Genomic DNA, 57,671 nt, shown 5'->3' on the forward strand with positions numbered 1-57,671 from the left:
TCTGGGCCAGAAGTCCGGTCAGCCCGCCGAGGGACTGCAGCTGCCGTGGCGGGGTCAGCACCAGAGGCGCCACTCCGTCGGGCTTGGCGCCGGGATCCGGCGCGCTCACGGCCAGCGGAGAGCGGCCCGGGGTGGCGTAAATGCCCCAGCCGATGGCGACGCCGAGCACCAGCAGCACCGCTCCCATGGCGGCTAGAAAGCCCCAGCCCATGGAGCCGGACTTCCGGGTCTTCAGATTGGGTAGCTGGACCGGCGCGTTCGCGGTTTGCAGGTCGGTCACCAAAGCCTGCAGATCGCCGAGAGTCACGGCGGTGGTTGCTGATGCGACGCGCTGCCGGTGCTCCTCGGAGGACAGCTGGCCGTCACCGAGCGCAGTGTCCAGAATCTGGCAAGTGTCATTACGGTCACTGTCTTTTGCCCGTGTTCCTGCTGAGGCCACTCGGAGAGCGTAAAGGCCGACGGTGCAGCTCGGGTGGTCTGCGCTGCATGCGAGCCATCGCGCGTTGGCCAGGGTGGGCCGACGTACTCTGGTCAACGTGCGATTGCAGCGACAGGTGGTGGACTATGCGCTCCGGCGCCGGTCCCTGCTGGCTGAGGTCTACTCGGGCCGCACCGGTGTCACCGAGGTATGCGACGCCAATCCGTACCTGCTGCGCGCTGCAAAGTTTCACGGTCGGGCCAGTGCGGTGATGTGCCCGATCTGCCGGAAAGAACCTCTGACGTTGGTGTCGTGGGTGTTCGGTGACCACCTCGGACCGGTGTCGGGCTCAGCCCGGACCACCGAAGAGCTGGTCATGCTGGCCGCCAAGTACGACGAGTTTGCAGTTCATGTGGTGGAGGTATGCCGGACGTGCAGTTGGAACCATTTGGTCAAGTCCTACGTGCTGGGAGCGCCGCGTACCGACGATGCGCCGAAGGCACGACGTACCCGGACCGCGCGGTCGGGAGCGCGCACTGCCAGTGAGTAACGAAGGGCGCCACAGCCGGTCCGATGATGGCTCGACGCAGGGACCGGTAGGGCGCGGAAATCCAGTCCGGCCTGGGCATGTGCCCCCCGACGACCGTCGCACCATGATCCTGCCCGCGGTCGGGAAGGTCGACGATCCGCGGCTGCGCGACCCGATCGATGCCGTCAAGGCTGCGCTGGACGGGCCGTCGGGCAGGAACCCGGTTCCCAGCCTGGGGCGGATGAATCCGCCGCCGACGCCGCCGCCCAAATCCCCACCCCCGCCCCAGCCTCCTGCTGGTGGCAGTGGCAGTGGCGCCGGTGGTGGCGCTGACAAGCCCAAGGCACCGCAGTTCAAGATGCCGCAGGTCAGCTGGAAGCTGGTGCGCCGACTGGCGTATGCGGCCATGGCCCTCGCGGTGGTGTTGCCGATCGTCACGTTCGGCATGGCGTACCTGATCGTCGACATCCCCAAACCTGGGGATATCCGCACCAACCAGGTGTCGACCATCCTGGCCAGCGACGGGAGCGAACTGGCGAAATTCGTTCCGCCGGAAGGAAACCGGGTCGACGTCAACATCGACCAGATTCCAGTGCACATCCGCGACGCGGTGATGGCGGCCGAAGACCGCGACTTCTACACCAATCCCGGGTTCTCGTTCAGCGGCTTCCTGCGGGCGTTCAAGAACAACCTGGTCGGTGGTGACCTGCAGGGCGGGTCGACCATCACGCAGCAGTACGTGAAGAACGCGATGGTCGGTGATGCCCGCTCGGGTATGGGCGGCCTGGTCCGCAAGGCCAAGGAACTCGTCATCTCGACCAAGATGTCGCGCGAGTGGTCGAAAGACCAGGTGATGCAGGCCTACCTGAACATGATCTATTTCGGTCGTGGCACCTATGGCATCGGCGCGGCGTCCAAGGCCTACTTCGGTAAGACGGTCGACAAGCTCGACGTGGCTGAGGGCGCGCTGCTGGCAGCGCTGATCCAGCGACCCTCGACGCTGGACCCTGCGGTGGACCTGGAGGGTGCTACTGAGCGCTGGAACTGGGTGCTCGACGGCATGGTCTCCATGGGCGCGCTGTCCAAGTCTGATCGGGACGCCCAGAAGTTCCCGGACACCGTGCCGCCCGACCAGGCCCGGCAGCAGAACCGGACCGAGGGGCCCAACGGGCTGATCCAGCGTCAGGTGATGAAAGAGCTGCAGAGCCTCTTCAACATCAACGAGCAGGCGCTGAACACCGAGGGGCTGCAGGTCACCACGACAATCGACCCCAAGGCGCAGAAGGCCGCCGAGACCGTGGTGGCCAAGACGCTGGACGGCCAGGCTGACGACATGCGCGCGGCAGTGGTGTCGGTCGACCCGCGCACGGGCGGGATCAAGGCCTACTACGGCGGCGATGACGCCAACGGTTTCGACTTCGCCCAGGCCGGCTTGCCCACCGGGTCGTCGTTCAAGGTGTTTGCGTTGGTCGCGGCGCTGGAGCAGGGCATCGGCCTGGGGTACCAGGTGGACAGCGCGCCGGTGACGGTCAACGGCATCAACATCACCAACGTCGAGGGTGAAGGCTGCGGTACATGCAGCATTGCCGAGGCGCTGAAGCTTTCTCTGAACACCAGCTACTACCGGCTGATGCTCAAGCTCAAGCACGGGGCGCAAGACGTCGCCGACGCCGCGCACAAGGCCGGGGTGGCCGACAGCTTCCCGGGCGTCGAGCACACGCTGTCCGAAGACGGCAAGGGCGGACCGCCGAACAACGGTGTGGTGCTGGGCCAGTACCAGAGCCGGGCGCTGGACATGGCCTCCGCGTACGCGACGCTGGCCGATTCCGGTAGCTACCACAAGCCGCACTTCGTCCAGAAGGTCGTCAACGCCGACGGGCAGGTGCTGTTCGACGCGTCGTCACAAGACAATTCGGGTGAGCAGCGGATTCCGAAGGCCGTGGCTGACAACGTGACCTCGGCCATGCAACCCATCGCCGGCTATTCGCGCGGGCACAACCTGGCCGGTGGCCGGTTGTCGGCAGCCAAGACCGGAACCGTGCAGCTCGGTGACACCGGGGCCAACCGGGACGCCTGGATGGTCGGCTACACGCCGTCGCTGTCCACCGCGGTCTGGGTCGGTACGACGTCGGGTTCCCACCCGCTGGTGACCAAGTACGGCGGGCCGGTGTACGGGTCAGGGCTGCCGTCGGACATCTGGAAATCGACCATGGATGGTGCGCTGAAGGGCACTGAGAACGAATCGTTCCCCAAGCCCACGGCTATCGGCGGTTATGCCGGTGTGCCGCAGGCGCCGGCGTTGCCGCCGCCTAACCCGGATCAGCCGGGCGGCCCGGTGGTCAGCGCGCCGCCGTCTGAGACGGTGGTGCAGCCGACCCTGGTGGTGGCGCCGGGTATCACCATCCCGTTCGGTCCGCCCACGACCGTGCAGCTTGGTCCGCCGGCCCCACCGCCGGTCCCAGCTGGCGGTGATCAAGGTCAGAGCCAACAGGGTGCCCAGAACCAGCAGGGCGGTGGGCCGCCTCCGCCGCCGTGACGGCGGAGAAGTCCGGGGTAGGCACAGTCTCGCCGGCCCCACTGACATCAGACCTGCGCAGCGCCGACGACCGCGACCTGCCCAGCCGCACCGATGCTATCGGCGCCGCGCTGTCTGAGGTGGTCGGTGGCCCCGTCGGCCGGCGCGCACTGATCGGGCGGGCCCGGTTCCTCACCCCGCTGCGGGTCATGCTGATGATCACGCTGGTGTTTCTGGCGTTGGGCTACACCACGAAGGCGCCATGCCTGGTGTCCAGCGGAACCGGTCCGCCGGATCAGCGGGTGGCCAACTGGGGGAACCAGCGCGCCTACTACGAACTCTGCTACTCGGACACCGTCCCGCTGTACACCGCTGAACTGCTGAACCAGGGCAAGTTCCCGTACCGGTCCAGCTGGATCGAGAACGACAGTGCCGGCAAGCCACGCGTCATGTACGACGGCTCTCGCGCAATCCGCTACATGGAATATCCGGTGTTGACCGGCGTCTACCAGTACCTGTCGATGTCGGTGGCCAAGGCGTACACCGCGGTGACCAAGGCGATCCACGGGCCGGTGGTTGCCGAGGTCGTCATGTTCTTCAACGTCTCGGCGTTCGGGCTGACCCTGGCTTGGATGGCGACGGTGTGGGCGACCATGTTGCTGGCCGGCAGACGGGTGTGGGACGCCGCGGTGGTGGCGGGTTCGCCCATGTTGATCTTCCAGGCGTTCACCAATTTCGACGCACTTGCCACCGCCTGCGCTGCGGGAGCCATGCTGGCCTGGTCGCGGCGAAAGCCGGTGCTCACCGGAGTTCTGATCGGTGCGGGAGTGTGCCTGAAACTGTATCCGCTGTTGCTGCTGATCCCGCTGCTGATCCTCGGGGTGCGCACGGGTCGGCTTCGGCCAGTGGTGTGGACCACGATCACCGCAGTGTTGACCTGGGTGCTGGTGAATCTGCCGATCGCGCTGTTGTACCCGCGGGGTTGGTCGGAGTTCTTCCGGCTGAACACCCGCCGCGGTGACGACATGGATTCGATTTACAACGTGGTGAAGTCGTTCACCGGCTGGCGTGGTTTCGACACCAACCTGGGATTCTGGCAGCCGCCGGCGGTGCTCAATGCCTTCAGCGCCGCCATGTTCGTATTGTGTTGTGCGGCAATCATTTACGTTGGACTGACGGCTCCGCGCCGGCCTCGGCTGGCGCAGCTGGCGTTTCTGGTGGTCGCGGCGTTTCTGTTGACCAACAAGGTGTGGAGCCCGCAGTTCTCACTCTGGCTGGTGCCGCTGGCGGCGTTGGCTCTGCCGCATCGCCGAATCCTGTTGGCGTGGATGACAATTGACGCGCTGGTATGGGTGCCGCGGATGATGTATCTGCGGGCCGATCCCAAGATGGGCCTACCGGAGCAGTTTTTCACCACGACCGTGCTGCTGCGCGATCTGGCGGTGCTGGGGTTGTGTGCCTTGGTGGTCGCCGCGATCTACCGGCCGCAGCGCGACATCGTGCGCTCAGGTGGGCACGGTTCTCCGGTGGACGACCCGACGGGCGGGGTGTTCGACGGTGCCGACGACAACCCGCCGCGCTGGCTGCCACGACGGCTGCGTCCTCGCTCGGCCGAGTCGGCACCAGACGTTGACCCGGAACAGGAACTGGCGGCTGTCTAGCAGCCCTCGCCGGCGGTTCTGCCCACGGCATAAGGGGGCTGTGCTCGGCAGGGGCCAGTGGCAATCTGAGTGGCGTGACCGACCTGACGTTTTCCGATTCCATCGTCGTCGACACCGATCCCGACACGCTTTATGCGCTCGTCTCGGACGTGACCAACATGGGTCAGTGGAGTCCGCAGTGCAAAGAATGCTGGTGGGAGGACGAGGACGGCAGCCCGGTGGCCGGCGCCTGGTTCAAGGGCCGCAACGAGGCGTCCGGCCGCGTATGGGAAACCCGCAGCCAAGTGATGGTCGCCGAGCCCGGCCGCGAGTTCGTCTGGGAGGTCAACGGCGGCTGGGTGCGCTGGGGCTTCACCCTGGACCCGGTGGACGGCGGCACCCGGCTGACGCAGTCGTGGGAGTTTCTGCCCGCTGGCATCGCCGGTTTCCACGAGCGCTGGGGCGACCAGGTCGAGAAGCAGATCGCCTACCGCGAGAAATCGGCCAAGACAGGCATCCCGGAGACGCTGGCCGCGATCAAGCGGTCCGCCGAGGCGGCCTGAGCCGTCGCCGCGGCGCGCGATTTCGCAGCTCAGGGTGTCTTGCGGTAGCCTAGGCCGGTTGCCGACGCAGGCGACCCTCCTGCCACGGACACGCCGTGGCCGATACGACCATAGGAGGTGATGGGTTCCTTATGCGTCCATACGAAATCATGGTCATCCTTGACCCCACACTCGACGAGCGCACCGTAGCTCCCTCGCTGGAGACGTTCCTGAACGTCGTCCGCAAGGACGGTGGCAACGTGGAGAAGGTTGACATCTGGGGCCGCCGCCGGCTGGCCTACGAGATCGCCAAGCACGGTGAGGGCATCTACGCGGTGCTGGACCTGAAGGCCGAGCCGGCCACGGTCAGCGAGCTCGATCGTCAGCTGAACCTGAACGAGTCGGTGCTACGCACCAAGGTGATGCGGACCGACAAGCACTGAGTCGCTGCGCGCTGTCTTAGGCCTTGCGTAGGCTCGCGCCTAATTCACTCGATTCGTCCCAGGAGGAACTCGTGGCTGCTGGTGATACCACCATCACCGTCATCGGAAATCTGACAGCTGACCCTGAACTGCGGTTCACGCCGTCAGGTGCAGCCGTTGCCAACTTCACTGTCGCTTCGACGCCGCGCATCTTTGATCGGCAGAGCAACGAGTGGAAGGACGGCGAGGCGCTGTTCCTGCGCTGCAACATCTGGCGTGAGGCGGCTGAGAACGTCGCCGAAAGCCTGACCCGGGGGTCGCGAGTCATCGTGACCGGCCGGCTCAAGCAGCGTTCGTTCGAAACCCGCGAGGGTGAGAAGCGCACCGTGGTCGAGGTCGAGGTCGACGAGATCGGCCCGTCCCTGCGGTACGCGACGGCGAAGGTGAACAAGGCCAACCGCGGCGGAGGCGGCGGAGGCGGCTTCGGTGGCGGAAATTCCCGCCAGTCCGGTGGCGGCGCACCAGCAGACGACCCGTGGGGCAGCGCCCCGGCATCGGGTTCGTTCGGCGGCGCCGACGACGAGCCGCCCTTCTGATCAACCATTAGCTAGAACTAGAAAGAGATACCCATGGCCAAGGCCACCAAGCGGCGTCCGGCGCCGGAAAAGCCGGTCAAGACCCGCAAGTGCGTGTTCTGCTCCAAGAAGGCGCAGACCATCGATTACAAAGACACCGCGCTGCTGCGTACCTACATCAGCGAGCGCGGCAAGATTCGCGCCCGTCGCGTGACCGGTAACTGCGTCCAGCACCAGCGCGACATCGCGATCGCTGTGAAGAATGCTCGCGAGGTTGCGTTGCTCCCGTTCAGCTCGTCGACGCGATAGGGAGAACTGAGAATATGAAGCTCATTCTTACCGCTGAGGTCGATCACCTGGGTTCGGCCGGCGACACCGTTGAGGTCCGTGACGGCTACGGCCGTAACTACCTGCTGCCCCGTGGCCTGGCCATCGTGGCGACCCGTGGCGCCGAGCGCCAGGCCAACGAGATCCGTCGGGCGCGCGACGCCAAGACGGTTCGCGACCTGGACCACGCCAACGAGCTGAAGCAGGCGATCGAGGCCCTGGGCCCCGTGTCGCTGGCCGTCAAGGCCGGTGCGGAGAGCGGCAAGCTGTTCGGTTCGGTGACCGCGGGCGACGTTGTCGCCGCGATCAAGAAGGCCGGTGGCCCCAACCTCGACAAGCGCACCGTCGAGCTGCCCAAGGCGCACATCAAGTCGGTCGGCACCCACAAGATCGGGGTGCGGTTGCACCCGTCGGTGAATGTCCCGCTGTCGCTGGCGGTTGTCGCCGAGTAACTCGAGCGTTAGCTCAGGCATTAAACGCCCGGGTGAGGTCAATCATTGACTTCGCCCGGGCGTTCTGCATTTGGCTGGCGAACTCATTCTGGGCACGCATAGATGGCCAATGGTCGGAGCTGTTAACCTGCGCGTCCCACGGCCGATACACAACACGCCCGAGGTCGCAACCAGTCGCGACACGCCGAAGCAGTTGTCATACACAGGGAAGCAAACGCGATATACCTGTTTGACCAGGTTGTTTACACATTCTGTGAGCCATATTCCACAGGTTCTCCCCAGCCGCTCAACACTTCTGTCCAGAGCTGTCAACACGCCATCCCCAGAGTTGTCCACAGGGGGGCTATCAGGGGCGCGCAGCAACGTCTAATGTCATGCGTCGCGCGACACGCAGGAACTTTCGAGTCCACCTTGTCGGCGGGGTGCAGTACGGTCTCAAGCAGGCATAGTCGAATACGCGTTCGATTCGTTTTTGGGGAGGAGGAACGCTTCGTGGCTGTCGTCGACGACTTGGGTCGTTCCGGCATGGAGGAGCCGCCCAGCGAGGATTACGGCCGGCAGCCGCCGCAGGACATGGCTGCGGAGCAGTCCGTCCTCGGAGGCATGCTGCTCTCCAAGGACGCCGTCGCGGACGTCCTCGAACGGCTGCGTCCCGGCGACTTCTACCGCCCCGCGCACCAGAACATCTACGACGCCATCCTGGACCTGTACGGGCGCGGAGAGCCAGCCGACGCAGTCACAGTGGCCGCCGAGCTCGATCGCCGAGGACTGCTCAAGCGCATCGGCGGCGCACCATATCTGCACACGCTGATCTCGACTGTGCCCACCGCCGCCAACGCTGGGTTCTACGCGGGCATCGTGGCCGAGAAGGCTACTCTGCGCCGGCTGGTGGAGGCCGGCACGCGCGTCGTCCAATACGGCTACGCCGGGGCTGAGGGCGCCGATGTCGCCGAGTTGGTGGACCGCGCCCAGGCCGAGATTTACGACGTCACCCAGACCCGCAGCAGTGAGGACTTCGTCCCGCTGGAAGAGCTGCTGCAGCCCACCATGGACGAGATCGACGCCATCGCCTCGCAGGGTGGCATCTCGCGCGGTGTGCCGACTGGATTCACCGATCTGGACGAGATCACCAACGGGCTGCATGCCGGTCAGATGATCATCGTTGCTGCCCGTCCCGGCGTGGGTAAGGCGCTGGCGTTGGACACCCCGCTGCCGATGCCCAACGGTTGGACCACCATGGGTGACGTCGCGGTTGGTGACGAGCTGATCGGCGCCGACGGGCGCCCCACCCGGGTGGTGGCAGCGACGCCGGTGATGGAGGCGCGGCCCTGCTACGAGATCGACCTGTCCGACGGGACGACCATCGTGGCCGATGGGTCGCACCAGTGGCCGACCGGCCGCGGGATCATCAGCACCGCGGCGCTGCGGGCCGGCGCCGACCGGCTCGAGCCCGCGCTGACTGCGGGCGGCCTGGCGGTCCTGACCCGGCCGGTGGCAATTGTCGACGTGCGCCGCGTGGAGTCCGTGCCGGTTCGGTGCGTCGAGGTCGACAACCTCGCGCACCTGTATCTGGCCGGCCGCTCCATGGTGCCGACGCACAACTCGACCCTTGGCCTGGACTTCATGCGCTCGGCGTCCATCAGGCACCGGCTGGCCAGCGTCATCTTCTCGCTGGAAATGAGCAAGACCGAGATCGTCATGCGACTGCTCTCGGCCGAGGCCAAGATCAAGCTGGGCGACATGCGCTCGGGCCGGATGAGCGATGACGACTGGACCAAGCTGGCCCGCCGCATGAGCGAGATTTCCGAGGCGCCGCTGTACATCGACGACTCACCGAACCTGACCATGATGGAGATTCGGGCCAAGGCCCGGCGGCTGCACCAGAAGGCCGATCTGCGGCTGATCGTGGTGGACTACATGCAGCTGATGTCCTCGGGCAAGAAGTTCGAGTCGCGCCAGCAGGAAGTCTCGGAGTTCTCTCGGTCACTGAAGCTGATGGCCAAGGAGCTCGAGGTTCCGGTGGTGGCCATCAGCCAGCTGAACCGCGGTCCCGAGCAGCGGACGGATAAGCGGCCGCAGGTATCGGACCTTCGTGAGTCGGGCTGCTTGACTGCGTCGACGCGAATCCTGCGCGCCGACAACGGTTCTGAGGTCACCTTTGGTGAGCTGATGGCGACCGGGGAGCGGCCGCTGGTGTGGTCGCTCGATGAGCGCAAGCGCATGGTCGCCCGGCCGATGACCAACGTGTTCTACAGCGGGCGCAAGGAAGTCTTCCTGCTGCGGCTGGCGTCGGGACGCCAGGTGGAAGCTACGGCCAACCACCCCTTCATGACGCTGAACGGTTGGGTTCCGTTGGGCGAGTTGACCGTTAGTGATCGCCTCGCGGTGCCGCGCACCGTGCCCGAGCCGGTGCAGACCGAGCGCATGAATGAATCCGAGATCATCATGCTGGCGCACATGATCGGCGACGGGTCGTGCGTGAAGCGTCAGCCGATCCGGTACGCGTCGATCGATGAGGCGAACCTGGGCGCGGTGTCTGGAGCCGCCGGGCACTTCGGCGTTACCGCGGTGCGCGACGAGTACGCCGCGGCCCGGGTGACATCCCTGCGTTTGCCCGCGCCCTATCGGTTGACTCACGGGAAGCGGAACCCGATCGCGGCATGGCTGGACAAGCTGGGGCTCTTCGGCAAGCGGAGCTACGAAAAGTTCGTTCCCAAAGAGGTTTTCGCGCTGCCCAACGATCAGGTCGCGTTGTTCCTGCGACACCTGTGGGCGACGGATGGGTCGGTGCGGTGGGAACCCGTTGCGGGCCAAGGGAAGATCTACTACGCGACGACCAGCCGCCAATTAGCTGAGGACGTGGTGCAGTTACTCCTGCGCGTAGGCGTGCAGGGACGCATCAAGCGGACGAAGAAGGTCGGCTATCGCGACTGCTGGAATGTGTGGATCGATCGCGCAGAGAACCAGACTGCATTTCTCAACAACGTTGGAGTGCATGGCGCGCGTGGCGAGAAGGCTCGTGAGGTTCTAGCTGAGCTGAACACGCGGACGCGCAAGCCGGGCGCTGACACTGTGCCAGTCGAAGTCTGGGACAAGGTGCAAAAAGCGATGGATGCCAAGCGGTGGTCCAATCGCGACCTGAGTCTCGCGGCGAATGTGACTGTCTCCCAGTCGCGTTGGAAGCACGCGCCTGGCCGCTCAACGCTGCACCGCATGGCCGCAGCACTGAACAATCCCGAACTGCATGACCTCGCTACGAACGATGTGTTCTGGGACGAGATCGTCGAGATCACCAGTGTCGGTGAGCATGATGTTTACGACGGCACCGTTGAAGGCACGCATAATTTTATGGCAAATTGCATAAACTTGCATAATTCTTTGGAACAAGATGCCGATATGGTGATGCTGCTTCACCGGCCGGACGCGATCGACCGCGAAGACCCACGCGGTGGTGAAGCCGATATCATCTTGGGTAAGCACCGTAACGGTCCGACTGCGAATATCACTGTGGCACACCAGCTTCACTTCTCGCGGTTCACGAATATGGCGCGGTAGTCGCTGCTGCTGCTGGTGTAGGGCCTCACGGAACGTGGCGGAATCTCACGGACGGTGGCGGAGTGATGGCGTATCCGCCAGGCTGGTTGAGACACGCGGACTGTTCAATTACCAGAGCAGTCTGATCCGATTGCAGGCCGAGGCGAAGTTCGTCGGGATCGGTCACATCGGTGGAACGCATTTAGCTGGCTACGTGCATCCGAGGAATCACAAACGACGGCTGGCGCAGAAGATTCCTCGGGCGGTTCCACGAGTGCAGCGCGGTCAGCCGCGGCTTCAGCTCACATCATGTGTGCCGCCACTCAATGCAAAAAGAACGTTGACATCAGACGCCTCTACCGCCATCGATTCACAACGTGCACATCGGCTGCTTGAGCTGAGCAAGTGCAGTAGTCGACCACTCTATGGCGTTCTCGCTAGCGACAGCATTATGGCGTTGTCGACTGGAATCCGAAGGAGGCCCAATGATCGCCTTCATCCGTGCGAGCTTCCCCGGCACCCCCGCGAAAGCGGTTTGGTCGGACACTGTCGCGCACAACTGGATGGATCCGACGATCCCGTTCAGCTTGGCGCACTTCTGGAAGTTGTCTACGTTTCACCAAGTTGACCTCCAATATCACCTGTTTCCACCGGTGGTGCTGGACGATCCGAGACCTGGGGCATCCGACCCCCGCGATCAGTTAGTTCGGGCGGTGCTCGATGAGGTGGACCGGTCGTCGCACCCGAACTGGAACCTATTCGATCGGTGCATCATCAATTTCGCGCAGACGACTGATCTCTTTGGCGGCGGCGCACATCGAGCACCGAATGGAAAGCTCATTTTGGCGGCTGTGTTCGACGTGAACAGTCGATTCGACGAGGCGTGCCAGGAGGTCGGACACACGTTCAACCTGCAACACGAGTTGGGCGGCTCTTGGTACTACTCGTGGGGCAGTCTGACGAATGAGTACGAATGCCCGTACTCGGTGATGAGCGCCGCCACGATGGATCTCACCTGGACGCGGAAAATCGATCCACGACTTCCGGGAGCGGCAAGGCCCGAACTTCCGCAGAATGTGGTGGGGCCCTACGTGCCGGCCGTCCATCTGTACATAAACCAATATGGAGCCGTGAACCCATCCGGCGCCTTCAACAACGTGTACTCGGTGAATTACGTGCCCGCGACCTATGAGCACACTCAAGTGAGCTTAGAACTGGTGGCGCGTGACGTGGCGATTGCCGCATGGCCGAATCGCAGACCCGTGCTGGCGGTTGTGCCACCGATTGTCCCCGGCGGCGACACGCACTTTCTTGAGTTACGCCGCAAGGACGCGTTTTATGACGCGGGCATCGGTAACGCGTCTATTACAATCCTCGCCGCCAGCTTCTTCAGCGGTAGCGGCGCCGTCGCCGATCCGGCAACTATCCGGATCCGCTATGTGGATCGCATCGATCTTGAGGGAGTCGAAGGCGATCTCGACTACCATTCCTTCGCCGGCCGATTTGTGGTGCGGGTCAATTCTTACGATGACGATTTCGCCGCCGTGAATCTCACTGTCGGTGGTGGCGACGCGTGGAAAAACTTCTCGGTGAGCCTGGCTGATCCGGCCGTCGACCGTGCACTGCGAGACAGCTCTGATTGGCGGCCAGCGACGGTCGCACCATGTCCGATCTACCCGAAGGGCGACTACTCCTACCGCTACAAGAGATACTCGACGTTCTTTGTGCTCCGAGCCCACTCCATCGGATACGAGCGACCTGCCTATGCATGGTATCTCGAGAATGTTTGGCTCGATCCGGCGGGTTCGGGAGTCGAAATTGAAGTGCCATGTCGTGATGTCGACGGTCACGAACTCGGGCCTCCTGTCGTGCGACGGGTCGGCTGCCAATACCAGATCAACGGCGGCAGGCTGGAACTCGCTTTCGCGGCGAACGAATTCGCCGACATCAACATCGGAGTCCGTGTAGTCGTTGGGGAATCGTCACCGGAAGTCATGAAGAACTTCTACCCTGAGCGGTCGATCTTCACCACGATCCGAGTTGACAACCTAGAGATCGAGTGGGACGACCGCTATCAGGAAGCGCAGCTCCGCTGCTGGAAAAAGTTCCTAGATATCGAACGGCAGTTCAGCAAATCGCTACCTCCCATCCCCCCGATCCCGCCGATCCCTGAACCTGACCCGCGTCTCGACGACCGCACCATTGCCCTGCTGCAATGGCTCATTCAGTCGAATCCCGTTGCCGCGACCGCGGCAATCGACGCAGTGGCGCAGGTGGCGAACATTAGTCGAGCGCAGGAGCTGAGGCAGACGATCGCGTCCACACCACCGAGACCCGCGACGATAACCACGACTGCGGAATCTCATTGAGCGTGGCCAAATCTCACGCAGCATGGCCAATGGGTGCCGGGAGCGACAAAACCGCATGTCATGTCATCCCGCTCACTCTGTAGGAATGGACGCGGCTCGTGAGACAAACGCAGGTGCAGCCGCTGTGAGACAAATCGAATAACCCCAGGTCAGACCCGCGGATATGTGCAGCTCAACATGAGAACCTACAGCTGGCGCGCAGCATGGCAGGTAGGGCCGACTGGGCCATCGCGAACACGGACGTGCACTCGCTGCCGACGGCGTCGAGCACCGCGAGAAGCCCGTCGGTCCAGGACTGGATTGCCGGAATCTCGTTGATAGGCAACGCATCTGAGCTACCCATCCCGAGCAGGTCGGTCAGGATCAAGCGGCTGAACGAGGCCAGTCGACGGAGATGGCCACCGATGGTCGGCTCATCCCACAGGAGGTCGATCGGGAACGACCCGGTGGGAATGAACAGAAGATCGGGCCCGCTGTCACCGACTACTTGGTACGCGACATGGTGGCCGTTGGCATCCCGCGCGTAGACCGTCTCGGGTATGGCCACCATCGCATGAGGATGCCACCCGGATCGGACCGTGGCCAGCGCGCTGACACCGCCCGCACCGTCAGCGCCGACGCCCACGCGCGGGTCAGCTGACTGCCTACCCCGGTCGTGTGACGCCCGCGAAACCGGAGAGCGCGAACCACGTCGGCATCGCACGGCGAATGGAACTGGGCGCGTCGATCGTCAACGCCGAATTCCGTTGTGCAGCAGTCCAAGACAGGTCACCCCGCCAGATGCCCGTCATGGTGCGCAGGTTGGTGGTGACGGTCGCGGTGACCGGCTGCCCGGGGTCGGTGTCACAGACGTCGGCGGCGTCGGGCGTGATCACCAGCCACCAGTGCCTGCCGCGCGGGTCCACATCGGGGAAGCGGAAGTGGACGACGGCGCGCCCCTCGGGGACCGCACCGTGGTTGATGTTGCGGTGCATGTCCCACAGGAGCAGTTTGGGGTTGAGGTCTTCGTCGCCGAGTTCGCCGATCCACCGGACACCCCACACGCCGATGGCTTCCACAATGGGCCACAGTTCGTGGCCCGCCGTCGTCAGCACGTAGCGGACGTCGCTGCCGTCCACCAGCCGTTCCACGATTCCGGCCCGCGTCAGCTGCTGCAGGCGTTTGGACAGCAGGGTCGGCGACATCTGCGGGACCCCGCGCCGTAAGTCGTTGAAATGCTCGCTGCCACAGGATAGTTCGCGGACGATCAGCATGGTCCACCGCTCGTCGAGCAATTCCATTGCTTTGGCGACGGGGCAGAACTGGTGGTACGAGGCGCCCATCGATTCAGCGTATGACCACGGCATTGCGCAGTCCAGATCGTGTACTAGCCGTCGTGACCCAGCGCTCGTAGCGTCAGCATCACCGAGAAGGGAGCCGACATGACCAATGCAGCTGCACCGACCGAGGATCGCGCACTCAAAGAGCGGCACCGCGCCATGTGGGCGCTGGGGGACTATCCGACGCTGGCGAATGACGTCATCGCCGACCTCGGCCTAGTCCTGGTCACCGCATGCGGGATAGGGGAGGGCGACCGGGTGCTGGATGTCGCCGCGGGGTCTGGCAACGCTGCCATTCCCGCAGCCTGCGCGGGTGCCGAGGTGATTGCCTCTGACCTGACGCCCGAGTTGCTCGATGCCGGCAGGGCACGTGCGGAGCACGATGGCCTACAACTGACCTGGCAGCAAGCTGACGCCGAGGCACTTCCCTATGGCAACAACGAGTTTGACGTCGTCATGTCGTGCCTCGGGGTGATGTTCGCCCCGCACCACCAGGCCGGCGCCGACGAGTTGGTCCGGGTCTGTCGGGCCGGCGGCACGATCGGTTTGATCAACTGGACGCCGGAGGGCTTCATCGGCCAGATGTTCGCCACCATGAAGCCGTACGCGCCGCCGCCGCCACCCGGTGCGCAGCCACCACCGCTGTGGGGCAGCGAAGAGCATGTCCGCGCGTTGTTCGGCGACCGGGTGACAGACCTCGATATCCATCGCCAGACCGTCACCGTCGACCACTTCGCCAGGCCGGAAGACTTCCGCGACTACTTCAAAGCCCGCTACGGGCCGACGATTTCCGTCTACCGCAGCATCGCCGACGACGCTGACCGCACCGCGGCCCTTGATGAGGCCCTGGCCGCGCTGGCCCGAAAGTTCAACCGCGGCAGCGACACTGCCGTGCTCGACTGGGAGTACCTGCTCATCACAGCGCGTAAGCGCTGAGAACGGGATCGACATGACCACACCGGCTCCGCTGGCCCATATCGCAGTGACGGTTCGCGATCTCGCGGTGAGCGCTCCGTGGTACCGAGCGCTATTCGGAACCGGCCCGGTGTTGGATGAGCACACCGACGGAGGCTTCCACCACGTCGTCTTCATACTCAGGGGAAACACCTTGTTCGGACTGCATCAGCACGCCAAACCCGCTGCGGCAGCGGACTTCAGCGAGTTCAATGTCGGCCTGGACCATGTCGCGTTCGGCTGCGCAGACCGCGCCGAACTCGAACAACGGGCACAGCAGCTCGACGCGTTGGGCATCACCCATGGTGGCGTCGTCGACGCGCATTACGGTTCGGGGGTCAGCTTCCGTGACCCCGACGGCATCGCGCTGGAGTTTTTCGCGCCGCCGGCGTGTGTGCGCACGATCAGCGATTGTTGAAGATGATGAGCAACGCGGTGATCAGATCGTCGTGGATGACGAGGTAGTTTGTGAGGATCAGTTCGTCAGGCAGGTTGGTCTTGTCGTAGTCGCCGTCGTAGCGGGCCCGGAGCACCGTAATCCCTGACTGTTCAACGACTTCAGTGACTTCGTTGGTCACCCGGTCGCCGATGATCTCGGCGGCCAGCCACCCGGGTCTCGCGGCCACCAGGGCAGTCCTGGGTGCCCTCGACGGCGAGATCATGGACCACGACGACGCGGTGTTCTGACATGTCTGGCGCCGAGGCTGACCTACTCACCTGGACCGGCCCGGAGAGCGGCCCGTTGCAGGCTCTGCTGGCCAGCATCAGGAACAAATGCGAGTCGATCAGGTACGGCCCTCGGTCCGTGTAACGGGCAATTTCGAGTAGTCACTTACTCGTGTGGCGCGCGTCGGTTGGTGTGAGGCTTGGCAGCAGGCCGCGACCGTGATGGCGGCTGAAAGGGGCTGTGGCGATGTGCGTTACCACCACAAACATCGCGCCGGTCTGGCGCGCCGCCGCCTGTCTGGGCGTTGCTGCTGTGGCGGTGGCGCTGACCGGCTGCGGTGGCGGCAGCGCCACCCACGGGGCCGGCCCCAGTACCAGCGCGGCGCCGATGTCGTTGGCGGAGTATGCGAAACGTGACTGCGCGATGTCGGCTGACTTCACGCCCAAGATGCTGGCGCTGCAAGCCGAGATCAAGGAAAACATCGGCTACCCGGCGGTCTTGGGCGACACGGTGTCGAAGGTCGCGAAGCTGCTGGGCGACTTGGCGGCGAAAGCCGAGGCTCTCGGCGATCCGCCGAACGGGGAGGCCGTCGGCAGCATGAAGGCCGGTGCCGACGTGATGAGGTCGACGGCGGAGCACCTCGAGCGCATTGCGTCGAACCTGCGGGCGGCTACCACGGACGAGCAGATCGGTGCTGCGGTCAACGATTTCATGAATGCCTTCGGAGGAATGCAGACGTTCATGGATCAAGCCGACTCGAAGTACCCGTCGCCGAAACTCGACGCCGAAGAGAACAAGATTCCCGGATGCGCCAAGAAACCCGGTTGACATGGTGGGCGGGGAGACCGGCTTACCCGCGGTAGTGGCAGGCCGGCTCCCGATTGGCCGGCAAGAACGGTGTCACCTGGGCTCGGGTCACGTAGGGCATGACGATGTCGCAGGCGTTACCCAACTCCCACAACGGTTCCCACAGCCGTGCGTCGGCCCCATCGTCGCCGGATGCCAAGCCATGACCGTCGGGACTGAATGCCACCGCGTTCACCCGGTCCGGCAATGGCAGCGGGTCGCCCACGGGCTGCTGAGTTTCGGGATCCCATAGCCGCACGGTTTTGTCCGAACCGGATGACGCCAGCAGATGGCCGTCGGGACTGAAGGACACCGACGATGCACCGGCCAGATCGGCGTGACCGTGAAGCGGAGGACCCACCTGTTTACGGTCGGCCACATCCCAGAGCCGGACGGTGTTGTCCCAACTTCCCGACGCGAGCAGTCGGCCGTCACGACTGAAGCTCACGGCATTCACCGGAGCGGTATGACCGGCGAGCGGCTTTCCGGCGGGTCGGAGCGTCGCGGGGTCCCACAGCCGGATGACGTTGTCCATACCCGCTGATGCCAGCAGGTGCCCGTCGGGGCTGAAGGCCAATGTGTATACCCCCATGTTGTAACTGACCAGCGGGTTCCCGATGGATTGTCGGGTGGCCGGGTCCCACAGCCGGATGGTGCCGTCGGGATCGCTGCCGGAAGCCAGCATTCGACCGTCAGGACTGAAGGCCAATGCGCTCACACCAGCTGTGTGCCCCGCCAGCGGTCCGCCGATTGGCCGTGCGGTGGTGGCATCCAACAGCCGGACCGTGGGGCCGTCGGCAACGGCAAGCAGGTGGTTTTCGGGACTGAACGCCACCGCTCGAGCCGCGTCGACGTGCAGCGGCTCGCCGATGGCACGGCGAGTGGTCGTGTCCCACAGTGTCACCGAACTCCCTTGGACAGCATTGACGGCCGAGGCCAATCGATCCCCGCTCGGGCTGTAGGCGACGGCCATCGTGCTGGTCAGCGCGTCGCCGCCGAGCGACTGGTTCATCCGCCAGGCCGGAGCCGGGTCCCACAGCAGAATGTCGCCGTCCTCACCACCTGACACCATCCGCTTGCCGTCAGGGCTGAACGCCACATCGGTCACTCCACTGGTGTGACCGCTCAGCGCCGGGCCGATCTGGCGTTGGGTGCCCGGATCCCAGATCCTGATCGTGTTGTCACGACTGGCCGAGGCCAGCCGAGAACCGTCGGCGTTGAACGCCAGAGACGTCACCTCGTCGGTGTGGCCGGTCATGGGCCGACCGAATGGGCGCCCCGGCCCGGTCTTCCACAGCCGCACAGTCCCTTCGTAGTCGGCTGACGCCAGCCCATGACCACGGGGACTGAACGCGACCGCGAGCACCTTGTTGCGGTGTCCGGTCAGCGGTGCGCCGACAGGCATGCCGGTGGTGGCGTCCCACAGGCGGACCGTCTGGTCATCGCTGCCGGAGGCAAGCAGTCGACTGTCCGAGCTGAATGCCACCGACTCGACGTAATCGGTGTGCCCGGTCATCGGTGCGCCGACGGGGGAGCGGGTCGCCGGATCCCACAGCCGGATGGTGTTGTCCCACCCGGCGGAGGCCAGTCGGCGACCGTCGGGGCTGAAGGCCACCGCCATGACCGGCTTGGTGTGCCCCTCCAGCGGTTGCCCGATCAGCTTGCCGGTGGCGGGATCCCACAGCCTGACGAGGCCGTCGTACCCGGCGCTGGCCAGTAGCCGGCCGTCGGGGCTGAACGCCAACGATTCCGCGAGGCCGGCGGCTACATCGTTGACAGTGGTCCCGGTGATCGGTTCGCCGATCGGTCGACCAGTGTCGAGGTCCCAGCGCCGCAGCGTGCCGTCGCCCGCCGACGAGACCACCAGGTGACTGTCAGGACTCACTGCGACTGCGGTCACGCGGGCGGTGTGCCCTCGAAGCGGTTCACGAATCACTTGAGCCGCGGCCTGACCGAACGCAACACGGGAAGACACCAGCGCATCGACGGCCCGCGGACTGGGTCGCGGTGTCACCTGGGCGCTTTCGGCTGCGAGCGCGAGCGCCAACGCGGGATTTCTCGACGTTGTATCGCGGGATGCCATTGAAAGTGCCAGTGCGACAGCCTCATTGCGCTGCGCGATAGCCTCGGTCCGTTGGTGAACCGCCTCGCGGCGTTGCAGGAAAGCTATCCCCGCGGCCACCAACGCTGCGACGGTCAGGAATGCGAGCGCCGCGATCGCCGCCCGGCGCCACCGCCGGAAACGCCGTCGTTCTTTCAGATCTTCGCTCGCCAGTTCGTATTTCGGCTTGCCATGGATCGGGGCCGCGATGTCGATGACCTTCTCGCGGAACATCGCCGCGGCCGGGTCCCACGGAGCATCAGCGCTGACGTCGACGTACAGGGGCTCGGTCACCAGCGACCCTGGTTGCGTCAGTTCGGGTACGGCGGCGTCCGAGCGGTCGGGATCGAATCGCTGAGATTCGGCGTCCCAGAGCAGATTTCCGGCGGCGAGAACGAACAGCAGCTGACTCGGACCGCGCTGATCGATCCAGTACGCCACTTCTCTGTTCACCCAGGACGACTCAGCGGCATTGCGGGAAAGCACGACCACCAGGTAGCGGGAGCGGTCCATCGCCTCGGTGACCTTGCCCCACAGGTCGGGACTGGCCGTCAGGTCGGTCGAGTCGCGAAACACCCGGAGGGCGTGCAGTTGGCCCAGCCGCCGCCCGATGTGATGCAGGCAGCGCTGCACTCCCTGCGCCACCTGCCGGTCGTCGTGGTCGTAGGACAGGAATGCGTCGTACGGGTACGACGCGGGTTGCGGGGTGGGCGCGGCAGCGTCGTCGATGGTGCCGGTGCTCCCAGTGCTCACAGCCCAACTCCTCGCCCGCAGCCGGTCCCGCACCGCGGGACATCGCCAATCATGCGCGCGCGGGAGCCCACCTGGCCTGAGTATCTGACTACTCGATAACCAGGCCCGGGCGGCGCCGTGGGGGCCCGACGACCCAGATACTGCCGCAAGACATCGCTTGTGGTCCGCGGCCGATGCTGAAAGCATTGCGTGTGCGCTGATTCAGCCCCGGGGAAGGGGAGCCATGCGGGACTACCCGTACGCCTTTCACATTGCCCTGGACGGGTCCGGACTCAATGGCCTCGAAGGCCGCGCGGGTATGTGTGTCTTCAAATACGACCCGGCCACCGAGGCGTATGCCTACAAGATCGTGTTCTACGGCGGCGTCGCGGGCGGCCATGCACCGAACGTCGACCCGACCCGCAGCGTCGGGTTCCTCGGAAACATGGGTCAGCACCTGCTCTTCTACGATCCATCCACACTGGACGAGGTCGACCGCGTCTCGACGTTGCGCTTCGAGATTCCCGACACGACGATCAAGTCGACGACGCATCTGGCGTGGCTGGATTCGAAGGAATTCGTCGCGAGTGTCGGTGAGCGGCTTTGGAAATTCGATCTGGACCGGCTCACCAAACCCGAGCCGATCGGGCCGCATCTGTTGAAGATTCCGCACGCCATGAAGCGCACCGCCTCCGGGCGTTACCTGGTGTATGGCGGGATGGACCACCCCAAGCTCGGCGAGGCCCGTGAAGTAGGCATCTTCGATCTGGAAACCGGACGTGCCGAACGGGTGGAGCTACCGACGACGTGCTGGCATGTGGTCTGTCACCCGATCCTTGATGTCTTCTACGCGATCTCGTTCCGGGTACTGCCCAGTGGGCGTGGCGATTGGCACCAGTGGGGGATGGCGCACTTCCAGGAGTATGTGTACGAGATCGAAGCCGAATCCGGTCAGGTACTTCGGCATTGGTCGGCCGGCAGGGAGGTTCCAGCCCACATCAACTCCGACGTCTGTCTCAGCGACACCGAACTCATCTTCTGCACCGGCGGCAGTCAAACCGTGGTGCTGATCGATCTGGAGACCATGAGCACGCATCGATTGATCGACGAACATCCCGGGCTGGTGGGGCAGTGGGGATATTCCCGGCAGATGTCGGCGACGGTGTCCGACACGGTGGCGCGCGGAAACTTCTTCACCGAGTCCCATCTGTACGCGACCGGTCTGCAAGTCAGCCGGGGAGCGTTGTTCGACGGCGTGTATGCCTGTCAGCTGTCTGCTGATCAGACCCTGCTCTTCACGGCCAACCGCGGGCAGAACCACATCACGGTTTACGACTATCCCTCTCTGCAACGGCGGCTTCGAGTGCGGATGCCGGATCTCCAGGAGTACGACAAAGCGCTCTCGCCAGTTGCCGACCCACGGCTGGGCTTCCACCATGGATGCCTGGTAAGCCCAAGTTCCACCGAAAGGAAAGAATGATGGCACCGCAGAATGACACCGCATCCGAAGCGGCCGCAAAGGCCTCTGAAACGCTCGGCAAGGGCGCCGACCTGACCCGTGAAGTCATCGAGTCGCAGTTCCGTCTCGGCGGTCAGTTTGCCGACATGGCGGGCAACGCGATCAAGGACAGCGGCAGCGCTTTCGAGGCCGGCCGCGCCTACGTCGACGCTGTCTGGCGGGAGGCCGGCAATTACTGGCAGGCCGTCACCGACCTGAACCTGCGGTACGCGAACGAACTGCTGAAGATCGGGGCGAGTGCCGCGGACCAGGTGCTCGCGGCCGTCGACACGGCACTCAAGGGTCGTCGGTCGGCCGGCGATGGGACAGCGGCAAGTCAGGACTGAAGCGACGCCGCTGATCAACCCGGCAGCGGCCGGCCGATGAGCGGACGGCCGGCGCGCACCTCCGGCATGGGGCGCATGCCCTCGCGTACCCACCTCGGCAGTTGCGGGCTGGTCAGCAGCCACGCGAGTGCGCTTGCCACCGCCGCGCGGGCCGGCTCGGGCGCATAGCCGAGCGCGCCGAGCTTATCGTGGCTGTACCAGTAGAAACGTCCGATGGTGAGCGCCTCTTCGCGCGTCGACAGCGGTTCGGTCTCGGCGAACCGTGCCCAAGCCTCCGCTGCCGCCGAGGTGAGATACGCAGTGGTAGTGGGTATTTCGAACCGGGGCCCTGGGACCCCGGTCAAGTCGGCGATCAGCGAATGCAGCGTCTTCCAGGAGAGATTATCCCCTCCGACGAGGTAGCGCTCGCCCGATACTCCGTGCTCGGCCAGAATCAGATGCGCCTGCGCCACGTCGTCGACCGACACCACGTTGCAGCCGCCGGGGTAGGTGGATCGAAAAAAATCCAAAAGGTATCTGAGGATGATCGCATTGCTGGGCACCAGTCGCGACGACGGGCCACCCATCACCACGGTGGGGCAGGCGATCACCACTTCGAGGTCATCGCAGGCCATGCGCAACGCGGTCCGTTCTTGACGGACCTTGCTGACGAAGTACGGCGGGGTGTATTCGCTTGTCGGCGAGTGGCGTTCGTCGTGGACCGAGCCGTCGACGCTCGACCCGGCCGTCACTGCCGATGAAGTGATCACCACCCGGCGAACGCCGGCGTCGATGGCGGCCTCCAAAAGCATCCGTGTTCCTTCGACGTTGACCGCCGACACCTCGGCATGGTTCTGCGAGCCATACGCGTAGACCGCGGCGCAATGAACAGCGATTTCGCAGTCGGCCAACGCTTTTCGCAGCGCGGCACCGTCGTCGATTGCTGCCGTTGCAACCTCGAACGGCAATCCGTCGGTAGTGCCGGGGCGCCGCGCGATACCCCGAACTGTGTGCCCACGTTCCACGAAACACCTGCCCACCGCGCCACCGATCATTCCAGTGACGCCGGTAACCGCGACGTTCACCACCGCGGCACTCGTTCCATGTCGCTGCGAACTGCCGCCGCATATTCGTGCAACAGCGGGCGCAGCGCGTCGAGCCACCGTTTCGAATCCACTTGGCGTTCAGTGGATGTCGTCCCTGGAAAATGCCGGAATCCATGTTTGTCGACGTCATCGGAGTCGTGGGTGACGCGCCGTTCGTCGAGCCACTCCCGAGCGATGCCCAGATAGGTTGACCACGCCTGAGTCGGCAAGATCGGTGACGCTGGCACCGCATCCGTACCGATCTGGTGGGGTCGACCCTCGTAGCAGGCCTCGAAGTTGTCGAACGTGGATGAAAAGAACCGTCGATAAGCGTCGGTGACGAGTGGGTTCTTGACTTCTGGATAGCGGTCGAGGTCGACGGCCTCCCAGAACGGTGGCAGCTGGAATTTCTGGCGGCCCGAGATCGTGATCCGGGTCCTGCCGTCACCGTTGTCGGCGAAGGTGAGCATGCCGTCGTCGTATTCGGCGGAACCGTTGGGGCTCAGCACAGTTCGCCAACTGAGGCGGCAGTGATCGGGTCGGTATTCGACCAGCTCAATTTTGCATACGTCGATGGGCTTGCCACCCCAGAAGGCGAGGTAGTTCGGTTGGGGCAGATAGATGTTGCGTTCGGCCTGCCTCGTGACGCGGCCGCGGCCGTCGTGAGACACGGGAACGATCCGTCCGCCGAGATAGTCGGCCATCATGCTGATGCCTTGTGCCACATCCACTCTGGCGATCCAATCGGCGTACTCGGCGTGCGCCAGATGCTCGACGGAGAACAGCACCGACCGATCGAAGTAACACCAGTGGAGCCACGAGTCCACCAGCGGGGCAGCGTCGAGCAAGACCGTGAATCTAGAAAGGTAGTCCGGGATCTGGCGATAGTCGCCGGCGCGAAATCGCTCGGGATCGAAGCCGAGCGGTACGGCGACGCGTCGCACGTTGTCCTTGTTGAAGTTCGCGCGGAACGCCGCGACCGACTCGCCCGCGGCAGCCAGGCCGTTGCTGATCATGGCCACCGCGGCCGGACTGCTCGCCGAGTCGGGATCGACCACCGGCCCGATCCTGCGCTGCAGCCAGGCGAGTACTTCGTCGGCCTCGCGATCGCCGTTGTCGGACATCAGAATTCGCATGACTCTGCCGGCGTCCGGCATGGCTTGATCGAGCCGCCGCAGGGCATCGGTCACCGACTGATTAGCCCGCGGGCGAATCGCGGGCGGTTCGACGTCCCCCACGATGGTGTACGCCGGTGGCAGGGTGCCGGCTTGCACACATCTGTCGAGCAGGGGCGATCGCGTCGGGTCTTCGCCGTGTAGCACCGCGGCGACCACATCCGTCAGCACGACGTCATCACTGGCGATCAATGTGTGGCGGTCCTCATCGGCGCCGGGAGACTCGATGATGGCGAACGTCGGTGGCAGGTGCATCACCAAGTCGGCCGCGACGTCAGCAGGTTTTGCGCCTGGTATCACGCTTGCGCAACCCAGCACCGCCGACACGCATCCCCGGAAGGTCTCATGGGGGTCGTCAGTCCACCGTGCGACGAGTAGCCGTAAGGCCCCTCGAGACCAAGCGGCGCTGACCCCTTGCCCCGAGAGAACACTCGATGGCGGACACGGCGCAGGACAGGTATCGCGCGACAAGTCGATTCCGATGTAGCTGTTACCGCGCTCGGTGATCCCGACGTAGCCGGTGGCCGCGAGGGCGTCGTCTACGCGAGTGACGCCGCGGTCAGTCGACCGTGGTGACAGCGACGCTCCCACGGTCACTGTCCAGCCAAGCTCGACGAGCACGTCGACGACGTTGTGCAGTACCACCGGATGCGGCATGGCCGCGGAGTCGAGTGGCACCACGATGACTGCGTCGGAGCAGTCACCGTCGGAGTCCCTCTTCGGCAGTTCGGATCGCGATCCGACCAAGCTAAGAACGTTCGCGACGGGGTTGTCCTCGTCGGTGGAGTATGTCGCGCTCACCACGGCGGCTCGAACGCTCGCCTGCGGCCTTTCGCGGCTCATGTCCTCAATACTCAACGGAGATGGGCCCTGCGCGATGAAAAACGCGTAACGTGCCCACGAAATATTTACCGCGGCTGCGGTCTTGCGCGCAGATCGACCGTGGAACAAGGCGCTCTCGGAGTCGGCCGACGAACTTCAGTCGGCTGTCGAACGAGGGATACTTGTCGTATCGGGAGGCCATCAGCATGATCGAAGCGGTCGACGTCGCGGCACTGCCCCTGGCACCTTTGAATCCACTGCCTCCCCTGCAGCAGATGAAGGCGGTCCGGGCCTTTCACACCGGTTGCGAAGTGCTGCGTGACGCGGGAGGCCCGGTGACGCGTCTGGCTCACGCGTGGATGCTGCCCACCTTCATCGTCACCACGTCGCCGAAGGGGGCCCGGGACGTTCTCACTCGCAACTACCCGTTTGTCGACAGGGCGCAGCCCGTCTTCGTCGAACACCAACGGCTAATCGGCGGCTCGTTGTTTAACTTCAAACACGAGGCCTGGCTGCCTCGGCGACGGGCATTGCAGCCACTGTTCACCAAGCAGCACGTGACGGAGTTCGCGACGCACATGGCCGACTGCGCCAACCCGTTTTCACCCGGGTGGGTCGACGGCGCGGAACTTGACCTCGACAAGGAGTGCCGCCGACTGACGCTTCGGGTTTTGTCGCGCACAATCCTGGGCCTTGACCTCGATGCGCGGGCCGCCGCGGTGGTGGACCCGCTTCTCACCGCCGCGATGTACATCACAAACCGCGCCGTGCGACCGGTCCGCGCGCCGTGGTGGCTGCCGACCCCAGCCCGCCGGCGCGCACGCGCTGCCAGTGCAGAACTTCATCGACACGCGTACGACGTCCTGCAAGCCTGCCGGGCCGACCCCGCTCTCGACGCAAGGCTGGTTCGCGCGCTCACCGACGTCACCGACCCCGAAACGGGGAAGAGGCTGTCCGATGAGGACATCTGCCACGAATTGGTCGTATTTCTGGGCGCCGGATACGACACCACGGCGACCACGTTGACGTACGCGTTGTGGGCGTTGGGCCGCCACACCCACTTACAGGACCGGGTGGCCGCCGAGGTTGCCGCGCTGGGCGAACGGCCGTTGACCTCCGATGACGTCCCCCGGCTCGGTTACACGGTTCAGGTGTTGTGCGAGGCGCTGCGGTTATGCCCACCGGCGCCCGTCATCACCAGGATGGTCATGAAGGATTTCGACGTCGGCGGATACCGCGTCCAAGCTGGCAACGGGGTGATGGTGGGCGTCTATGCCATGCACCGCGACCCCAGCCTTTGGGACCATCCGCTGGTGTTCGATCCCGACAGATTCAGCCCGGAGAGTTCGAGCGGCCGGGATCGCTGGCAGTACTTGCCGTTTGGTGGTGGACCGCGGTCATGCATAGGCGATCACTTCGCCATGCTCGAAGCCGCGCTTGGTCTGGCGACCGTCATCAGGCACACCGAATTTCATTCGATCGACGCCGATTTTCCCCTTGCGGTTCCCTTCACCATGGTCGCAGCCGCCCCGATCCGGGTTCGAGTGCGTCGCAGGAACTGACCTCCTGCAGGGCCGGCAGGTATCCGGTTGCGCTCGCGGCTGGCTCGAGTTCGTCGAACGAAATGCTCTGTGGCCGCTCCGCGAATCACTGACGCGGTCCAGCCCGGCGACGTAGCCGTCGACGGAGATTGACATGCGACACGTGATGCGACTCATACCGATTACGACCAGCTCGCCTGGGAACTCATCGTGGCGATGAGATCTCCTGCCACCACGGGTCTGCATCAACGGAATCAACAACTCACGAGACCGGAGTGATCCTGCTCGACGACACCGTCAGGGAGGTCGCCGCCCATGCCTGACCACCAGCAATGGCGGGGAATTGTCGTGAAGAAATCGCGCCGACTGCTCGACGGGTCGAACTTGTACCGCAGCATCGTGGTCCGCACCGACGACGACCGGACGCTGCGGGTGCGGGTCAGCCGCACCCTGTGGAACGCCCTGCAGGCCGGCGACGCGATCGTCAAACACGCCGGATACGAGCCCACCGCAGAATGACGACCCGGTCCGAATGACCCGCGTCTTGCGGGTGCTGCGGCGTCGGGTTGTAGGAATTGAAGCGCTTCGTGAGACAAATGCCAGTGCGGCGGCCGTGAGACATGTCGGTAATGCCCAGGTCGGCGATTCCGGCTGATGAAGCCAAACGTGAGAACCTACACTGGCTTGTAGGGTCTCACCGCGCTTGACACCTTCTCAGGTTCGGTGCCATCTGAGTCTCATGGTCTCAGCTAACTTGGGATTTGTGCCTCGCATTCACCCTTGCGACTAGCACGCGAGGCTGTGTTGAGTCGTGCCGCTGTTCGATCAGCGACACGCAGTAGCTGCCTAGTGCGGCCCGTTGCAGGCCGATTCGCGGATGTCGCCCGCCGCTTCAGTTGCGCTAAGAGACATCAATGGAAACGCCATTGAGCACGGACGATGCCGTTGGCGTGAACAGCTGGCCAACGGCGCCGACGTGTCTAGATGAACCGGGCCAGAACGCTCCCATCACGGAATACGCTCAGGACCAGATCGGGACGCACACCGGTCGCGCGGGATGCCGTGCGCATCGGACCCGGGATGCTTCAACCTAACCTTCGGCTCAGGCCGGGAGAAACTGAGAATCAACGGGTTGAAAGGCGGCACCGATGGCTGGACTCGACTCGATCGACCACGTAATCCTGCTCATGCTGGAGAACCGCTCGTTCGACCACATGCTCGGATATCTCTACCCCAAATCCAGCAACTTCGACGGACTCGATGGCACGGAGTCCAACCGCGACCTCACCGGTGCCGTGGTGTCCGTCTATCCGATCACGCCGGACAAGGAAAACGCTTATTACTACCCGTTGGCCAACCCCGCCGAAGGGTTCATAGCGACCAACGAACAGCTGTTCAGTACCGACCCTGCCCCCGCCAGCGGGACAGCAACCAACGACGGCTTCGTCACCAGCTTCGCTGGCGAGCTCGCCAATCCCTCCCACCCGCTGGACCCCAAGCTGGTTGGTGCCCAACCTTCTTCCATCATGGGCAGCTACTCACCCGAGACGCTGCCCGTGCTGTCCGGGTTGGCCAAGGGCTTCGCCGTCTGTGACCGCTGGTTCGCATCGGTTCCGACGCAAACCTTCCCCAACCGGGCCTTCGCCGTTGCCGGCACATCGCTCGGCTACACCGACAACTCGGCCCACGGCCTACCGGCGTTCGACACGCCCTCGGTGTTCGGGAAACTCGCCGACGCCGGCCAGACCTGGACGATCTACGGCTACTCCAAGCTTCCGCTGACGGCCAACGACTTTCCCGACACCGTCGATCCCGGTCCTGGATGCAAGGTGGAATCCGGGTTCGACAAGTTCCGCAGCGACGTCGCCAGCGGGCAGTTGGCGGCCTTCAACTACATCGAGCCCGAATGGGCGACCTATCCCCGCCGCGGCGCCCCGCCGAGCACCACACAAGCCGACAACGAACACAATTTTCAGGTTGAGAACGACCAGCATCCGGTCTCAAACCTGGCCGTGGGCGAGCAGCTCATCTACGACGTCTACACGACACTGACAAGCAACCAGGCCGTCTGGGAGAAGAGCCTGCTCATCATCACCTACGACGAGCATGGCGGGACCTACGACCACGTGGCCCCAGACACCGACGCGACTCCACCCGACAACATCATCGGGGAACCGCCGTTTGACTTCACCCGCTTCGGAGTCCGGGTGCCTGCGGTGATCGTCTCCCCCCTGATTCCCCCCGGAACGGTCTTCCGAGCCCCTGCTGGCAGCCCGCCTTACGACCACACCTCGATCATTGCCACGCTGCGAGCCCGCTTCAATCTCGGCGCGCTCGGCAACCGGGACGCCATCGCGCCGCACCTCGGGCCCGTGCTCACCCTGTCCACGCCGCGCGACGACGACCCATTGAAGGGCGTCACTCCGCCCACCGCGGCCGATCCGGTCCTGCAAGACGGATCCGCTCCGATCGGTGAGGCGCCCAGCGCCTTCCTCCAGGCGAAGGCCATGGCCGCGGCCACGCTGCCCGTTCCCTCCCAACCGATCCAGAACCCGCAGCAGACGGTCGCCGGGCTGTCCACCGCGGCCAAGCAATTTGACTTCATTCAGGATCGGCTGCACGCCTGGCAAGCGGCGGGCAAACCGCCCGTCCGCACATGAGTTCAAAGGCCAAAAAAAGGGGGTATCTCATGGCTGCCGTAAAGCATCCGCGGCTGTCGGCGAAAGCAAGGTGTACCAAGTTAATTGGTGCAATATCGACGGCCATCGCGCTGCTCGCCGCGCCGGTAGGCGCTTGCCCGGCCGCGCACGCCGCTGCCCAGCACACCATCATCATGACTTTCGTACGCCATGCGCAGTCGGCCGCCAACGCGAACCACATCATCGATACCTCCACGCCTGGACCAGACATCACCGCCTTGGGTGAGGGACAGGCTGCCGCGGTGGCCAATGAGTTGAGCGCCAACCGGTATGACGGGATTTACGCCTCGACGATGGTCCGCACCCAGGAAACAGCCGCCCCGCTTGCACAAACGCTCGGTGAGCCGGTCACGGTGTTGGCGGGTCTGCGAGAAATCGAGGCGGGCGACAATGAGGGACTGTCTGAAGCGAGTGCGCCCGTGTACCCGGCGCCGCGGGTGTGGTTGAGCGGTAATCGGACGATGCGTATCCCGGGAGCTATCAACGGCGAGGAATTCGAGTCGCGTTTCAGTGACGCGGTCAAGACCATCTATGACAGCGGTGAAACGAATCCCGCCGTGTTCTCCCACGGCGAGGCCATCACGTACTGGGTGCTGATGAATGTGAAGAATCCGGACATGCGGCTGGTGGACTCTTCGCTGCGCAACACCGGACACGTTGTGGTGAGTGGAAACCCGACTGATGGCTGGACACTGAGCAATTGGGACGGGACACCGGTGCCGGCCCCTACCTCGCACTGACGTCAGGACGCCGGCTGCGAGGTGGTCATGGCGATCGCAGCCTGGTCCGCATCAAGGGCATCGACCGGCAGCGCCTCATCCCCATCGTGATTGCGGAGACCGTCGAGGAAGATCGCCATGTAGCGTCGCCACAGGTCGGCGTCGACGTGACCGGCGAATTCGCTGACGGTACCGGCCAGCAGGCCCAGGATCGGCATGTCGGTGTCAGAGATGCCAGGTCGCAGATGGCCGTCTTTTTGGGCCCGCTCAACAAGTTTCGCGATCTTCGGGACCAGGCGGGTGCGTGCCGCATCCACCCGATTGCCACCGCCGCCCTTGCCGTACAGGATTTCTCTTAGGCCACGATCGGTGGCCGTCTGCTGGCACATCTGTTCGACGAACCAGGCGAAGCCTTGCCAGGAGTCATCGAATTCCAATCCCGAATCGGCCAATGCGGCTACCTCGTCAATCGTGTCCTCGAAGATGGCCTCGATGAGTGCTTCTTTGGTGGGGAACCTGCGGTATACCGTGCCGACGCCAATCCCGCCATGGTGCGCTACCTCATTGAGCGTCGCGTCCAGGCCTCTTGTCGCGAACAGATCGCGGGCCGCGTCGATCACTCGCTGACGATTGCGCACGGCGTCCTTGCGCAACGGTCGATCCGAGGTCCGGCAGGTCTTCACGCACAGAGTGTAATCCGAGACACGCTTCGGATAAGTGGATGGACTCGATCCACTTAGGCAAATAGCTTCATGGCGAACACTGCGGTCGGCCGACGGTTGCGCAGATCCAATGGCAGGAAGGCACGCAGCATGACACGACAACATCCGGCCGTACGCACGTTGGCCGCCAAGGCATTTGGCATTGCAGCAGCGGCCTCTCTGTCGCTGGCAGGTACGGCTTCAGCCGACGCCACCAACGACTACCCCATCCCGCACCGGATGATCATCACCACCTGTGACACCGAGCAGTACCTGCAGGCGGTGCGCGATACCAGCCCGGTGTACTACCAGCGCTACATGATCGACCCCAACAACCGGCCCGCCGACATCCAGCAGATGGCCGAAGACCGCATCCACTGGTTCTTCTCCCTGGACCCAGCCGCCCGCCGGCAGTACTCCGAGGACACCGCCACCAACGTCCACTACGAGCAGGTGGCCACCCATTGGGGCAACTGGGCCAAGGTGTTCTTCAACGACAAGGGCGTGGTCGCCAAGGCCACCGACGTCTGCATGAGCTACCCGGCGGGCAACGTGCAGGTCTGGGACTTCGCCTCCAACAGCTGAGTGACTTGTACGTGAATTTCCGCGCTGGCCATGAGTTTTCGGGCGCAAATCGCAAGTGCGCGGACGTGGCAGGAATGCAACCGGGCTGTGCGAGGTTGTAAGGGAGACCACACAAAACTGGATTGACTCTATCCACTTATCCGGTTAGCTTACCTACCTGGATCATTGGCGGCTCACCAACGGAGGTGTGCCCGTCACAAATGCCCGACGACCGCGGTTGGCAACTTTTGAGAAGGCAGGGATGACAAGAGTGTTTCGGCGGGCATGGTTACCGCTACTGGTGATCGTCGCGGTGGCGGCCGGTTTGGTGATCGTGTCGAACGTGCGCCAGGTGTTCGGTTCAAACCCCGTCGTGATCACCGAGAAGAGTTCGGATAATGCCGAGGACTTCAACCCGAAATTCGTCAAGTACGAGATCTTCGGCTCGGGTAGCACAGCCGTCGTCAACTACATGGATCTCGAAGGTAAACCGCAGCGTGTCGCCGGGGTGCCGTTGCCGTGGACATTGACGCTGTCGACCACCCTGCCGTCGGTGCAGCCCAACATCCTGGCCCAGGGCGACGGCAACAGCATCAGCTGCAGGGTCAGCGTCGATGACGTGGTCAAAGAAGAGAGGACCGCCATCGGTATGAACGCCGAAACCTTCTGCTTTGTGAAGGCCGCATGAGCGTGCCGGCCACCGATGCACAGACCGACGTCATCCCGACGGCAGAGCACAAGGGACACAACGGAATACCACGCTTCCTCCGAGCGTTTGCCATTCCCATCATCCTGGTGTGGATCGCGGTCATAGCCGCCCTGAACACCGTCGTCCCGCAGCTCGAAGAAGTCGGCAAGCTGCGCGCGGTGTCCATGAGCCCCAATGACGCGCCATCGATGATCGCCACAAAACGCGTCGGCAAGGTATTCCAGGAATACGACACCAGCAGTTCAGTGATGATCGTGCTCGAAGGCGATCGTCAGCTGGGTCCTGACGCTCACGAGTTTTACGACAACATGGTCCGCGATCTGCGCGCCGATACCGCCCACGTGCAGCACGTCCAGGACTTCTGGGGCGACACTCTGACCGCCAAGGGCGCCCAGAGCCGCGACGGCAAGGCGGCCTATGTTCAGGTCTACATCGCCGGCGATCAAGGGGAGACGCTGGCCAACGAGTCGGTCGAGGCGGTGCGGCACATCGCCACCGAAAGTCCCGCTCCGCCAGGGGTAAAGGCCTATGTGACTGGTCCCGCGGCGACCAGCACCGATCAGAACGCGGTCGGTGACAAGAGCATGGAGCTGATCGAAATGGTCACCTTCGGCGTCATCGCGGTCATGCTGTTGCTGGTCTACCGGTCCGTCATCGCGACATTGATCGTATTGGTGATGGTGGTGCTGGAGCTGTCCGGTGCGCGAGGGCTGGTGGCATTCCTGGGCTACCACAACGTTTTCGGGCTGACGACCTTTGCCACCAACCTGCTGGTGACCTTGGCCATCGCCGCGGCGACCGACTACGCCATCTTCCTGATCGGTCGATATCAAGAAGCGCGGCGGGTCGGAGAAGACCGAGAATCGGCCTACTACACCATGTTTCACGGCACGGCGCACGTGGTACTTGCCTCGGGCCTGACCATTGCCGGTGCCACACTGTGCTTGCACTTCACCCGACTGCCGTACTTCCAGACGATGGGCTTCCCGCTGGCCATCGGCATGGTGATGGTGGTCGCGATGGCGCTGACCATGGGGCCCGCGCTGATCTCGGTGCTCACTCGCTTCGGCCGGATCCTCGAACCCCGGAAAAACGCGAAAACCCGTGGTTGGCACCGGGTTGGCACTGCGACGGTGCGTTGGCCGGGTGCCATCCTGGTCTGCGCAGTGGTGGCCGCACTGGTCGGTCTGATCACGCTGCCGGGCTATCACACCACCTACAACGACCGGATATACCTGCCCAAGGACGTCGCCGCCAACGTCGGCTATGACGCTGCTTTCCGGCACTTTTCGCAGGCCAAGATGAACCCCGATCTGATGATGGTCGAGTCCGATCGCGACTTGCGGAACCCGGCCGATTTCCTGGTGATCGACAAGATCGCCAAAGCGCTGAAGAACGTGCACGGCATCGCCCAGGTGCAGACCATCACCCGACCCGATGGTGACCCGATCAAGCACTCGACGATCCCGTACACCGTGGGACAGAGCGGGACCACGCAACTGATGAACAACGACTACACGCAGACCAATCTGGACAATCTGCTCGCTCAGGCCGACGATCTGCAAAACAGCATCGACGCCATGACCGAGATGATGAACATCCAGACGGATCTGGCAGCGGTGTCGCGACGCATGGCCGACAAGATGAAGATCACCTCCGATGACATGGGGGACACCCGAGATCACTTGTCGGACTTCGACGACTTCTTCCGCCCGATCCGCAACTATTTCTATTGGGAGCCACACTGTTTCGACATTCCAGTGTGCTGGTCCATGCGCTCGGTCTTCGAGAGCATCGACGGCATCGGCAAGATGTCCGATGACTTCGAGGACCTGGTTCCGGAGATGCAGCACATGGCCGACTTGATGCCCAAGATGGTCGCGACGATGCCCAAACAGATCGCGTCGATGAAGCACCAGAAGCAGGTGCTGCTGAACCAGTACCAGATGCAGAAGGCCCAGCAGGACCAGACCATCGCGATGCAGAAAACCGGCACCGCGATGAGCGAGGCGTTCGACACGGCCAAGAACGACGACTCGTTCTACCTCCCGCCTGAGGCGTTCACGACCGCCGACTTCCAGCGTGGTCTCAAGTTGTTCATGTCGCCCGACGGACATGCAGTGCGGTTCACCATCATTCACCAGGGTGACCCATTGACGCAGGAGGGCACCGCTCGCATCGAGCAGCTCAAGATCGCAGCGGCCGACGCAATCAAGGGCACACCGCTCGAGGGCGCCTCGATCTACCTTGGTGGCAGCGCCGCCATGTACAACGACATGCAACTGGGTGCCAACTACGACCTGATGATTGTCGCGGCTGCGGCGCTGATCCTGATCTTCATCATCATGTTGCTGCTCACCCGTGCGGTCGTCGCTTCGGCAGTGATCGTCGGCACCGTGGTACTCAGCCTGGCGTCCGCATTCGGGTTGTCGGTGCTGCTCTGGCAGCACATCGTGGGTATTCCCTTGCACTGGATGGTCTTACCGATGTCGGTCATCGTGCTGCTGGCCGTCGGTGCGGACTACAACCTGCTGCTGGTCTCCCGGGTTAAGGAGGAGATCCATGCCGGGCTGAACACCGGCATCATCCGCGCCATGGTGGGTACCGGCTCGGTGGTCACCTCGGCGGGTCTGGTGTTCGCCTTCACCATGATCTCCATGTCGGTGAGCAAGCTGATCATCATCGGCCAAGTCGGTACGACCATCGGTCTGGGCCTGTTGTTCGACACCTTGGTGGTGCGGTCGCTGATGACGCCGTCAATCGCCAGCTTGCTCGGGCGCTGGTTCTGGTGGCCGCAGCGGGTGCGTCAGCGCCCGAGTCCGCAGCCATGGCCGCAGCCGATCCAGCGAGAGTCCGAGCTGGCATCGCTCTGAGGCCTGCCGGAACATCTTGGGACGGTGTGCATTTACCCATCTACACGCTGCACGCTTATCTGAAACGCAGATTGCCAAGAAACGCGCGGAATCCATCTTTGGCGGGGCTATGGTGGCTCATCGGAGCTCCAGTCATGTCGACTGCCGGGATCGGCTGACGCCCACCACATCAGCCGATCCACAACCCAAGCGGGCTACCAAGTCCCGTCGGTGACCGCACCGGGGCTGACCCCACCGAGTGAGATCACCGTGTTCGGGGTGACCGGAACAAACGGATTCTCTTGGACGCCAAGCTTTTTGCCGACACTGGTGACGCCCGCCAATATATGCGATGGGGCGAGGTTCTGGGCGTCGGCGTGATAAAAGTCGAACCAGGGCAGACCTGCATCGACGTAGGCGTCCCGGTCGACCGGTGTCGGGGGCGGCACCTCTCCGGTTATGGCAGTCCACTGCGCAGCCGAGCACAGGTGGACGAACACGCGCAGGGCACCGCTCTCGTCGTAGTCGGCAAGTGGGCGGTCGTCGGCGTACACCTCCTGCCGCATCCGGCCGCCGGCGCCCAGTCCCATGCTGGCCGAGGGCGCCGGGAGCTGGCCGTCCTCCAGTATCAGACCCGCGCAGAAATCGTCGGCCACTACCTGCGCGGCATGCCATTCCGCAAGCGCCTCCGGGGTTAGCCCGACGGCCCGGAGTTGGATTCCACCGTGAGATTCCCGACCAGTGACCTGTCCTTCGACTGTGGCGCCTAAACCGAGGGGGATAGCAACGAATTGCCGGACGAACCCGTCCCCGGCATTGATGCCGTCCAGCCATGGCTGATCGGGCAGTGCAACATAGTTCTGCGGGTCGCCGATCAGGTGCTCAATCCAGGGCAGGCCGCTGACCGCGCACACTTTGCCTACGCCGACCTGCAATGCACTTGGTTCGGAAGCATTGAATGACAGCCACATTGCCTCGCGCTGGTAGATCGGCAGCATGACGCCGCCACGAGACAGCCACTCGGGCGGTGCGGTGTCGGGGTAGTCCGCGACCCGGCGCAGCGGAAACCGGCCCAGACCAGGCGGCAGTGGATGCAGCCCTGTCTCGGGGATTCGGAGCGTCCGCTGAAACCCCACCGTCACCGGACCCATCACGAGTCGGTCGTTGACGATCTTTACCGGCACGCTGTCCGTCATAACTACCTCCATTTCGACTTTCTTCGATATGGGTAACACCCGGCACCGACAGGCAGGTCGCAGCAGGACCCAAAGCTGCTCGCCGTCGTCGTCACAGCAACGTCGCAGAGGGACCCCCGTCATTCGAGATTCGGCGACGTCATCACCTCGCATCTCGATCGGCGGCGCTATCAATGTTTGTCCCAACCGTCACATGGGTACCGTTGACAACAGCACCCAATGTCGGTGCTGCACTCGACAAAGAGGTCCACCAAGACACACGAAGACGCACAAAACGAAAGAGCCGAATGGGTCATCACCATGAACACTGTCCTGTACTTCAGCGTCAACGGCGCTGTTTATGAAACCCGCGCCTATACCCAGGCGGACATCACTCAGCTAGTGCACGATCAAAGGTTGCAATGCCTGACCAGCGCTGATCGGCAGTTCGACTTCTGGTTCAGCCCGACATCACGTCGCTGCCAGCGCCGCATCAATCGAAGCGCAACCGAATTATTAATGGCAACAACGACTTTCACTGCGAAAACCGTGCCGCTGCTGCGTGGCTGCATTGTCCTGGCCAGCCACGACGCCAAAGGTGAGCTTGACGGACTCAGCTGGCCACAGTTGGACCTGCTGACGTGGCGGAATAATACCGTTACCGCGCGCGACGAGCGAATCCTCAACCGGCGCATGGCCTGCGAGCTGCGCCGCCTGCGCCACATCACCGAAGGCGCACTAGTCGGCCCACGGGCGACAACCGGCGCCCGTCTGCGCGCCGACCATCAGGGGCACCACCATTCGGTAGGTCAAATCAGCTGACCCGCCAGCAATACCTTCGTCGAGTCGGTGACTTGGTCGGTCGCGCACGGGATGCGAGACAACCGGCGCGTTCTAGACAGCCTTGCGGCGCCATTCGAGCAGCAGCGGCGGGATCACGCCGAGGGCCAGAATCCCCGCGAGGATCAGCAGTCCGTATAGCAGCGGTTGTGAGTTGCCGAACTGTGACGGTGGTACGAACCCGATCAGGAACGCGAGCACCGATGATCCCGCTCCGAGGCCACACAGCACCCCGATGGCAGGTACCCGGTACCCACGCGGATGGTCGGGTTGGTTGCGCCGCAACCGGATTGCGGCGACGAACATCAGCACGTACATGATCAGGTACACCTGGGTTGCCATCGCGGTGAACACCCAATAGGCGCTGTTGACTGTGGGAACCAATGCGTACAGGAAGCCGATGACCGTGACCACGACACCTTGCGCGACCAAGATGTGCAACTGAATGCCCTCATTGTTGACCTTCTGGAAATAGGCCGGAAGGTAACCCTGTTCGCGTCCGATCTTGAGCAATCCCTCAGAAGGTCCGTCAAGCCAGGCGATCATTCCGCCGAGCGCCCCGATAGCCAGTGCGAGCGCGATCACCGGCAGGGCGAAAGACAGATGTAGGTACTTGAGCAGGACGTCGAAGGCTTGCATCACCCCGGCGGTGAGGCTGATCGACTGTGTGGGGATCACCCATGCGATCGCCAGCGTGGGTAGCACGAAGACGGCGAGCACCAGTGCTGCCGCGACGAACATGGCCTTCGGGAACTCCCTGCCGGGGTCGCGCAACTCGTCGACATGTACAGCGTTGACCTCGACGCCGGCGTAGGTGAAGAAGCTGTTGACTATCAGCACGATGCTGGCCACACCGTTCCACGCAGGCACGATGTGATGACCGTCCATCGGCGCCACGGGGTGGTTGCCGTGCAGCAGGTAGATCACGCCCAGAGCGACAAGCAGTGCCGCGGGAATCACAGTGCCGATCAGCGTTCCGCCCGAGGAAAGCTTGGCGAGCAATCTGCGCCCACGCGCAGACACAGCCACACTGCCCCAGAACAACACGATGATGATCACCGCGGTGTACACACCATTGTTGGCAAGGCTCGGATTGATCACGTACGCCAGAGTTCCGGCTACGTAAGCCAGTAGCGCTGGATAGTAGAAAACGGTCTGCGCGAACTGGCACCAGACTGCGAGCAACCCCATCGGCGCCGAAATGCCTTCGCGTACCCAGTTATAGACGCCGCCGGGCCATCCCGAGGCCAGCTCGGCGGAGACCAGCGACGCGGGTAACAAGAACACGATCGCCGGCAGTACGTACAGAAATACCGAAGCTAGCCCCAACACCGACAGAGTCGGCGCCGAGCCCAGATAGCCCACGGCACCGACTGTCATCATCGCCACCGAAGTCCAGCTGATGTAGGTGGTGTCTCCTCGACGCGCCGCGGCTTTGTTGCCTGCCCGCGCAAGCATGCGGGGTGCCCGAAGGCGACCGGGGCCAAACGGGCGCGTTTTGTCCATCGGAAGTCCAGCGTAGTGCGCAACGGCAAGCCATTCCGGCGGATCGTTCGTGTGGCGGAGAGATCGAACTTGCCTGATGTAGCCCGCCACGGCCGAGTCAACCAACCAGGTTGATCACCAGGTTGATCGTGCACGCGATGATCACGGTGCCGTAGATGTAACTGAACAGGCAGTGCCGGAGAACTTCAGCCCGGATGCCAGATGTGGTGACGCTGGTGTCGGACACCTGGTAGGTCATGCCAAGGTTGAACGAGAAGTAGAAGAAGTCGCTGTATTGCGGTGCGGCATCGGAATTGAAGTCGATGCCACCGGGCACACCGTCGTAGTAGAGCCGGGCGTATCGCGCTGCGTACATGGTGTGCAGCAACGACCACACCATCAATATCGCGGCCAGGGACATACCGGCATAAGCGGCCTTGTCCGCGTCGTTGGCGGACCTCAGAAGAATTCCGATGGCCGTGAGGCTTGCGGTCAGTATCAGGAGCAGCACAACGTCGCCGATCTCGTCGTTGACGTCAGCTTGCCCTGCATGCGCCTGTGTCCTCGCTGGATTCATCCGCCACAGCGCCGTGAACGCCCACAGAACGTAGAGGGCCGCAGTGACGATGACGACCAACAGCAAGCCCACCGGCCAGCGATCGGAAAGTAACCCCGTGACGACGCCGATAGCGACGCCGATGGCCAAGCTGAGGCGGAACCATTTGGCGCCTGAGATTGTCTTCACCGCACCTATGTTCCTGCGCTATGGCCGATCGGGATGGTATTTGCACGCTAACCCGTCATGCTCCGGGTGAGCTGGTTGATGGTGGCATCGGCAGTCAGGTAGCCCGTGTGCGTGCCGGTCACCTGGATGTCGGCGTTGTATAGGATCGACGCCTCAGTTGCAGTGGTGTCGGTGGATTCGGTTCCGTTGAGGGTCTCTCCGACCGCGTTGACGTAGTTGGTGTAGGTGACGGTGCGGATGGCCTTCGTCGCGTCGGTCGGGTCCGAGCCAACCGGGCCCGAGCAACCGCCGCTGCGGGCCGCTCCTGACCAGCGGCTCCAGTTGCTGAGCATTTCCTGACAGCGGACGCTATGCATGGACCGCAACTGCGGTCCATCATGGCCTTATACACAAATAAACCTGAGGATCGCCGGCATATTGACGTCATTGCAGATTCATCGCCAATCAGGAAGGATCGGCCAATGGCGGACGTCGCCGTGGCGCAACGCCGCCTACGGTGACCCGCCGCCGCTAAGGGGAAGGGGTGTCACCAAGTGAGCGTCATCGCAGGTGTGTTTGGTGCGCTGCCCCCATATCGCTATTCCCAGCGCGAACTCACCGACTTTTTCATCAGCATTCCCGAATTCGAGGGTTACGAAGAGATAGTTCGTCAGCTGCACGCCAGCGCCAAGGTCAACAGTCGCCACTTCACTTTGCCACTGGACGAGTACCCGAGCCTGACTGACTTCGGCGCAGCGAACCGCCTCTACATCGACAAAGCGGTGGAGCTTGGCTGTGAGGCGCTGGCAGGTGCGCTCGACGAGGCGGGTTTGCGGCCCCGAGACCTCGATCTGCTGATCACCACCACGGTGACTGGCCTGGCAATCCCGTCGGTGGATGCCCGGATCGCCGGTCGGCTCGGCTTGCGTGACGATGTGCGGCGCGTGCCGCTGTTCGGCCTGGGCTGTGTGGCCGGAGCGGCGGGGACAGGCCGCTTGAACGACTATCTGCGCGGCGCTCCGGACACCGTCGGCGCGCTGCTCGCCGTCGAGCTCTGCTCATTGACCTATCCGGCATACAAGCCGACTCCCGCCGGGCTGGTCGGCAGCGCTCTCTTTGCTGACGGGGCGGCCGCGGTGGTGGCCGTCGGCGAGCGGCGCGCGGAAATGATCGGTGCCGCGGGCCCGGACATCATCGATTCGCGCAGCCACCTTTACCCAGACTCATTGCGCACCATGGGTTACGACATCGGCGCTACCGGGTTCGAGTTGGTGCTGTCGAAAGAGGTGGCGACCCTGGTCGAGCAATACATCGAAGATGATGTCACCGGCTTTTTGGGCGCACATGGGTTGACCACCGCCGACATCGGCGCCTGGGTGAGTCACCCCGGTGGGCCCAAGGTCATCGACGCGATCAACGCGAGCCTGAACCTGCCGCCGGAGGCACTTGAGCTGACCCGCCGCTCATTGGGCGAGATCGGCAACCTGTCGTCGGCCTCGGTGCTGCACATCCTGCGTGACACCATCGCCAAAAAGCCGCCCAGTGGAAGCCCGGGTCTGATGCTCGCGATGGGGCCTGGCTTCTGCTCCGAACTCGTCTTGCTGCGTTGGCACTGATGCCAGCGTGTGGACTGTCCCGACGTTCCGTAGATCTCGCTTGGACCGGATGAGAAGTGCAGGTTCGCCGGCTCGCGTGAGTAGTACGAAAGGCCCGGTCGTATGAGTGGCATACACGATGAGCTCGGCAAGGCCCTGAGCAAGTCACAGGCGGAAAACCAACGGCTGCAACAGGAGAACCGCGAGTATCTCGCATTGACCACCGAGCCGCTGGCGGTGGTGGGAATGGCGTGCCGGTATCCGGGCGGGGTGGATTCGCCGGAAGCCCTGTGGCAGATGGTTGCCGACGGTCGCGATGTGGTGTGCGATTTTCCATCAGACCGCGGCTGGGATCTGGCCGGCCTGTTCGATCCCGACCCGGACGCGATTGGCAAGTCTTACACCCGGCACGGCGGGTTCTTGCCGGACGTCGCCGATTTCGACGCGGCCTTCTTCGGCATCGCACCCAGTGAGGCACTGACGATGGACCCGCAGCAGCGCCTGCTGCTGGAAGTTGGGTGGGAGGCGTTCGAGCGGGCCGGGATTGATCCGTTGACGCTGCACGGTTCGGCCACGGGTGTGTTCGCCGGCATCTTCCATGGAACGTACGGGGGGCAGGGCCGGGTGCCCGCGGACCTGGAGAAGTACGGACTGCGCGGTTCGACGTTGAGCGTGGCATCGGGGCGGGTGTCGTACACGCTCGGGTTGGAAGGCCCGGCGGTGTCGGTGGATACAGCGTGCTCGTCGTCATTGGTGGCGTTGCATTTGGCGGCCCAGTCGCTGCGGTCGCGGGAATGTGATCGGGCGCTGGTCTGCGGAGTGACGGTGATGGCCACTCCGGCAATGTTTGTCGAGTTCAGTCGGCAGCGTGGGCTGGCCGCCGACGGCCGGTGCAAGGTGTACGGCGCATCAGACGGAACCAGCTTTTCCGAGGGCGTGGGGGCGCTGGTGCTGGAGCGGCTGTCCGATGCGCAGCGGTCGGGGCATCCTGTGTTGGCGGTGGTGCGAGGCTCGGCGCTCAATCAGGACGGCGCCTCAGACGGGTTGGCCACTCCACATGGGCCGGCCCAAGAGCGCTTGATCCAAGCGGCACTGGCGAATTCGCGACTTACCGCTGCGGACGTGGATCTGGTGGAGGGCCACGGCACGGGAACCACGTTGGGTGATCCCATTGAGGCCCAAGCGATTCTGGCTACCTACGGACAGGACCGGCCGGCGGATCGTCCGGTCTGGTTGGGGTCGGTGAAATCGAACTTCGGTCATGCCTCGGCAGCGGCGGGGATAGCCGGGGTGATCAAGGTTGTGCAGGCAATGCGCCACGAGGTGATGCCCAAGACCTTGCATGTGGATGCGCCGACATCGGAGGTCGACTGGTCGACTGGCGCGGTGTCGTTATTGACCGAGCCGCGGCCGTGGCCGTCAGGGGACCGGCCGCGGCGGGCCGGGGTGTCCGGATTCGGCATCGGCGGAACCAATGCCCACGTGATTCTGGAAGAGGCTCCGGCGCCGGAAAGTGTTGATGCATCTGGTGATAGCGCGACGTCGGCAGTCCCATGGGTGTTGTCTGCGCGATCCGCAGATGCCTTGGCCGGACAGGCGCAGCGGCTGTTGACGCACCTGGAGGCCCATCCGGACCTCGCCGTGGCCGATGTGGGGTGGTCGCTGGTGTCCACGCGATCGCTGTTCGACCAGCGTGCGGTGGTCGTCGGTAACGACCGCGAACAGCTGATGGCCGGCCTGGCTGGGCTGGCCGCGGGTGAGCCGGGCGCGAATGTCGTCGTGGGCCGCGCCGAGGCGGCAGGCAAGACGGTCTTCGTGTTCCCCGGCCAGGGTTCCCAGTGGGTCGGCATGGGTGCGCAATTGCTCGACGCATCAACGGTATTCGCTGATCACATGCAGCGGTGCGACAAGGCGCTCAGTGAGTATGTGGAATGGTCCTTGATCGACGTCATTCGAGGCGTATTGGGTAGCCCGGGGCTCGATCGGGTGGACGTGGTGCAACCGGTCCTGTGGGCGGTCATGGTGTCGCTGGCCGAATTATGGCGATCACTGGGGGTGGTCCCCGATGCGGTAATCGGTCATTCGCAGGGTGAGATAGCTGCGGCCTATGTGGCGGGCGGGCTGTCACTGGAGGACGCCGCGCGGGTGGTGGCCCAGCGTAGCCAGCTGTTGGTGCAGTTGTCCGGCGGTGGGGGCATGGTTTCGCTGGCGTGTGGCCTGCCGCGTGCGCAGGAATTGGTGGCCGAGTACGCGGATCGGCTGAGTATCGCTGCAGTCAACGGTGTATCAGCGGTGGTGGTCTCCGGTGAGGTGGCCGCCGTAGACGAATTGGTCCAGCGTTGTGAGGCCACCGATGTGCGGGCCCGCAGGATCGATGTCGACTATGCCTCGCACTCGGCGCAGGTCGATGCGATACACGACTCCCTTTCTGAGGCCCTGGCGGGCATCGAGCCCCGGTCATCATCGGTGGCTTTCTTCTCCACGGTCAGCGGTGAGCTGATGGACACCTCCGGCTTGAACGCCGACTACTGGTACCAGAGCATCCGGCAGACGGTGCAGTTCGAACGTGCTGTACGCAGCGCATACGACGCTGGGCACAGGGTGTTCATCGAGTCAAGTCCTCATCCGGTGTTGATCGCCGGCATCGAAGAGACTTGCGACACCCTGTCTGATCTGAATACTGCTCCGGCTGTGGTGATTCCATCGCTGGGTCGCGATGACGGTGGGCTGGACAGGTTCTGGCTGTCCGTGGGCCGCGCCCATGTCGCGGGCGTGCCGGTGGATTGGCAGGCAGCGTTAGAGGGCGGGCGTCAGGTCGAGTTGCCGACGTATGCATTTCAGCACCAGCGGTTCTGGTTGTCGCAACTGGGCGCGGGTGACGGCGATCTGGGCAGTATCGGTTTGGTGGGTGCCGAGCACGCCTTGCTCAGTGCTGTTGTAGCGCGACCGGATTCGGGTGGCGTGGTGCTGACCGGCCGGCTGTCGACGGTGGCTCAGCCCTGGCTGACCGATCACGCGGTGAGCGGGGTGGTGCTGTTCCCGGGTGCTGGGTTTGTCGAGTTGGTGTTGCGGGCCGGTGACGAGGTCGGTTGTTCGGTGGTGGACGAGCTGACATTGTCGTCGCCACTGCTGCTACCGGCGGCCGACGGGGTGCAGATCCAGGTCGTGGTAGGTGCTGCCGATGATTCCGGTTGCCGGGCGGTTTCAGTGTATTCGCTTGGAGCTGAAGCTGATTCGGAATGGTTGCTGCATGCCGAGGGTTCGTTGAGCACGGCGTCTGCCGCGCCGGCCGCTGACCTGTCGGTGTGGCCGCCGTTGGGGGCGACGGCGGTGGACGTCACCAATGCTTATGAGCGGCTGGCGGGCCGGGGCTACGAATACGGTCCGGCATTTCGAGGGCTGCAGTCGATGTGGCGCCTCGGCGACGAGGTTTTCGCCGAAGTTGCCGTCCCCGAGGTCGCCGGAGTAAACATCAGCGGTTTCGGGATTCACCCGGTGCTGGTTGACGCGGCGTTGCATGCGATGGGGCTGGCCGGCGAAGGGGCCGAGACACTGCTGCCCTTCTCGTGGCAGGGCGTGTGCCTGCATGCGGCAGGTGCGTTGCGGGCGCGAGTCCGGATTGCCCCGGTAGGGGTCGGGGCGGTGTCGGTAGACCTGGCCGATGGCATGGGCCTGCCGATTTTGTCGGTGCGGGAGCTGGTGGTTCGTCCGGTCTCGGCAGCGCAACTGTCGGCGGCTACTCCACGTGCTTCCGGTGGGCTGTTGGACGTCGTGTGGTCGCCGATAGCGTTGCTCCCCAACGCTATTGCCGACGATAGCGTGCTGGTCTGGGAGCCAAGCCCCGGCGCCGACGTTGTGCTGGGTTCGGTGTACTCGGCCACCCACGAGGCGTTGGGGGCGTTGCAGTCGTATTTGGCCGGTGACGATTCCGGTGTTCTGGTGGTGCTGACTCGCGGGGCAGTCGGGCTGCCCGGTGAGGATGTCACGGATTTGGCGGGGTCGGCGGTGTGGGGGTTGGTGCGGTCCGCGCAGGCAGAAAATCCGGGGCGGCTGATCCTGATTGACTCCGATGGGTCGTTGGAGGTTTCTCAGGTAATCGGTTGTGGTGAGCCGCAATTGGTGGTGCGTTCCGGCGTCGCCCACGCCGCGCGGCTGCTGCCGGGCGGCTCTGCGCTCGAACTGCCGGCTTCCGGGGCATGGCAGATCTGCGCGGGCGGTGGGGGCACGCTCGAGGACCTGGTCGTGCGACCCCGCGACCACGTAGAACTAGCGGCCGGGCAGGTACGCCTGGCGGTGGCGGCGGTGGCCGTGAATTTCCGGGATGTGTTGGTGGCGTTGGGGATGTACCCCGGCGCCGCCGAACTGGGCGTCGATGGCGCCGGCATGGTTGTCGAGGTCGGTCCCGGGGTCGAGGGGCTGGCGGTGGGCGATGCCGTGCTGGGCTCGGTCGGAATGGTCGGTTCTGAGGCGGTGGTGGATGCGCGGTACCTGACCAAGGTTCCCGCGGGCTGGTCGTATGCGCAGGCCGCCAGCGTGCCGGTGGTGTTTCTGACCGCGTGGTACGGGCTGTCATTCCTGGCGAATCTCAAGGCTGGCGAGAAGGTCCTGGTGCATGCTGCCACCGGTGGGGTGGGCATGGCCGCAGTGCAGCTGTGTCGGCATTGGGGTGCTGAGGTTTTCGCCACCGCCAGTCGTGGTAAGTGGGACACGTTACGGGCCATGGGCTTTGACGATGCCCATATCGCCGATTCGAGGACACTCGAGTTTGAGGAGAAGTTTCTGGCGGCGACCGGCGGGGCCGGGGTTGATGTGGTGCTCAACTCGTTGGCCGGTGAGTTCCTGGATGCTTCGTTGCGGTTGTTGGTCAACGGCGGACGATTCGTCGAGATGGGTAAGACCGACCTGCGTGACCCAGAGGTCATGGCAGCCGAACATCCGGCAGTGCAGTACTGCGTATTCGATCTGATCGCCGATGCGGGGCCGGTCGGCGTCGCAGCTATGTTCGCTGAGTTGATGCCGCTCTTTGCGGCTGGCGTATTGGAGCCGTTGCCGGTCAAGACTTTTGACGTACGTGCCGCTTCGGCGGCATACCGGTTCGTCAGTCAGGCCCGGCAGCTCGGCAAAGTTGTACTGACCCTCCCCGAAGGACCCGGGGGTGCCGTACTCGCAGGGTCCGGCGGTGGACTGGCTGGTGGCAGTGTGATCGTCACCGGGGGCACCGGTATGGCTGGTTCTGCCATCGCGACCCATCTGGTGGCCAAATATGGTGTGGCGCATGTGGTGTTGGTGAGCCGCCGCGGCGGCGATGCCGAGGGCGTTCCTGATTTGGTGGGTCGTCTCGAAGAGGCCGGGGCCCAGGTGTCGGTGGTGGCCTGTGATGTGGCCGATCGTGATGCAGTCCGCGAGCTGATCGCGCAGGTGCCGACGCAGTATCCGCTCAAGGGTGTGTTTCATGCCGCCGGAGTGCTCGATGACGGACTGATCGGATCGTTGACCCCGGAGCGGGTGGATACGGTGTTGCGGGCCAAAGTCGATGGCGCCTGGAACCTGCATGAGCTGACCCAGCACCTGGATTTGTCTGCGTTCGTACTGTTTTCCTCCATGGCCGGCACGTTGGGAACCCCGGGTCAGGGAAACTATGCAGCCGCCAACTGTTTTCTCGACGGGTTGGCCACCCATCGGCGCGCCCTCGGTTTGCCCGGGTTGGCGGTGGCGTGGGGGCTGTGGGAGCAAGCCAGCGCAATGACCCAACACCTTGCCGATACCGACAAGGCCCGGATGAGTCGCCTTGGACTGGCGCCTTTTTCCGTCGAACAGGCTCTGCGGTTGTTCGACACCGCGATGCTCAGCGACAGGCCGGTGCTGGTGGCTGCCCGCCTCGATTCCGCTGCGCTGGCCGATCGCGATACCGCCGTGCCTGTTCTGCTGAGCCAATTGGTTACCCGCCGCGCCCGCCGCGTCATCGACGAAACCGGCAGTGCGGAGGCTTCGAAGACCAGCCTCGTCACACGGCTGCAAGGCCTGTCCACCGAGGAGCGGCACAGCGAGCTCATCGACATCATCCGTCGCAATGCCGCCGTCGTTCTCGGCCTTCCGAACGCCGGAGACATCAACGCCCGCAGCGTCTTCAAGGATCTAGGCTTCGACTCCCTGACCGCGGTAGAACTGCGTAACCGGCTCAAAACCGCTACCGGACTTACTCTTTCGCCCACGTTGATCTTCGATTTCCCGACTCCCGTAGTGCTGGCCGAACACCTCGACAGTCGGTTGGGGGCTACCGGCGCCGATACTGCCACCGACCCAGAGCGGCCGAGTCTGATGCCCCGATTCAACGACATCACCCGTGAACTGCAAACACTGCTGAGCCAACCCGACTGGAAGGCCGACGACAAGCCGCACCTGGTCGCCCGGATTCAGGCCCTGCTGACCACCCTCAGCGCCAACCTCGATCCCCACGACTCCCAGCACCCCGACGACGAGGACATCCACACCGCCACCGAAAGCGAACTCTTCGCCATCCTCGATGAAGAATTGGGTTCGTAGGACCTCTCAAGGAGCAAAATTGTCGAGCACCGACAAGCACGTCGAGTACCTCAAGCGTCTCACCGCCGATCTGAGACGCACTCGTCGGCGTGTGTCGGAGCTGGAAGGCAAACTGTCCGAGCCGGTCGCGGTGGTCGGCATGGCATGTCGGTTTCCGGGCGGGGTGGACTCCCCGGAGAGCCTGTGGGACATGGTGATTGAAGGTCGCGACGCGGTGGCCGATTTTCCCGGCGATCGGGGCTGGGACGTGGCCGGCTTGTACGACCCGGACCCCGACGCCCCCGGGAAGATGTACGTCCGCCAGGGTTCGTTCCTGACCAACGCAGGCGATTTCGACGCCGGATTCTTCGGCATCGGGCCCAGCGAGGCACTGGCGATGGATCCACAGCAGCGGCTCATGTTGGAGCTGTCGTGGGAAGCCTTGGAGCGAGCGGGAATTGACCCGCTGCGCTTGCGAGGGTCGCAGACAGGAGTGTTTGCCGGCGTGATGCATTCGAGATACGGCGGCGAAGTGAAAGGCGAACTGGAGAGCTATGGGTTCACCGGCGTGACCCCAAGTGCGGCCTCAGGCCGGGTGTCGTACGTGCTGGGCTTGGAAGGCCCGGCGGTCTCGGTGGATACGGCATGTTCGTCGTCGTTGGTGGCGTTGCATCTGGCAGCGCAGTCCTTGCGGTCGGGGGAATGCGACCTGGCGCTGGTCGGCGGCGTGATGGTAATGGCCAGCCCCGCTGGATTTGTGGAGTTCAGCCGCCAGCGGGCGCTGGCTGCAGACGGTCGGTGCAAGGCGTATGCCGCCGGCGCCGACGGCACCGCCTGGTCGGAGGGCGGTGGAATCGTGGTGATGCAGCGCTTGGGGGACGCGCGGCGCCATGGGCACCAGGTGTTAGCGGTGGTGCGAGGCTCCGCGGTGAATCAAGATGGCGCTTCCAACGGACTGACCGCGCCAAATGGGCCGTCCCAGCAGCGGGTCATCCGGGCGGCGCTGGCGGGCGCGGGACTGACCGGAGCTGATATCGATGTCGTCGAAGGGCACGGGACTGGCACCGCGCTCGGGGATCCGATTGAGGCGCAAGCGCTTTTAGCGACGTACGGTCAGGATAGGCCAGCGGACAAGCCGTTGTGGTTGGGGTCCGTCAAATCCAACTTCGGTCACACATCGGCTGCCGCGGGAGTGGCCGGGGTGATCAAAATGATCCAGGCCATACAACACGGCGTAATGCCACCGACTTTGAACGTGGATGCGCCTACGCCGCATGTGGATTGGTCTGCGGGGGCGGTGTCGTTGTTGACGGAGGCGCGGGCGTGGCCGGAAGGGGATGGCCCGCGTCGGGCAGGTGTGTCGTCGTTCGGGATCAGCGGGACCAACGCACACGTGATTTTGGAGCAAGCTCCGCCGACCGCGCCGGAAGATGTTGTGCCTGAACGCGATGACGTGGTGGAAGAGTCCGCGACCGCCTGGGTGTTGTCCGCTCGCTCGGAGCAGGCACTGACCAATCAGGCCGAGCGGTTGCTCACGTACCTGGCTACTCAGGACGATCCGAGTCCGCTGGACGTGGGTTGGTCGTTGGTGACCACCCGGTCAGTCTTTGAGCATCGAGCCGCGCTGGTGGGCACCGGTCGTAAGGAGCTGACGGCGCAACTGGCCGGATTGGCCGCTCGTGAGCCGGGTGCGGTGGTGGGACGCACCCGACCAGTAGGTAAGACGGTGTTTGTATTTCCTGGCCAAGGCTCTCAGCGACTGGGAATGGGCCGACAGCTCTATGAGCGTTTTCCATTGTTCGCCAAGGCATTTGACGAGGCAGTGGCTGCATTGGATCCGCATCTGCGGCTGCCACTGCGGCAGGTAATGTGGGGTAGCGACGAAATACTGCTGGAAAGTACCGAGTTCGCGCAACCGGCGTTGTTCGCCGTGGAGGTCGCCCTGGCGGCGCTGTTGCAACACTGGCGGGTGCTGCCGGATGTCGTGACGGGTCATTCAGTAGGCGAGATCGCAGCAGCCTACGTGGCGGGAGTGCTGACGCTGGAGGATGCGGCCACAGTGGTTGCAGCGCGCGGGCGATTGATGGCGGCATTACCGCCTGGCGGGGCGATGGTAGCTGTCGCGGCCACCGAAGACGAAGTGGCGCCCTTGCTTACCACCGGCGTGAGTATCGCGGCGGTCAACGGTCCCGACGCAGTGGTGATTTCGGGTGCCGACGCGCCGGTGACCGCGCTGGCGGACCGGTTCGCGCAGCGGGCACGACGGGTGCATCGATTGTCGGTGTCACACGCATTTCACTCGGAGCTGATGGAACCCATGCTTGACGAGTTCTCCCGACTGGTAGCCGGTGTCTCGGCGGCTCCACCGCGGATTGCGTTGGTGTCCAACCTGACTGGCCAGCTGGCCGGTGCAGGGTATGGGACGCCCGGGTATTGGGTCGAACACGTACGGCAGCCGGTCCGGTTCGCAGCCGGGGTGCGCGCCGCCGAGTCGTCGGGAGCGGGCGTCTTTGTCGAGGTGGGGCCCAGTGGTGGTCTCACAGCGGCGGTGGCGCAATCGCTGACTGCTGAGCCGGCGGTGTCGGCGGTGACGCTGGCCAAGGATCGCCCGGAAGTCGAGTCGTTGCTTGGCGGGCTGGGCCAGTTGTTCATCAACGGCGTAGACGTTGACTGGCCCGCCGCGCTGGGGCGTGGACGCCGCGTCGACTTGCCGACGTACGGGTTTGCCCGGCAGCACTTTTGGCTGGATTCCCGGTCGGCGGGAGCGGCGGACGTGCAAGGTGTCGGATTGGTGCGGGCCGATCATCCGCTGCTGGGTGCGGTGGTGGAGCGGCCGGATTCGGGCGGGGTGGTGCTGACGGGCTCATTGTCCGTGGGCCAGTCGCCCTGGTTGGCCGATCACGTCGTCAATGGGTTGCTGCTGTTTCCCGGCGCGGGATTCGTGGAGTTGGTGTTGCGGGCCGGCGACGAGGTCGGCTGCTCGGTGGTCGAAGAGCTGATGTTGCTGGCTCCGTTGGTGCTACCCGCGGCCGGTGGGGTGCAGGTACAAGTCGTGGTGGATGCCGCGGGCGAGTCGGGTTCGCGGAGCGTCTGGGTGTATTCCCGTGGTACAGAGCCGGATTCGGTGTGGGTGTTGCATGCCCAGGGTGCGTTGAGTCCAGCGCTGGTGAAGCCGGCGGCGGATTTGTCCGTGTGGCCGCCGGCTGGTGCGTCTGCGGTGGATACCGGCGACGCGTACGAGGTATTGGCGCGCCGGGGGTATGCGTATGGGAAGGCATTTCGGGGTCTGCGCACGTTGTGGCGACGGGGGAGCGAGGTCTTCGCCGAGGTGACCGTCGGGGAGGACGCGGCGGTAGCAGGGTTTGGCATTCACCCCGCCGTACTGGATGCGGCTTTGCATGCGTGGGGAGTCGCCGATGGTGGGGAAGGGACCATGCTGCCGTTTTCGTGGCGGGGGGTGTGCCTGCATGCCGCGGGCGCGTCTCACGTCCGGGTCCGCATAGCGCCGGCCGGCCCTGCGGCGGTGTCGGTAGACCTGGCGGATGCCGCGGGCTTGCCGGTCTTGTCGGTGCGAGAGTTGGCGGTTCGTCCGGTCTCGGCGCAGGCTCTGTCGGCCGCACTCGTCGCGGCTGCGGGTGGTGGCGGAGAACTTTTCCAGGTCTCGTGGTCGCCAATCACACTGGAGCACAATGATGTTGGCGACAACATCGAGGTGTGGAAGCCGGGCGGAGCCGACGGTGTGCTGGGCTCGGTGTATGCGGCCACGCATGAGGCATTGGCGGAACTGCAATCCAGGTTGCCCGGAAATGAGTCGCGTGTCCTGGTGGTGTTGACTTGCGGGGCGGTCGGGTTGCCAGGTGAGGACGTCACGGATTTGGCGGGCGCAGCGGTGTGGGGGCTGGTGCGGTCTGCGCAAGCGGAGCATCCGGGTCGGGTGGTGTTGGTTGATTCGGACGGGTCGATCGATGTGGCCACGGTAATCAGTTCTGGTGAGCCGCAATTGGTGGTGCGCTCAGGTGTGGTTCATGCGGCCCGATTGGCGAAGGCGGGGGCGGTATTGGGCCTGCCGGCAGGCGGATGGAGGATGTCCGCCGGAGGCGGGGGCACGTTAGACGACATTGTGGTGACCCCGGCTGCGCCGATAGAACTCGCTGCCGGGCAAGTGCGGGTGGCGACTGCCGCAGTGGGCGTGAATTTCCGGGATGTGTTGGTGGCGTTGGGGATGTATCCCGGCGCGGCCGAACTGGGAGCTGAGGGCGCCGGGGTGGTCGTCGAGGTCGGTCCCGGGGTCGAAGGTCTGGCCGTTGGCGACTCGGTGCTGGGGCTGTTAGGGGTCGTGGGCTCCGAGGCAGTGGTGGATGCGCGGTTGGTGACCAAGGTGCCTGCGGGGTGGTCGTACGCGCAGGCCGCCAGCGTGCCGGTGGTGTTCTTGACCGCGATGTACGGCTTGTCGGTGCTGGCCAATCTCAAGGCTGGCGAGAAGGTCCTGGTGCATGCCGCGACCGGTGGGGTGGGCATGGCCGCAGTGCAGCTGTGCCGGCATTGGGGTGCTGAGGTTTTCGCCACCGCCAGCCGAGGCAAGTGGGACACGTTGCGGGCCATGGGCTTTGACGATGCCCATATCGCCGATTCGAGGACACTGGAATTCGAGGAGAAGTTTCTGGCGGCGACCGGCGGGGCCGGGGTTGATGTGGTACTCAACTCGTTGGCCGGTGAGTTCCTCGACGCTTCGTTGCGGTTGTTGGTCAACGGCGGCCGTTTTATCGAGATGGGTAAGACCGACCTGCGCGACCCCGACGCGGTCGCGGCCGAACATCAGGGGGTGAGGTATCGGGCGTTCGATCTGATGGAGGCCGGCCCGGAGCATCTCGCTGCCATGCTGGCCGACTTGATGGGGTTGTTTGCCGACGGCGTCTTGGAGCCGTTGCCGGTCAAAGCTTTTGACGTGCGCGCTGCCCCGGCGGCGTACCGCTTTGTCAGTCAGGCGCGGCAGATCGGCAAGGTCGTACTGACCCTGCCAGAAGGGCCCGGTAGCACGGTGCTGGCTGGGGCCGGTGGTGGGCTGGCCGGCGGCAGCGTGATCGTCACCGGCGGCACCGGTATGGCCGGTTCTGCAATCGCCGCCCATCTGGTGGCCAAATATGGTGTGGCGCATGTGGTGCTGGTGAGCCGCCGCGGTGCCGATGCCGAGGGCGTTCCTGATTTGGTGGGTCGTCTCGAAGAGGCCGGGGCCCAGGTGTCGGTGGTGGCTTGTGATGTGGCCGATCGTGATGCGGTCGCCGCGCTGATCGCCCAACTACCGGCGCAGTATCCGCTCAAAGGCGTGTTTCATGCCGCCGGAGTTCTCGATGACGGACTGATCGGGTCATTGACCCCGGAGCGGGTGGATACGGTGTTGCGGGCCAAGGTCGACGGGGCCTGGAATCTGCATGAGCTGACCCAGCACTTGGATTTGTCTGCGTTCGTACTGTTTTCGTCCATGGCCGGCATCGTCGGTGCGCCGGGACAGGGCAATTACGCTGCGGCCAACAACTTCCTCGACGCGTTGGCTGCCCACCGCCGCGCCCAGGGTCTGGCCGGGTTGGCGCTCGCCTGGGGGTTGTGGGAACAGTCCAGCGCAATGACGCGCGGGCTCGGCGGTGGCGACAAGGCCCGGATAAGCCGAGCTGGACTCGCACCGCTGTCCACGCCCCGAGCGATGCAGCTGTTCGACGACGCGTCTCTTGCCGATCGCCCAGTTCTGGTGGCCGCCCGCCTCGACCTGGCAGGGCTGAGCACAAGCGGCGTCGTTCCGCCATTGCTGGGTGACTTGGTGACTCGCCAGGGAAGGCGGCTGGCCACCGATACCGATAGCGCGGCGTCGTTGTCGGGGTTGGTTGCACAGCTGCGGGGGCTGACGCCTGACCAGCGGCATAAGCGCCTGGCGGAACTGGTATGTACCAACGCCGCAACCGTTTTGGGGCGCTCCAGCGGCGATGTTGGTGCTGACGCGGAGTTCCAAGATCTCGGATTCGACTCGTTGACCGCCGTGGAGCTGCGCAACCGACTCAAAACGGTTACCGGCCTTACCCTTTCGCCTGTCGCGATCTTCGACCACCCAACTCCCACCGCGCTGGCCGAACACATCGACGAGCTGCTGGACTCCGCACCCATCGCGACGGACACATCTAGCAGCGAGCCTGATCGGTTGGCACGTTTCAACGACATCGCCCGCGAACTGCAGATGCTGGTCAATCAACCCGACTGGACTCGCGACGACAGAGCCCACTTCTCGGACCGTCTTCAGACCCTCCTGACCGGCATCACCGCCGCACCTGCGGTCCCCGACTCGGCTCTCAGCTTTGACGACGACATCACCACCGCAACCGACAGCCAGCTTTTCGCCATTCTCGATGAGGACTTTCCGGTATGACCGCACTGAACCACATAGGCTTCGGACATGGCGAAAGCCCTGTTCGAGGCACCGTCGACACCAGTGAGGTAGGGGCATGAGCGTCGTTGCAGGTGTATTTGGTGCGTTGCCACCCCATCGGTACAGCCAGCGCGAGCTCACCGATGCTTTCGTCGAGCTCCCCGGTCTAAAGGAGCACGAGGCGATCGTTCGGCGTACGCACGCCGGCGCGAAGGTCAACAGTCGCCACCTGGTACTGCCGCTGGAGAAATACCCGTCGCTGGCCGGCTTCGACGAAGCAAACGAGATTTTCATCGACAAGGCAGTGGAACTCGGCACTGAGGCACTGCTGGGCGCACTGGATGAGGCGAGACTGCAACCAGACGACATCGACGTGATCGTCACTACCACGGTCACCGGCGTCGCGGTCCCGTCGTTGGATGCCCGGATCGCCGGACATCTCGGCCTGCGCCCCGATGTGCGCCGGGTACCGCTGTTCGGACTCGGCTGCGTGGCGGGGGCCGCCGGAGTGGGACGGTTGCACGACTATCTGTGCGGTGCACCCGACGGCGTCGCTGCCCTGGTCTCGGTTGAGCTCTGCTCGCTCGCGTTCCCAGAGGTCAGGCCAACGGTGTCGGGTCTGGTCGAGACGGCGCTGTTCGGCGACGGAGCGGCGGCGGTGGTGGCCGTCGGGGATAGTCGGGCTGGACAGCTCCGAGCCGGCGGGCCGGACATCGTCGCGTCGCGCAGTCGGCTCTACCCTGAATCGCTGGACATCATGGGCTGGAGCGTTGACTCTGCGGGCCTGCAGCTGGTGATGTCTCCCGAGCTGACCGGCGTGGTCGAGCGGCACCTGGCCGACGATGTCACGCGCTTCCTGACCGACCACGGGCTGCGAAAGGACGACATCGGCGCGTGGATTACCCATCCCACCGGACCCAAGGTCATCGACGCGATAGCCAAGAGCCTCGAATTACCTTCGGAAGCACTCGAATTGACGTGGCGCTCGCTCGGCGAGGTCGGGAACCTCTCGTCGGCCTCGGTGCTGCACATCTTGCGCGACACCATCGCCAAGCCGCCGCCCAGCGGTAGCCACGGGCTGATGATCGCAATGGGGCCCGGCTTCTGTTCTGAACTCGTGCTACTGCGTTGGCGGTGAGTCGTCGATGAACTGGTATGGGCTGTTGATCGGTGCGGTGGCGATCGAGCGGTTCGCGGAACTGGTTGTTTCCCAACGCAATCTGTCGTGGAGTCGGGCACGAGGCGGCGTCGAGTTCGGCGCGCGCCACTACCCCCCGATGGTGGTGTTGCACGCCAGTCTGCTGGTGGGTTGTCTGCTGGAGGCCGCCCACCGGCCGTTCCTGCCCGCGCTTGGCTGGCCGATGCTGGCGGTCGTGCTCGCCGCTCAAGGACTGCGCTGGTGGTGCATTGCGACGCTCGGACATCAGTGGAACGTCCGCGTCGTCGTCATCCCCGGTGCGGCGCGGGTTACCGGCGGCCCATACCGTTTCTTCTCGCACCCGAACTATGTCGCGGTGGTCGTAGAAGGGATAGCGCTGCCGCTGGTGCATACGGCATGGGTGACCGCTGTAGTGTTCACGGTCCTCAATGCTTTCCTGCTGCGCACCCGAATTGGCGTCGAGAACGCCGCGCTGGCGCAGCTGCGATGATCGACCTGCTGGTGGCGGGCGGCGGCCCGGCTGGGCTGGCCACCGCGATCCTCGGGGCGCGCGCTGGGCTGGAGGTCGTGGTGGTCGAGCGGCGCCAGGGACCGGTTGACAAGGCTTGCGGCGAGGGACTGATGCCGCATGCGGTCGCGCTGTTGGGCAGCCTCGGGGTGGAGCCACCTGGTAAGCCGTTTCACGGCATCACATACATCGACGGTCGGCACCGGGTCACCGGACGGTTTCGCGCCGGTGCCGGGCGCGGGGTGCGCAGGACGGCCTTGCACGCCGGGCTGCTGGATGCGGCAACAGCGGCTGGGGTACGGATCGAGCACGGCGATGTCGGGCCGGTGAGCCAGGACGAAACGTCGGTGCATTGCAACGGTTTTCAGGCCCGGTACCTGGCAGCCGCCGACGGGCTGCATTCGCCGATCCGCGCTGCGCTCGGACTGGCACGACCTGCCCGTGGCCCGCGGAGGTGGGGAATCCGCCGCCATCACTCTGTGACGCCCTGGAGCGACTGCGTCGAGGTGTATTGGTCCGACGACACGGAGGCTTATGTCACTCCGGTCGCCGACGACTGCGTCGGCATCGCGATTCTCACCTCGCAGAAGGGGGGTTTCGACGACCATTTCAGCGCGTTTCCCGCCCTGCGCGAGCGGGTGCATGGTCATGCTCACGGCCCCGACCGTGCGGCTGGTCCATTGCGGCAGCGCGTGCGCAACCGTACCGCGGGACGGGTGCTGCTGGTCGGCGATGCCGCTGGGTATGTCGACGCCTTGACCGGGGAGGGCCTGGGCATCGCCTTCGGTGCGTCGCGGTTACTGGTGGACTGCGTGGCTGAGGGCCGGCCTGAGGATTACGACCGCCGCTGGCGCCGGATGTCGCGGCGGTACCGGCTGTTGACGGCGGCCGCCCTGCAAGCGACTGCGACGCGATCGGTGCGAACGCGGCTTGTGCCCGTAGCTGCGCGGTGTCCCGCCCTGTTCCGTGGTGCCGTCAATCTGCTGGCCGAATAGCCCGATCTGTTGCGTCGTCCTTGTCGAAATCGCCCAAGGACGGTTTCCGAGGCCAGGGAAGCCAATAGGGAATTGATCGTGCGTAGGTTTCAAATGCCGACCCGTAGATCTGTCGGTAGCGCGCTTCTTTGAAGAGCGGCGCGACAACACAGTAAGAGGTCAAGACGAGGGCGACACCGAGTTGATCCGGCGTCCACGTTGGTACAGTCCACAGGATCAAGGTGAATGCGACATAAATCGGCTGGCGGGTAAGTCGAAAGAGTCCTGTTTCGGGCATCTTTGGATAGATCGCATTCCGGTTCCGCAACAGAGCGACCCACCCGAGGGCTCCTAGTTGCAACCCGAGGCCGGCGTCGGACATGGCTTTTCCGAGCAACAGCCAAGACCCTGCGTAGAGCGTGGTCAGTGCAAAGAGCGCTGTTCCCTGTGCGCGCCACCAGAGTTCGCCGCTGGGGGACCACAGTGCGAAGAGCGCGAAGACCTGCACTGAACCGATGATGACGTAGGTGGTCGACGACAGCGTGTTTCCGGTGCGTCCTGGCGCCAGCCGAGTCAGCAGGGCTCTACCTCGTTTGGTGAGCAAGAGCGAATGCGCGAGGGGAAACTGTACGAGCAAAGCGGCATTCGCAATCCACTGCCAAGGAGGTTGCAGCGTGCCCAGCGAGCGGCTCATGCCGAAGAACATCGCGACGACCATAGCCCCGAAGCCGAGCGCAAAACAGACATGGCAGACGATGCCGTAACACAGCGCGACCACAATTCGCGATACCCGGGAGGACGTCGCATCGGCCCCGCCGGGTCTCGTAAGTTCTGGCTCATGATTGTCCAGCCTCAACTCGCATCAACTCCGGGCAACTATTTACGTTGACGTAAGGCGCTGCCCGCAAGTGTCGCACTGCCGCGTCGGATTTTCGAGAGTTCCCGACCGGTAGGCGACGTAGGTTTGGTGCATGGATCTCAGGCAACGCGTGCCGATCCTCCGCTGGTCGCTTTGGCGGATGGCGATCGGAAATCGCAAGATCATCAAGACTGGGCAGTTGGGCGACGGACGGGAAGCCGCGCTCGCCGACTACGTGGTGACCAACGCCCGACGTGGAGACGTCGACGACGTCGTGGCGACCATTGACGAATTCGCCTATCGCAAGTCGTTTCTGGTCAACGTCGGCGATGAAAAGGGCGAGTTGCTCGACGCCGCCGTTCGTCGGGCCAACCCACAGGTCGCACTGGAGTTGGGCACTTACTGCGGCTACGGCGCGCTACGGATTGCTCGAGCGGCGCCCTCGGTGAGGGTGGTGTCGGTGGAACTGTCGGCTGCCAACGCTGAGATCGCTCGGCGCATCTGGTCCCATGCCGGCGTCGATGACCGGGTCAGCTGCGTCGTAGGGACGGTCGGTGACGGCGGCCGCACTCTAGATGTGCTGGCTGGCGTGCACGGCTTTGGCGCCGGTGGCTTGGACATTGTGTTCATCGACCACGACAAACACGCGTACCTGCCGGATCTGCGCAGCATCATGGCGCGCCGCTGGCTGCATCCGGGCTCGATCGTCGTCGCCGATAACGTCGGGGTTCCCGGCTCGCCGAAGTACCGAGCCTTCATGCGAGAGCAGCAGGGTAAGCAGTGGA

At 64.3% G+C, this 57,671-nt stretch carries 43 protein-coding genes (2 of these 43 running past the window's edge); 30 read left to right on the forward strand and 13 right to left on the reverse strand.

The window, feature by feature from the left end:
* Positions 1-439, reverse strand: the 5' portion of a protein-coding gene (locus M2432_RS10125; protein WP_280826659.1) for a DUF1707 domain-containing protein. Its footprint begins 410 nt before the window's first position; the window shows 439 of its 849 coding nt (coding positions 1-439); it begins with the start codon at positions 437-439; the stop codon falls past the left edge of the window.
* 97 nt (positions 440-536) lie between these two features.
* Between M2432_RS10125 and M2432_RS10130 the strand changes: the two genes are divergently transcribed.
* From M2432_RS10130 to M2432_RS10175, 10 genes are all read left to right on the forward strand, one after another.
* Positions 537-968: a DUF5318 family protein gene (locus M2432_RS10130; protein ID WP_280826660.1), complete on the forward strand. Its 432-nt coding sequence runs from the start codon at positions 537-539 to the stop codon at positions 966-968.
* Positions 961-3,483 (forward strand): transglycosylase domain-containing protein, encoded by a 2,523-nt coding sequence (locus M2432_RS10135; RefSeq protein ID WP_280826661.1) that lies wholly within the window; start codon positions 961-963, stop codon positions 3,481-3,483. The genes M2432_RS10130 and M2432_RS10135 overlap by 8 nt, the downstream gene beginning before the upstream one ends.
* On the forward strand, positions 3,480-5,123 hold the full coding sequence (locus tag M2432_RS10140; protein ID WP_280826662.1) for a glycosyltransferase family 87 protein: 1,644 nt from the start codon (positions 3,480-3,482) through the stop codon (positions 5,121-5,123). Before M2432_RS10135 ends, M2432_RS10140 begins: the two co-directional genes overlap by 4 nt.
* Positions 5,124-5,197: 74 nt before the next feature.
* Positions 5,198-5,665 carry an SRPBCC family protein gene (locus M2432_RS10145; protein WP_280826663.1) on the forward strand — a complete coding sequence of 156 codons (468 nt, stop codon included), beginning with the start codon at positions 5,198-5,200 and terminating at the stop codon, positions 5,663-5,665.
* A gap of 131 nt (positions 5,666-5,796) precedes the next feature.
* Positions 5,797-6,087, forward strand: coding sequence for a 30S ribosomal protein S6 (gene rpsF / locus M2432_RS10150; RefSeq protein ID WP_280826664.1), 291 nt, complete (start codon positions 5,797-5,799; stop codon positions 6,085-6,087).
* A 71-nt stretch (positions 6,088-6,158) separates the two neighbouring features.
* A complete protein-coding gene (locus M2432_RS10155) occupies positions 6,159-6,662 on the forward strand; it encodes a single-stranded DNA-binding protein (protein ID WP_280826665.1) in 504 nt (167 codons plus the stop codon).
* A 33-nt stretch (positions 6,663-6,695) separates the two neighbouring features.
* A complete protein-coding gene (gene rpsR / locus M2432_RS10160; RefSeq protein ID WP_280826666.1) occupies positions 6,696-6,950 on the forward strand; it encodes a 30S ribosomal protein S18 in 255 nt (84 codons plus the stop codon).
* Between the two features lie 14 nt (positions 6,951-6,964).
* Positions 6,965-7,420 (forward strand): 50S ribosomal protein L9, encoded by a 456-nt coding sequence (rplI, locus tag M2432_RS10165; protein WP_280826667.1) that lies wholly within the window; start codon positions 6,965-6,967, stop codon positions 7,418-7,420.
* A gap of 525 nt (positions 7,421-7,945) precedes the next feature.
* Positions 7,946-10,975, forward strand: coding sequence for a replicative DNA helicase (locus M2432_RS10170; RefSeq protein WP_280826728.1), 3,030 nt, complete (start codon positions 7,946-7,948; stop codon positions 10,973-10,975).
* Positions 10,976-11,439: 464 nt separating this feature from the next.
* Positions 11,440-13,323: a hypothetical protein gene (locus M2432_RS10175; protein WP_280826668.1), complete on the forward strand. Its 1,884-nt coding sequence runs from the start codon at positions 11,440-11,442 to the stop codon at positions 13,321-13,323.
* Between the two features lie 172 nt (positions 13,324-13,495).
* Here the strand turns inward: M2432_RS10175 and M2432_RS10180 are convergent, their stop codons facing one another.
* Positions 13,496-13,873, reverse strand: a complete 378-nt coding sequence (locus M2432_RS10180) for a hypothetical protein (protein WP_280826669.1) — start codon at positions 13,871-13,873, stop codon at positions 13,496-13,498.
* A 94-nt stretch (positions 13,874-13,967) separates the two neighbouring features.
* Positions 13,968-14,645: a helix-turn-helix domain-containing protein gene (locus tag M2432_RS10185; protein WP_280826670.1), complete on the reverse strand. Its 678-nt coding sequence runs from the start codon at positions 14,643-14,645 to the stop codon at positions 13,968-13,970.
* 99 nt (positions 14,646-14,744) lie between these two features.
* On the opposite strand from M2432_RS10185, the gene M2432_RS10190 reads away from it, so the two are divergent.
* A complete protein-coding gene (locus M2432_RS10190; protein WP_280826671.1) occupies positions 14,745-15,578 on the forward strand; it encodes a class I SAM-dependent methyltransferase in 834 nt (277 codons plus the stop codon).
* Positions 15,579-15,591: 13 nt separating this feature from the next.
* Positions 15,592-16,014: a VOC family protein gene (locus M2432_RS10195; RefSeq protein WP_280826672.1), complete on the forward strand. Its 423-nt coding sequence runs from the start codon at positions 15,592-15,594 to the stop codon at positions 16,012-16,014.
* Here M2432_RS10195 and M2432_RS10200 read toward each other — a convergent pair.
* Positions 16,001-16,222 (reverse strand): hypothetical protein, encoded by a 222-nt coding sequence (locus M2432_RS10200; RefSeq protein ID WP_280826673.1) that lies wholly within the window; start codon positions 16,220-16,222, stop codon positions 16,001-16,003. The two genes, M2432_RS10195 and M2432_RS10200, sit on opposite strands and share 14 nt — an antisense overlap.
* A 287-nt stretch (positions 16,223-16,509) precedes the next feature.
* On the opposite strand from M2432_RS10200, the gene M2432_RS10205 reads away from it, so the two are divergent.
* Positions 16,510-17,091 carry a hypothetical protein gene (locus M2432_RS10205; protein WP_280826674.1) on the forward strand — a complete coding sequence of 194 codons (582 nt, stop codon included), beginning with the start codon at positions 16,510-16,512 and terminating at the stop codon, positions 17,089-17,091.
* 22 nt (positions 17,092-17,113) lie between these two features.
* Here M2432_RS10205 and M2432_RS10210 read toward each other — a convergent pair whose 3' ends face one another.
* Positions 17,114-19,963: a TIR domain-containing protein gene (locus M2432_RS10210; protein WP_280826675.1), complete on the reverse strand. Its 2,850-nt coding sequence runs from the start codon at positions 19,961-19,963 to the stop codon at positions 17,114-17,116.
* A gap of 223 nt (positions 19,964-20,186) precedes the next feature.
* On the opposite strand from M2432_RS10210, the gene M2432_RS10215 reads away from it, so the two are divergent.
* Together M2432_RS10215 and M2432_RS10220 are read left to right on the forward strand one after the other, a co-directional pair.
* A complete protein-coding gene (locus tag M2432_RS10215) occupies positions 20,187-21,422 on the forward strand; it encodes a hypothetical protein (RefSeq protein ID WP_280826676.1) in 1,236 nt (411 codons plus the stop codon).
* Positions 21,422-21,787: a hypothetical protein gene (locus tag M2432_RS10220; protein ID WP_280826677.1), complete on the forward strand. Its 366-nt coding sequence runs from the start codon at positions 21,422-21,424 to the stop codon at positions 21,785-21,787. The genes M2432_RS10215 and M2432_RS10220 overlap by 1 nt, the downstream gene beginning before the upstream one ends.
* A 14-nt stretch (positions 21,788-21,801) precedes the next feature.
* Here the strand turns inward: M2432_RS10220 and M2432_RS10225 are convergent, their stop codons facing one another.
* Together M2432_RS10225 and M2432_RS10230 are read right to left on the reverse strand one after the other, a co-directional pair.
* Positions 21,802-22,854: an NAD-dependent epimerase/dehydratase family protein gene (locus M2432_RS10225; RefSeq protein WP_280826678.1), complete on the reverse strand. Its 1,053-nt coding sequence runs from the start codon at positions 22,852-22,854 to the stop codon at positions 21,802-21,804.
* Positions 22,848-24,869 carry a hypothetical protein gene (locus M2432_RS10230; protein ID WP_280826679.1) on the reverse strand — a complete coding sequence of 674 codons (2,022 nt, stop codon included), beginning with the start codon at positions 24,867-24,869 and terminating at the stop codon, positions 22,848-22,850. The genes M2432_RS10225 and M2432_RS10230 overlap by 7 nt, the downstream gene beginning before the upstream one ends.
* A 185-nt stretch (positions 24,870-25,054) precedes the next feature.
* Here M2432_RS10230 and M2432_RS10235 point away from each other — a divergent pair, with 185 nt between their 5' ends.
* From M2432_RS10235 to M2432_RS10250, 4 genes are all read left to right on the forward strand, one after another.
* Complete coding sequence (locus M2432_RS10235; protein ID WP_280826680.1) at positions 25,055-26,410, forward strand: cytochrome P450; 1,356 nt, start codon at positions 25,055-25,057, stop codon at positions 26,408-26,410.
* A 294-nt stretch (positions 26,411-26,704) separates the two neighbouring features.
* Positions 26,705-26,908: a hypothetical protein gene (locus tag M2432_RS10240; RefSeq protein WP_280826681.1), complete on the forward strand. Its 204-nt coding sequence runs from the start codon at positions 26,705-26,707 to the stop codon at positions 26,906-26,908.
* Positions 26,909-27,537: 629 nt separating this feature from the next.
* Positions 27,538-29,049: an alkaline phosphatase family protein gene (locus tag M2432_RS10245; protein ID WP_280826682.1), complete on the forward strand. Its 1,512-nt coding sequence runs from the start codon at positions 27,538-27,540 to the stop codon at positions 29,047-29,049.
* Between the two features lie 29 nt (positions 29,050-29,078).
* A complete protein-coding gene (locus M2432_RS10250) occupies positions 29,079-29,828 on the forward strand; it encodes a histidine phosphatase family protein (RefSeq protein WP_280826683.1) in 750 nt (249 codons plus the stop codon).
* A gap of 2 nt (positions 29,829-29,830) precedes the next feature.
* On the opposite strand, the gene M2432_RS10255 is transcribed toward M2432_RS10250, so the two are convergent.
* Positions 29,831-30,490 (reverse strand): TetR/AcrR family transcriptional regulator, encoded by a 660-nt coding sequence (locus M2432_RS10255; RefSeq protein ID WP_280826684.1) that lies wholly within the window; start codon positions 30,488-30,490, stop codon positions 29,831-29,833.
* 129 nt (positions 30,491-30,619) lie between these two features.
* Here M2432_RS10255 and M2432_RS10260 point away from each other — a divergent pair, with 129 nt between their 5' ends.
* The 3 genes from M2432_RS10260 to M2432_RS10270 all read left to right on the forward strand — a co-directional run bounded on the left by M2432_RS10260 (position 30,620) and on the right by M2432_RS10270 (position 34,654).
* Positions 30,620-31,093 carry a DUF5078 domain-containing protein gene (locus tag M2432_RS10260; protein ID WP_280826685.1) on the forward strand — a complete coding sequence of 158 codons (474 nt, stop codon included), beginning with the start codon at positions 30,620-30,622 and terminating at the stop codon, positions 31,091-31,093.
* Positions 31,094-31,334: 241 nt separating this feature from the next.
* The gene (locus M2432_RS10265; RefSeq protein WP_280826686.1) at positions 31,335-31,760 is read left to right on the forward strand and encodes an MmpS family transport accessory protein; all 426 of its coding nucleotides are present in this window, start codon (positions 31,335-31,337) and stop codon (positions 31,758-31,760) included.
* A complete protein-coding gene (locus tag M2432_RS10270; RefSeq protein ID WP_280826687.1) occupies positions 31,757-34,654 on the forward strand; it encodes an MMPL family transporter in 2,898 nt (965 codons plus the stop codon). Before M2432_RS10265 ends, M2432_RS10270 begins: the two co-directional genes overlap by 4 nt.
* 194 nt (positions 34,655-34,848) lie before the next feature.
* Here M2432_RS10270 and M2432_RS10275 read toward each other — a convergent pair whose 3' ends face one another.
* Positions 34,849-35,829 carry a hypothetical protein gene (locus M2432_RS10275; RefSeq protein WP_280826688.1) on the reverse strand — a complete coding sequence of 327 codons (981 nt, stop codon included), beginning with the start codon at positions 35,827-35,829 and terminating at the stop codon, positions 34,849-34,851.
* Between the two features lie 300 nt (positions 35,830-36,129).
* Between M2432_RS10275 and M2432_RS10280 the strand changes: the two genes are divergently transcribed.
* Positions 36,130-36,630 (forward strand): hypothetical protein, encoded by a 501-nt coding sequence (locus tag M2432_RS10280; RefSeq protein WP_280826689.1) that lies wholly within the window; start codon positions 36,130-36,132, stop codon positions 36,628-36,630.
* 72 nt (positions 36,631-36,702) lie between these two features.
* Here M2432_RS10280 and M2432_RS10285 read toward each other — a convergent pair whose 3' ends face one another.
* The 3 genes from M2432_RS10285 to M2432_RS10295 form a co-directional block, all read right to left on the reverse strand.
* Positions 36,703-38,154, reverse strand: coding sequence for an APC family permease (locus M2432_RS10285; protein WP_280826690.1), 1,452 nt, complete (start codon positions 38,152-38,154; stop codon positions 36,703-36,705).
* A 97-nt stretch (positions 38,155-38,251) separates the two neighbouring features.
* Positions 38,252-38,869, reverse strand: coding sequence for a DUF1345 domain-containing protein (locus tag M2432_RS10290; protein WP_280826729.1), 618 nt, complete (start codon positions 38,867-38,869; stop codon positions 38,252-38,254).
* Positions 38,870-38,925: 56 nt separating this feature from the next.
* A complete protein-coding gene (locus M2432_RS10295) occupies positions 38,926-39,210 on the reverse strand; it encodes a hypothetical protein (RefSeq protein WP_280826691.1) in 285 nt (94 codons plus the stop codon).
* A gap of 201 nt (positions 39,211-39,411) precedes the next feature.
* Here M2432_RS10295 and M2432_RS10300 point away from each other — a divergent pair, with 201 nt between their 5' ends.
* The 6 genes from M2432_RS10300 (at position 39,412) to M2432_RS10325 (ending at position 56,048) form a co-directional block, all read left to right on the forward strand.
* Positions 39,412-40,473 (forward strand): type III polyketide synthase, encoded by a 1,062-nt coding sequence (locus M2432_RS10300; protein WP_280826692.1) that lies wholly within the window; start codon positions 39,412-39,414, stop codon positions 40,471-40,473.
* 102 nt (positions 40,474-40,575) lie between these two features.
* Positions 40,576-46,995: a type I polyketide synthase gene (locus M2432_RS10305; protein WP_280826693.1), complete on the forward strand. Its 6,420-nt coding sequence runs from the start codon at positions 40,576-40,578 to the stop codon at positions 46,993-46,995.
* Between the two features lie 19 nt (positions 46,996-47,014).
* Positions 47,015-53,386 (forward strand): type I polyketide synthase, encoded by a 6,372-nt coding sequence (locus tag M2432_RS10310; RefSeq protein WP_280826694.1) that lies wholly within the window; start codon positions 47,015-47,017, stop codon positions 53,384-53,386.
* A gap of 76 nt (positions 53,387-53,462) precedes the next feature.
* On the forward strand, positions 53,463-54,524 hold the full coding sequence (locus M2432_RS10315; RefSeq protein WP_280826695.1) for a 3-oxoacyl-[acyl-carrier-protein] synthase III C-terminal domain-containing protein: 1,062 nt from the start codon (positions 53,463-53,465) through the stop codon (positions 54,522-54,524).
* Positions 54,525-54,531: 7 nt separating this feature from the next.
* Entirely contained in the window at positions 54,532-55,035 is a 504-nt protein-coding gene (locus M2432_RS10320; RefSeq protein ID WP_280826696.1) for an isoprenylcysteine carboxyl methyltransferase family protein, read from the forward strand.
* Positions 55,032-56,048 (forward strand): NAD(P)/FAD-dependent oxidoreductase, encoded by a 1,017-nt coding sequence (locus M2432_RS10325; RefSeq protein WP_280826697.1) that lies wholly within the window; start codon positions 55,032-55,034, stop codon positions 56,046-56,048. Before M2432_RS10320 ends, M2432_RS10325 begins: the two co-directional genes overlap by 4 nt.
* On the opposite strand, the gene M2432_RS10330 is transcribed toward M2432_RS10325, so the two are convergent.
* Positions 56,029-56,733 (reverse strand): isoprenylcysteine carboxylmethyltransferase family protein, encoded by a 705-nt coding sequence (locus tag M2432_RS10330; protein ID WP_280826698.1) that lies wholly within the window; start codon positions 56,731-56,733, stop codon positions 56,029-56,031. The genes M2432_RS10325 and M2432_RS10330 overlap by 20 nt on opposite strands.
* A 265-nt stretch (positions 56,734-56,998) precedes the next feature.
* On the opposite strand from M2432_RS10330, the gene M2432_RS10335 reads away from it, so the two are divergent.
* A protein-coding gene (locus M2432_RS10335) for an O-methyltransferase (protein ID WP_280826699.1) crosses the window boundary here: on the forward strand, positions 56,999-57,671 show its 5' portion. The gene runs 80 nt beyond the window's last position; 673 of the gene's 753 nt are visible here — the first part of the coding sequence; its start codon is at positions 56,999-57,001; its stop codon lies off the right edge, out of view.

It is taken from the genome of Mycobacterium sp. OTB74, assembly GCF_029892685.1.
Taxonomy (GTDB): domain Bacteria; phylum Actinomycetota; class Actinomycetes; order Mycobacteriales; family Mycobacteriaceae; genus Mycobacterium.

Bases quoted from the DNA above. Each gene is read 5' to 3' on its own strand.
- rpsF (WP_280826664.1), top strand. From the start codon at position 5,797: ATGCGTCCATACGAAATCATGGTCATCCTTGACCCCACACTCGACGAG.
- rpsR (WP_280826666.1), top strand. From the start codon at position 6,696: ATGGCCAAGGCCACCAAGCGGCGTCCGGCGCCGGAAAAGCCGGTCAAG.
- rplI (WP_280826667.1), top strand. From the start codon at position 6,965: ATGAAGCTCATTCTTACCGCTGAGGTCGATCACCTGGGTTCGGCCGGC.
- M2432_RS10170 (WP_280826728.1), top strand. From the start codon at position 7,946: ATGGAGGAGCCGCCCAGCGAGGATTACGGCCGGCAGCCGCCGCAGGAC.
- M2432_RS10175 (WP_280826668.1), top strand. From the start codon at position 11,440: ATGATCGCCTTCATCCGTGCGAGCTTCCCCGGCACCCCCGCGAAAGCG.
- M2432_RS10180 (WP_280826669.1), bottom strand. From the start codon at position 13,873: ATGGTGGCCATACCCGAGACGGTCTACGCGCGGGATGCCAACGGCCAC.
- M2432_RS10185 (WP_280826670.1), bottom strand. From the start codon at position 14,645: ATGGGCGCCTCGTACCACCAGTTCTGCCCCGTCGCCAAAGCAATGGAA.
- M2432_RS10190 (WP_280826671.1), top strand. From the start codon at position 14,745: ATGACCAATGCAGCTGCACCGACCGAGGATCGCGCACTCAAAGAGCGG.
- M2432_RS10195 (WP_280826672.1), top strand. From the start codon at position 15,592: ATGACCACACCGGCTCCGCTGGCCCATATCGCAGTGACGGTTCGCGAT.
- M2432_RS10205 (WP_280826674.1), top strand. From the start codon at position 16,510: ATGTGCGTTACCACCACAAACATCGCGCCGGTCTGGCGCGCCGCCGCC.
- M2432_RS10215 (WP_280826676.1), top strand. From the start codon at position 20,187: ATGCGGGACTACCCGTACGCCTTTCACATTGCCCTGGACGGGTCCGGA.
- M2432_RS10220 (WP_280826677.1), top strand. From the start codon at position 21,422: ATGGCACCGCAGAATGACACCGCATCCGAAGCGGCCGCAAAGGCCTCT.
- M2432_RS10230 (WP_280826679.1), bottom strand. From the start codon at position 24,869: ATGAGCCGCGAAAGGCCGCAGGCGAGCGTTCGAGCCGCCGTGGTGAGC.
- M2432_RS10235 (WP_280826680.1), top strand. From the start codon at position 25,055: ATGATCGAAGCGGTCGACGTCGCGGCACTGCCCCTGGCACCTTTGAAT.
- M2432_RS10240 (WP_280826681.1), top strand. From the start codon at position 26,705: ATGCCTGACCACCAGCAATGGCGGGGAATTGTCGTGAAGAAATCGCGC.
- M2432_RS10245 (WP_280826682.1), top strand. From the start codon at position 27,538: ATGGCTGGACTCGACTCGATCGACCACGTAATCCTGCTCATGCTGGAG.
- M2432_RS10250 (WP_280826683.1), top strand. From the start codon at position 29,079: ATGGCTGCCGTAAAGCATCCGCGGCTGTCGGCGAAAGCAAGGTGTACC.
- M2432_RS10260 (WP_280826685.1), top strand. From the start codon at position 30,620: ATGACACGACAACATCCGGCCGTACGCACGTTGGCCGCCAAGGCATTT.
- M2432_RS10265 (WP_280826686.1), top strand. From the start codon at position 31,335: ATGACAAGAGTGTTTCGGCGGGCATGGTTACCGCTACTGGTGATCGTC.
- M2432_RS10270 (WP_280826687.1), top strand. From the start codon at position 31,757: ATGAGCGTGCCGGCCACCGATGCACAGACCGACGTCATCCCGACGGCA.
- M2432_RS10275 (WP_280826688.1), bottom strand. From the start codon at position 35,829: ATGACGGACAGCGTGCCGGTAAAGATCGTCAACGACCGACTCGTGATG.
- M2432_RS10280 (WP_280826689.1), top strand. From the start codon at position 36,130: ATGAACACTGTCCTGTACTTCAGCGTCAACGGCGCTGTTTATGAAACC.
- M2432_RS10285 (WP_280826690.1), bottom strand. From the start codon at position 38,154: ATGGACAAAACGCGCCCGTTTGGCCCCGGTCGCCTTCGGGCACCCCGC.
- M2432_RS10295 (WP_280826691.1), bottom strand. From the start codon at position 39,210: ATGCTCAGCAACTGGAGCCGCTGGTCAGGAGCGGCCCGCAGCGGCGGT.
- M2432_RS10305 (WP_280826693.1), top strand. From the start codon at position 40,576: ATGAGTGGCATACACGATGAGCTCGGCAAGGCCCTGAGCAAGTCACAG.
- M2432_RS10315 (WP_280826695.1), top strand. From the start codon at position 53,463: ATGAGCGTCGTTGCAGGTGTATTTGGTGCGTTGCCACCCCATCGGTAC.
- M2432_RS10320 (WP_280826696.1), top strand. From the start codon at position 54,532: ATGAACTGGTATGGGCTGTTGATCGGTGCGGTGGCGATCGAGCGGTTC.
- M2432_RS10325 (WP_280826697.1), top strand. From the start codon at position 55,032: ATGATCGACCTGCTGGTGGCGGGCGGCGGCCCGGCTGGGCTGGCCACC.
- M2432_RS10330 (WP_280826698.1), bottom strand. From the start codon at position 56,733: ATGTTCTTCGGCATGAGCCGCTCGCTGGGCACGCTGCAACCTCCTTGG.